The sequence below is a fragment of the Thalassorhabdus alkalitolerans genome, from assembly GCF_042656525.1.
GTDB classification, from domain to species: domain Bacteria; phylum Bacillota; class Bacilli; order Bacillales; family Marinococcaceae; genus Thalassorhabdus; species Thalassorhabdus alkalitolerans.
Map to the genome: position 1 here is coordinate 341774 of NZ_JBHSOZ010000005.1, position 57671 is coordinate 399444.

A 57671-nucleotide genomic window follows, 5' to 3' on the forward strand; every position below is an offset into this window, starting at 1 on the left:
CTTTCGTAAAAACTCAATAACGTCGCTCACTCGATTATCGGCTTTTACCGCAAGAAACTCTTTGGTCATTATAGCTCCAGCGGTTTCTTCAGGGTAAGAAAGGAGCTCTTTGGCGTCAGCTGCTTCTTCCTTATCCATTGCAGTTAAGATTGATGAGCGCTTTTCTTCAGGCAGTTCTCCAAGAAAGTCGGCAACATCATCTGAATACATGTCGTTTAGCATATCAGCGATATAATTGTCATTTAATTCGCGGCTCACCCATTCCTGTTCAAGAAACTCCATCCCTTGAAATATTTCCGCAAATTCTTGAGGTTGTAGATAAGCATATAGCCGTTTTCTTTCTGTCTGATTTAATGTGTGAAAGATACTTAACTGGTCTGTTGGATGAAGCTCCAAAAATTGATCCCGAAATTGAGCTTCATCTTCTTTTTGTAACAAGTCAATCACATGTTCTGCGTATTCTTGACGAGAACGTGAATCCAGCTTTTTCATGCCATGCCCCCTAACGCTTTTTTCACTCCCCTGACCACTCAACGAAATGAAAAAAGTACTTTGTATTTTTATTGTTCCTTCCCGACTCGGCCTCTAAACTATCACTTTCTTTCATTTCTAACCTCCTTTTTTTAGAATAAAAAAACGTCCTCCACAAAAAGAGGACGCTAAGTGCGCACGATACAACATAATCAGACCCTCCATTCGTAGAGCTTTAGCACTGTGCGGCATAGGATTATCATCCAGCTGCATTAGAAAGGGCCTTATGTCGACCGTTCCAGTTGACCCATTGGCGTCTTTGGACGTTTTTGGGCAGCAGCATATCTCCAGCACAGGAGCCTCACCTAACGAGGTTTATTTTGTTTTTGGAAATACCTTATGTGTCATATGCAGTGTAATAAAAAAGACAAAATGATGTCAACCTGTATTTTGAATAACTGATTCTTTTAATTATTTTTTCCTATTCGTTTCGAATAAATAAACGTTTCAGGTAACCAGATTCAATTTCCTACTTCCTCTTACACTTAATAAAACAGCTAAAAGCAGAGCCGGCAACAGTAATTCATAATAGCTGATCATTCCCTCCTGATACGGCGCTAACAGAATGGAGATTATAAGCAAAAGAGCTACAACGATCGCTGACGATTTTACTAAAAGACCTACTATTAAAGTCGCCCCTACAATAATTTCAATAATTCCGGTCAAGTTTCCTAAAAACACAGGAATGCCTGCTTCTTCAAAGGTTTGATTGGCCTGGGAAATATCGGTCACTTTAATTATTCCATGAAGAGCTATAAATCCCCCAAGCAATATACGCAGCAAAAAAAGGATCCATTCCGTCCCTTGTTCAATCAGTTTTTTCATTTTTGGTCCCCCATTTCTCTACGTCCTATTCTAATAAACAAGACAGCTATAAAGGGAGGTGTTTCATTGAAAAATTTGTGACATATTCCTTAATACTTTTTATTGCTTTAAACATATGCACCTTTACTTCCTGTATTTCCCTCACACTCTCTAACATTCTTCTTTTTCTGTTGAGAATGTTGTGTAATCACTCGAAGCATTTTTACAAAGTCATAATAGATAACTACAAAGCAATAGGGAAGAAAATAAGTAAGCAGGGTTTTATAAATATTCCAGCCGTTTTTATACAGGAGTTTCCCTGCCATAAGAGCAGCTATTTCTGCCGTCGCAGACAAAAGTGTAAACAATGTGATCCATATCATCCTAGGCCATGCCCTTTTTTGCGCGCAATATATCATGAAACTGGCCACTACTGGAAAATAACCAAGGTTCAACGGATAAATCGTACGATACTGTTTTTCTTTAATTCGTGGCTTTAAGAGCCAGTACCGAGTTCCTTTTGTGTTGATCACAAAAGCAATCAATACACATAAGGGGATGGTTGTTACCATCAGGTATTTGTCTTTGTTATAAAGGTAACTACCAAACACCCAAGGAAGTAGAAAACCAATTATTATGTTAACTGCCATGTTATCATCACCTCTCTTCTCAGGATTTACCAATGAAAAAGAGACGATGTATTCTTATGAGAATATCAATTTGGAATTTTTGTATTTTCCTTTTTATTTCTCGCTTCCCCGGCTTCCAGGAGAGTTACTTTCCCACCATAAATAAGTTTTCTCTCAATCACATAAATAAAACAAGCTCTGTTCTTCAATAGAATGTGAAAAATTCTTTTCCGGGAGTTAAGGGAAGTTTGTGTCCATACTTAATAAAGTTTAGTGGTCCCTTCGAATTAAACTTTTTCAGTTCTGCTACAAACTAAAACATGCCGTTAGTAGAATAAGGAAAACGTAGTGTACAGTTAAACTATGATAAAATTACGTCATTCAAAAATTATTCTTTAGCAGGCTGTGATACCCAATGAACTTATTAGAAAAACTATATACTTTTATTATTTTCTTAGCAGTATTGATTGGAATAGGTATAGGACAAACAGAGTTAATAAGAGCTAATGCGGAAAGCTTTATTGTTCCTTTACTAGTAGCCATGCTTTATATTACTTTTTTACAAATTCCTATGGAAGAATTAAAAAAAGCTTTTAAAGACATTAGGTTTACATATACTTCAGTGATTATAAACTTTGTCTGGACCCCCATCCTGGCATGGCTTCTGGCAATGGTATTTTTAGGTGATAACCCAGCATTATTTCTTGGATTTATTATGCTTATGGTTACACCATGCACTGACTGGTACTTGATCTTTACAGGGGTGGCAAAAGGAAATGTTGCGTTATCAACGGCCATCTTGCCTCTAAACTTAATTCTCCAAGTCATTTTGCTTCCTGTTTATCTTCTTATATTTGGAGGAACAACAGGGGTTATAGAACTTTCTTATCTCATTGAAAGCATCTTGGTTGTTTTATTCATGCCACTAATTTTGTCTCTTCTAACAAAGATGTTCTTGAGAAACAGGCAACAGGTAAGGGATAACCTTATATCCACTCTCAGCGTGTTACCTATCATTTTTCTAAGCCTTGCAATCGTTGCTATGTTTGCTTCACAAGGACAATTACTTCTTGATAATTTAGATGTAATGTGGAAAATTATTATTCCTATTCTATTATTTTTCATAGTAAATTTCTTTGTCGGTCAAAGAATTGGAAAGGTAATGAGGTTTTCAAACTCCGACAGAGCAAGTTTATGCTTAACTACTCTAGCAAGAAATTCGCCAATTGCTTTAGCAATTGCTATGACCGCCTTTCCAGATCAACCCTTAATCGCTTTAACATTAGTAATAGGACCGTTATTGGAACTGCCTATTTTGGCTCTCATTACCCAGCTGTTACTATTCACTTCTCGAAAGAGAAATACTTAAAAAACCTCGAAAGGAATAATGTCTGTAAATAGGTTATTTTAGTAAAATCAAACCTTCATCTAGTTATCTATAAGGAAAGCCCTTCCTCTCACGTGGGTTTTTTGTGCATAAATATTCCGGAGCACTCTTTTCCAACCATCCGTAAAGACGGTATCCTTACCACTTTCTCCTGTATCTATATGCACTGACGATTATATTGACAATTCACTATAAAGGAATTATAATCCCATTTGTAGGAAAAAATAGATACATAATGTAGAAGAGGAGTTATTATTATTATCAAATTAAAAAGAATTGGAAGCGTAGTGGGAGCAGTATCTTTCGCTGCAATGTTAGCTGCATGTTCAACAGATTCTTCTACTGAACCAGTAGAGGGTGAATCAGCGGAGGAAGAAGTAGTACAGGAGATCACTGAGGAGGAAGTTTTGGAATTTCAGGAAAGCTGGGGAGAAGGAATTGTTCATATCGGAGAAGTATACAGCGAGGGTGAAGACTATGAAGCCGCTGCTTCTGAGCATATCGAACGTTTCTATGGTTATGATACCGGCGATGTCCTTTTCAAACCAACTTTAGCTAGTGAGGAACGTTTCCGCGACACCTTTGAAGGAGCGTTGTCTTATTTCATAGGAGGAAATGAAGCGTATCCAGAGGATGATGGTTTTGCTATTGCACCTTGGACAGATGTACAGTGGGAAAATGAAGGAGTTATAATTGAAGGAAATACAGCTCTAAGTATGGGTGTGTATTATTTTACACCAGCTGATGGAGGAGAACCTGTTGAAGTAGAATATAATTTCGCTCATACAAGAAATAATGATGGCGACCTGAAAATTGTCCTTCACGGCTCTCATTACCCGTATACTCCTTAATTAATTGGCTCTGGCACATGAGATAACAGAAAAAACAATACCTGCCTCAAAAAAAGCTGGTCTTATCTACAAAGTAGATAGACCAGCTTTTTATATTTACTATTATCTCTCTTTATGCCAGCACAAAACCTTTTTTTTTAGGTACTTGGACAATCCTTATTATGAAATGTAACTTAAACTGAATTAGCAAATATAACCCCGTTTATCCATGGGCAACATATATTTTATTGAATTGCTAAACTACCTATAAAAGGATGTAAAACTTCCCCTGTCTCTTTATTTTATATGCCCAAACTCCCGCCGCTCCAGTTCTTCAATTCCCTAGGTTAACTCTCTGAACTTTCTAGGTGAATGGCTGGTAATCTTTTTGAAGTTACGATTGAATGACCTGAGGTTATTATAACCGCAGTTTATAGCTATCTCGCTAATTGGCTGCTGACTATTTTTCAACAGATAACAGGCTTGTGAAATACGATAATGATTCAAGTATTCAGTAAAGTTCATATTCGTCATTTGTACAAAAAGTTTGGATAGGTAGGCATAATCGTATTGTAATTGTTTTGCGATTACTTTTAGCGTGCAATCCTCACTATAATTTCTATCCACATAAAGGAGAATTTTATATAGTACTTCCGTCTTTGTTGAGTGTTCAACGGGAAGAAATTCAGTATTATCTACCAATCTCCCGCAAACATCATACAGGAAACTTTTCTGTCTATAAATGGAATCTAGTGCATCAAAATCAGGGGGTTTACTTAAGTGAATAACATTATCTTCTGGGACGTATCCCTTATAATTCATGAAAAAACGACCGATTAACTCTGGTGAAAAGATGACGATGGAAATGTCAGAATGATTCTTAGCTTTAAGTTCATGGATTTGGTTATTAAAAATGAAGGCTATATCATTTTTATACAATGTATAGTTTTTTTGGCCAATACTTACTAGTAACTCTCCTTCATTGACAATGATAAGTTCGTAGGCTCGGTGAAAATGGAGAGGAAAGGTTTGGTTATCTAGTTTAAAAAAGTGGAAGGATTCTTTTTCTTCAACTCCATGGTGTTCAAAAAATACCAAAGGCTATCCCCCCTGAAAAAAAACTAATATTGTCTTAAATTATACTATATTTTGAATAGAAATAGACTTATTTTGGCTCCTATAATGAATCTATGATATATAGAAGGAGGAAGTAAAAATGGCTTTTGAATACCATGTAGCAAAAAATGGTTCAGATTTTGCAGATGGAACGAAACAGAATCCATTCTTGACAATCAGTAAAGCCGCTTCAGTAGCCCAAGCAGGAGATACTGTTATTGTCCACAAAGGAGAATATCGGGAATGGGTGAAACCAAAGTTTGCAGGATTAAGTGAATATAGAAGAATAACATATCAGGCAGCTGAAGGTGAGAAGGTTGTAATTAAAGGTTCCGAGCAAATTCAAGGTTGGGAACAGGTAGAAGGAACTGTCTGGAAAGTTGTATTAGCAAATGAATTTTTCGGAGATTATAACCCATACAAAGAAGAGATTTTTGGAGACTGGATTGTTTATAATCCAGGAAGACACCTTGGAGATGTTTATTTAAATGGGATGTCCTTTTATGAAGCAGAAAATTTTGAGATGTTAATAAATCCAGAAGAGAAAACAGAAGTATTAGACCATTGGTCAAAGACAGTTGTCCCTGTCCACAATCAAGAGCAAACAAAATATGTTTGGTATGCAGAAGTAAATGAAAATAATACAACCATCTATGCTAATTTCCACGGAACAAATCCTAATGAGGAATTAGTAGAGATTAATGTGCGTAAAGCTTGCTTTTATCCAGCACAAATTGGTGTAAGTTACATTACGGTTAGAGGTTTTGAAATGGCTCAGGCAGCAACTCCTTGGACTCCGCCAACAGCGGATCAGCCAGGATTAATCGGACCTCATTGGAGTAAAGGCTGGGTTATTGAGGATAATATTATCCACGACGCAAAATGTAGTGCAATCAGTATTGGTAAAGAAGCATCAACTGGCCATAACTATAGCACGATCCGAAAAGATAAGCCAGGCTATCAATATCAATTAGAATCAGTTTTTTCTGCTAGACAAATTGGTTGGAATAAAGAAAAAATTGGTTCCCATATTATTAGAAACAATACTATTTATGATTGTGGTCAAAATGGTGTAGTAGGTCATCTAGGCTGTGTATTTAGCGAAATTTACAATAACCACATTTATAATATTGCATTAAAGCGCGAGTTTTATGGACATGAAATTGCGGGGATTAAGCTACACGCAGCAATTGACGTACAAATTCACGACAACCGTATACATGACTGCTCTTTAGGAACATGGCTAGATTGGCAGACACAAGGTACAAGAGTAAGCAGAAATCTGTATTACAGAAATAACCGCGACTTGTTTGTTGAAGTTAGTAGCGGTCCTTATATTGTTGATAATAACATTCTTACTGCAGACTATGCATTAGATAACCATGCTCAAGGCGGAGCGTATATTAACAATTTAATTCGCGGGAAAATGGTTCAGAAGAAAATGCTTGATCGTGCAACACCGTATCATGTACCTCATAGCACGGAGATAGCTGGTTTTGCTCCTGTGTATGGTGGAGATGATAGATTCTACAATAACATTTTTATTGGCGATGATTCTGTGAAAACAGCTGGTTTGCAAACATTAAACCCTTCAGAGATAACAAATGAATATGTTGGTACTGCTCACTATAAAGGTTATACAACTTCACTTGAGGAATATATCGAGATTGTGAATCAAGGATACGGTGACCACCGTAGATTCCATAAAGTTGAACAACCGGTTTATATTAACCGTAATGCATACTATCATGGGGCAGAATCGTTTGAAAGAGAAACTGAAAGAGTTATAGCTGATAACTTTAATCCAGAAATAAAAATTAGCGAAGAAGGAAACTCAGTATATCTTTATATTGATCTGCCAGAAGATTTTGAGAAAATACTTGGAGAAATTCAATGCACCAAAACTCTTGGAAGAGCACGTATTGTGGATGCAGAATTTAAAAATCCAGATGGCAGCGAAGTAATCGTGGATAAGGATTTATTAGGAGAAAAACGTGCAGAAAAAAGTGTATTGGGACCAATTGGTAATTTAAAAGCAGGGAAAAATTATATTAAAGTATGGGGATAAAAGTTTAGGGACAAGGTGTGACCTTGTCCCTCCATGCGATGGACCACTACTTCTGTTGAAATCGAAGTAGCGGTCGGTCAGCATTTGGGTTCCAGGATGTTTGATTTTCATCAATATAGTACGTCTCAATGGACGTGTGATTTTTCTTACCCTGAGAGCGGAAGCACTATAGGGTCATCCCGAACGGTGAAGATTGTTTTAAGCGTAGAAGAGTACTGCCATCATCTTAAAATAAAATCAAAAAATAAAGAGGCATCCTAGACCGATGCTTGATCCAGGCTGCTTCTTTATTAACTAGATAATTCAGAAGGATGATCTAAGTTGCACCTTTATTATGAGACCATAAGCACCTTTATAAACATGAACACATTTAACAATAGGGGACTAAAAAGTCCTTCTTGAATTGAATTCTAGAAGGATTTTGTCTTAGAGGGTCTAGACAAAGATGAAAAAACATGCTGATTCTTGAAACCACCATTTGTCATGAGCTTCACCCTTCACTTTCCTTGAAGACTGGGGGATCGCCTATTTTATGTAAACTGGTACCTTTTTCACCAAAATCACGTTCTTTTCTATCATTATGAATAATATATGATAATTTACACTTACTTTGCCCTAAAATTCTCTAATTATCCAAAGAATTTTTTTATTTTTTCAGGGGTTCATCACTACTCCAACCCATGAAGTAACTCAAGTTCTAATAAAAGGTGATACTGTTTTTTCGCAATACTCACTATTATTCCTTGGAACAGCCTACCATATTACAAAAACCTTTCTTACCGCAATTTTTAAATAGAAGAATAAGAATGGGGTATATATTAAAGGAGAGGTGATGATATGCTAACGAAATGGCGGATGCTACAAATGCTTGCTGTTATTCTGATTGGCATTTTGGCTTACCTTGATATCACGGGTATCATTCACATTCCTGAGGTTTTTGTCTTTTCATTTGTTGTGATCGGTCTAACCAGCTTGATTGTGATCAAAATCATCCGCGCCATCAGGTCACCCCTTTAAAAGTGCAACAAGGACGCTGATGCCTATTGTGAAAAGTCTGTTACCAGGGAAAAATTGCTCTACCTAGTGTCTAGTAACGCCCACACCCAGCAGATGTGCTTTTAACATTAAAGTTGTTCTTTTATTATCAATCAAAATAAACTCTAATTTTTACAGACTACCCCCTTCCCTTTCACATTGCCCCTCCAAAACATTCATAGCAATGTTAGAAGAACAAACCCTACCTCGCGTTCTTTTCGTTCTCACGGCCTACGTTTGCCTTCCCAACCCTCCTAAAGTTTTTTCCAATAAACTGGATTATATATAAAATAACCGTGACCTTTGTCATGAATTTTGTTACAATCACTCTATTGTTGGTAAATTTTAAAGAAATACAGGGGATGATGAAGGGTGAAAAAAGGCTTATTACTTGTCAGTTCTCTACTTATTGCTGGTTCTTTAGCCGCGTGTGGAGAAGAAGCAAGTGTTGACGAAACCGAAGACGTTGGAGCAGCCGAAGAAGAAGTAAATGAAGAAGTCAATTCTACCGAAAGCAAGGATGAAGAAGAAAGTACAGAAGAACACGAGGAAGACGCAAACTCAGAGAATGAGCTAATCACTTCCTTTGTGAATGGGTTTTATAATGCCAACACCCAAGACGAGCGGATGCAAGCGGTGGAAGAGTTCATGCATGAAGGCGTCCAGGATTTATTTTTTATGATGGTTGGGTTCTCCGAAGAGAACGAGATTGACCCAGTGACCTCCCATCACCTCTTAGCTACCACAAACCATGAAGAAGATGGCGAATCCATGGAGCTTGTTCTTGTTGAACTTACGACAGAGGAGAAAACAAGAGAAGACATTTTTGCGGTTAGTGATGGCAAGATTTTATGGATGTACAGCGAAGACGTAGAAGATGAAGACATGAGAGATGCATACCAAGAACTCATTGAATTATTTTAATTTCATAGATTAGGAGATGGCATAATGAAAAAATTCGGATTATCTGTTGGGGCAGTTGTTGTAGCAAGTTCTCTTGTAGCCTGTGGGGAAGAAACAAGCGTAGAGGAAGTAGAAGGTACAGAAGAAGCTGAAGCTGAAAACCTTGACGCGGAAGAAACTGAAGAAGATGAAGATGAAGATGAAGAAGAGAATGAAGACGAGGACGAGGACGAGGACGAGGAAGATGAGTTCGGCACTCGGGTAAACCCTGTTCCTCACGGACAGACCGTAGAAGTTGAAGGTAGCGACTGGTTGTTTGGCGATGTTCATTATGACATTGAACTGATTGAATCTGTTAGCGGCGACGAAGCAGAATCCATGGTAAAAGAGGCCAACCAGTTCAATGAGCCATCTGAAGATGGAAAAGAGTACATTTTGGCAAAAGTTCGCATCCAGCTTCACTCCGCCGAAGAAGAACCGTTTGATGTCAATGCTCAGCAATTTGACGTGATCAGTGAAGGCGGATCGTCTTATGAAGATTTTGTCAGTGTCGCAGAGCTTGATCCAGAGTTTCGCTCCGACTTATATGAAGGCGGCGAAGTGGAAGGATGGGCACCGTTTCTAGTCGACAGTGACGACGAAAAGCCTCTTATCAAATATAACGACGTGTGGTTTGACCTGCGCGGAGAAGAGTAACATCATTTTGAGTGATCGGGCTCTCTCTTTAATTTTTGTATCCTTAATAGATGCAAAAGATGACCGCGACGTTGTTGAAGAAAATATATTTTCACTAATAAAAAAGCAGCCATGAGAGCTGCTTTTTTATGTCAATTCACTTCCATTCCTAAAAATTAAATATCCTATAATAAAACTATTGGTTCTACTGATTCTAATATTAGTAGTTTTTCAAAAAAGTAGCTTTAAGAGACTTGCATAATCTGGGAAGATCACTGTAAACAAAGCTGATCTATGTGTTCATAAACCAGCTTTTTACCGTTATTATTTTCTCTCGTCAAGACGGGCAATTCTTTCATCAAGATCAGGGTGAGTCGAGAAAAGCCTTGCCATACCGCCTTTTCCGTTGATTTTCATCGTCTGAACAGCCGAATCATCGGTGCGGTCATTGACCTGAGCTCGGTTAACATGAGTTATAAATACCTTCTGTGCACTCTTCTTCCATCATACGTAAAAACGGTATCTTTCTCATTAACCACTGTCTCAATATGCACTGGACGTCCCCAAAGTTGATACAGGTAAGGAAGTACTTTTTCCAAATATTTCACATCAAGCTCTGTGTCTTCAAAGTGATGGGTGATAAATAACTCCCCAGCTTTGAGGTAATCTCCATCAGTTACTGTCAGATAAGGGAAGCCGCCGTTTACTCTAGATGAGATGAGCTGGTCACGCACTTCCTTCCATTCTTTATCGATGATCTTATACTCTTTTCCTTTTTTCTGGAACAAGTACATATCCTCTCTCGTTACCAGCTCTTTTGTTAAGTAGTTGCGGATAAAGGAAATATCAGACTCTACTTCCCTCACTTCAAACATTTTTTCTCGCCCACTTCCCTTTTCCACACCTCGCTGCATCATTTCTTCGGTTGGGTTATTATAACGCTCCTCGATGTCTTCAAAAATCTTTAACCCCAAGTAATATGGATTGATTGAGGTCTTAGACGGCTGAACCACTCCAGCATTAAGCTTTGCAAATTCCACACTTTCATCGGATGTTAAGTCCATCTCTCTGAGTATCCTGGCATGCCAGTACGAAGCCCAGCCTTCGTTCACATAGGATGTTCAAACTATCCTTTATATTAATAAGTCTTTCTCAATCCATAACAATAGCTTATGGGTAAATCGATAACAAAACGGTGAAAGCAAAGGGAGTTGATGAAACTTTAAACTCACGAATGGCTAGAGAAAAACTAAAAACCCAAACCACTGTAATTATGGTTCGGGTTTCTTTGAATAAGGTTCTTTGTCCCAACCTCCTTATCAATTCGTTTAATAAAGGTTGAGTAGGAAAACATCTCATCTTATTCAAAGTGTAGAATGATAATGTTGGGAAAACATTTTTTAGTTTTATCCTGTAAAGATGTCCCCCTTTGGATAACGCACATTACTTTTAAAATCTTTGGCTAAGGCAAAAGCTAAAGTAACAGGACCAATTCTTCCAACAAACATCAACACCATAATGACCTGTTTACCCACAGCTGAAAGCTCATCGGTGAGTCCCATCGATAAGCCAACCGTTCCAAAGGCAGAAAAGGCTTCAAATACAATCATCATAAAGGGAGATTGTTCCGTAATCGATAAAAGGAAGATCCCTCCAAATACTGCCATTAAGCTGATTACCACAATCGCAAGTGACCGTGTCACAATATGGGGAGGAATCGTCCGAGAAAAGACGACAGACTCGTTTTTCCCTCTTAAATATGTGACTACTGCCAGCACAATAACAAGGAAGGTGGTAAGCTTTATTCCGCTGCCTGTAGAGGCACTCCCTGCCCCAATAAACATCAATAGTAAAAGAAAGACAATGGTGCTTGGCTCTAAGCTGCCAATATCCAAAGAGTTAAATCCAGCGGTTCTTGGAGTGACTGCTTGAAAATACGCGGCCCACAGCTTCTCACCCATTGTTAACATTCCAAGCGTTTCAGGATTCATGTATTCCAGCACAAAAATAAGGATCATAGCAAAAATGTTGACGACGAGCGTTCCCACCAACATTATTTTAGAGTGCAGGGATAAGTGACGAAAGTTCCTTGTGTAAAATAAGTCGTATAATACAGTAAATCCTATGCCTCCCGTAATAAATAGAAATGTGATCACGAGGTTAACCGTGGGATCTCCTACATAGGAGGATAAACTGTCTGACCATAGAGAAAACCCTGCATTATTAAACGCGGAAACCGCATGGAAGAGACTTGTAAATAATCCAAAGCCCCAGCCGTATTCAGGAACCCAGCGTATGGATAGTATAAGCGTGGCAATAAGTTCCATGGCTAAGGCAAAAAGAAATAATACTTTGACCAAACGAACCATGCCGCCAACAGAGGTTTGGTTAAATGACTGCTGAATGAGAATCCTTTCCTTCAACCCAATTTTCTTCCCTAACACAAGAATGATCATGATCGTGAAAGTCATTAACCCTAATCCTCCAATTTTGATGAGGATCATAATCACGATTTGCCCAAACACCGTGAAATCGGTACCTGTGTCAAGAACCACCAGTCCTGTTACCGTCGTAGCTGAGGTGGCTGTGAACATGGCGTCAAGCGGGCTAATAGGTTGTGTGGTGGCAATCGGAAGAAGCAGGAGTAGGGTACCCACAAAAATTGCAGCCAGAAATGAAACGGCCAATGTCTGAGGAGGGGACATATTGATGACTTTGAACCGAAGACTGTTCATTATTATAGTCCCTCATTCTCAAACCGTCTAACATCGTTTTTGTGGCCGATAACGACAATCATATCCTCTTTTTTTATAAGGTCATCAGGCATAGGTGAGACATTGACATCCTCCCCTCGCTTGATTGCAAGAATCGTTACCCCGTATTTAGCTCGAACATCTAGATCTATTAAGCTTTTATTATGAACCTTTGACGTGGCCAGCAATTCCACAATACTGTATTCATCAGAAAGATCAATATGATCAATGACTTTTTCCGAAGCCATGTTTTGCGCAATCCGAATGCCCATGTCATATTCAGGATGAACAATTTGATCTGCTCCGATTTTTTCCAACACTTTTTGATGGTAATGGTTTTGAGCCTTCACCCAAACTTTCGGAATATCCATATCTTTTAAAACCAGTGTAGTTAGAATACTGGATTGTATGTTGTCACCAATGGCCACAACAACATGTTCAAAGTTTCCAATCCCTAAGGACTTTAACGCTTTTTCATCTGTTCCATCCGCCTGAACTGCATGAGTAGCAAGAGTAACATACTCGTTAACCTTCTCCTCATCAGTATCGACAGCCAACACATCATGCCCCATGCTGTATAGTTCTCTGCAGATGCTTCCACCAAAGCGACCTAACCCAATGACTGCGAATTGTTTTTTCATTCTTTTCAACTTTTTCCACTCCTTTGCATAAAAAAAAAACCATTACAAAGAAATGGTCTCTAGAAGACCCTTTCTCTCTTCACATGACGCTTACGAGGTTAGCTGTCGGATTAGGGATCGAGAGTATCCCCTCTTACATAAGTAAGATTCACCCCAAGATGAATTTACATTCATCAAAAAAATGGTTCCCCCGCACTGTTTGGCCAAACAGTCTCAGCGATCTAAAAGGCGTCGTATGAAGTTGTTACAGCATAAAATTTACTCCTGTTTGTATCCGTTGTCAATAAGATTTTTCAAAGGTTTTAAGATTAAAAGTGAAAGCAAAAAATCTTCATTATACTGACTAATGATAGAGATATTGTACGCCTATCTAAGCACCTATCGGCATAGAAAATAGTACACAAAGTCTCGTAAGTTTACCCAATATGTTGATAAACCAACAACAAAGAGGTAACCAATTAAATCGTTTTGGTTACCTCTTTTTCATGTTTTTGCTGTTTTCTCCCTCTCAACCCAAAAGTGTTAATCTCCCTGGGCTTTCTGTTTATAAATACCTTCTATGAACCCTCCTCCCATCATAAGTGAAGACGGTATCTTTCTCATTAACCACTGTTTCAATGTGCACTGGCCGTCCCCAAAGTTGGTATAGGTAAGGAAGTACTTTTTCTAAATACTTTACATCAAGCTCTGTGTCTTCATAGTGATGGGTGATAAATAACTCTCCAGCTTTAAGGTAATCTCCGTCAGTTACTGTCAGGTACGGGAAACCGCCATTTACTCTAGATGAGATGAGCTGGTCACGCACTTCCTTCCATTCTTTATCAATGATCTTATATTCTTTTCCTTTTTTCTGGAACAAATACATATCTTCACGCAGAACCAAATCTCTTGTTAGGTAATTTCTGATAAACGAGATATCAGACTCGACCTCTCTCACTTCAAAAATCTTTTCAATCCCACTACCTTTTTTCACACCTCGCTGTACCATCTCTTCGGTAGGGTTATTGTAACGTTCTTCGATGTCTTCAAATATTTTTAGCCCTAGATAATAAGGGTTTATTGAGGTTTTGGAAGGTTGTACAACCCCTGCGTTTAGTTTTGCAAACTCTATACTTTCATCAGACGTTAAATCCATTTCCCTTAGAATTCTGGCATGCCAAAGAGAGGCCCACCCCTCATTCATAATCTTGGTTTCAAGCTGAGGCCAAAAATAAAGCATTTCTTCCCGCATCATCGTAAGAATATCCCGCTGCCATGGTTCTAGCTCTCGGCTGTATTCTTCAATAAAAAGAAGAATATCCTTTTCTGGCTGTGGAGGGAAAGCTTTTTTACGCTTGCGTTTCGGTTCTTCTGTCTTTTTCACATCCATTTTCCATAAATCATCGTATGGAGTATTTCTTTCCTTCGGCTCATCTTCATCTATCTCATAAACATCTTCCATCGACCAGGACAGCTTTGATCGAACCAAGCTTGGGTCAATATGCTCTTGGATCGCCAAGACTGCATCCAAGAATGTTTCAACTTCTTCCTTTCCATGAATCATTTCATAGTTAGATATTCGTTCTGCAGTGGCACTCATGCTTTCCACCATGTCACGGCGGGTGTTTGCAAATCTGGCATTATTTTTAAAGAAATCACAATGGGCAAGCACGTGAGCGACAATCAGCTTGTTTTGGATCAGGCTGTTGCTTCCAAGCAAGAAAGCGTAGCAGGGATTTGAATTTATGACTAACTCATAAATCTTGCTTAATCCCAAATCGTACTGAAGCTTCATTTTATGAAACTGCTTCCCAAAGCTCCAGTGGTTGTACCTCGTCGGCATACCGTATGCTCCAAATGTATAAATGATATCCGCTGGACAAATTTCGTATCTCATTGGGTAGAAATCAAGCCCGAATCCTTCTGCGATCTCCGTAATTTCCTCAATCGCCCGATTTAAATCTTTAAATTCATCGGTCATTTCTTAGGCGCCCCCTTATCATGCGTCTTCTTATTATCTTTATGACTTGTCAAAGACAGGCATGACAAAAAACCTTCTAGACTGTCCTGTCTAGAAGGGCAAAAAACCATTTATTTTAGAGAGTATGATTTTATTTTTCCATTAAATCGAACAAAGAATCGATCTTTGTTATGGACAAAAGGAACAGCGGAAATAATCTCTTCAAACTCTTCGCTGTATTTTATTTCTCCTGTTTCCATAATTTTAGCAATTACTAATTTGCTGCTGTTTCCAACGCCCCACAAATAACTTTTATCCCCTTCAAGCCATTTCACTTCATTGATATATGCTTTTGGAGAGGGACTAAATCGGTATTTTAAATTGAACTCATAGCTGTATCCTATAAACTCATTCTTAGTGTTAATAATGAACGTATCATCACCTAACACAATGTTTACAATGTTAGTCTCTGTCTTTAGTTCATTTACTTTATTTAGGCTCCCGTCAAAAAACATAACTGACTTATTTCCTGTTCTCACCATTAAAAGGTTTGACGGAGTTTCACCATATTCATAAATAGCTCCATTAACTTTTATTTCAGATTCATTTTCTTCACTTTTAACATGATACTTTTTCTTTTCACTTCTTTTAAAAGAAAAGTTTTTGGTTTCTCCATTATACATTCCAGCTCCATACTCACCCTTTTTGTCTTCTAAAAGTTCAACTTTTTTATCCAGTGTCCATTTACCTGCTTGATTTTTGGTGATCTTTTGTTTAATTGGTGTTTCACCTTTATCGGTTGCAAATGTCACCACACCTTCATTTTCTGAAGAAAAATCTATGTGAAAACCTTGGGCTGGTATTTTAAATTTACCAACTAATTTTCCTTCATCAGAATATGCTAAAAGGTTTCCAGGCAAATATGAAATAGCCTCTTTAATCGGCTCACTAATAAAGAAGGTCTTACCATCTGGAGCTAAAACAAGTTCCCAGATATGAGGAATATAAACCCTCGTCTCCCATATCTCATTTAAATGAAAGTCTAAGCACTTGATAAGGTGTTCGTGCTTTTCCCGTTCTCTATCCTTTTCGTTATCTGGATAGCGATTAAGAAGGTCATAAAAGTCCTTTTCTACTTTCTCCACAATATAAATTCTTTCCCTTTCAAAATCATAAGCCACTTCTACCAGGTGCCTTCCTTCTCTGTCACCGTATGTCCAAATCTGTGGGAATTTTGTTGTTTCACTCATTTCTGGAGCAACTTCACTGCTCAAAGTATCCGTTCCCTCAGAGCTAGCGACCTTAGAAGGAATATACAATTCCCAGCTGTGCCCCAAAGGAGCCAGCCACAAGTAACCTTGCTTACCCTTATGACCATCGAAAAAAGTGTTGTGAGATAGGAACTTAAACAACTCCATTCCTGGGTAGCCTTCGGATCCTGTTACCAGTTTATTTTCCTCTGGATTAAATTCGTACAGCCTATTATCCATCGCTACAATTAAGTATTTATTTTGTTCCTCAATTAGGCTAACAGTTTCAGCTTGTTTAGGAAGCCCTATTCCATTAGTAATCCTACCTGTCTTATCGAGCCAAAAAGTTTCCCCTGTTTCCAATGATACAACCAAACGGTTATTGATCCACTTAATAAACCGTCCACTTTTATTAAATGCTTTTAGCCACTGGAGTCTCCCGTCTTTATCCCAAGCTGAAACCCTTCCTTGCTCTTCTAAAATAAACATCATTTCAGTTGTAGGCTCGTGTGTAAAACCTGATAAGGGAGAATTCAAAGTCATTCTCTCAAAATTAGCTGTAAGTTGTTGGACTAATTGCTGAACGTAGATCTCTTTAAACTCCTCTTCCGTTCTAGCTGAATTAATATCACGTATGGCTTCCTCATGTTTTTCCTTTAATTCAGCTTCCTTCACTTCTGAAATTGCGATTCGACTTATAAGTCGACCTTCTTTATCAATTTTATAGAGTTTATCCATACTTGAGACAAGAATGTAATCTCCAAGTGTGGAAAATTCTATATGGTATGGAGTAAACTTTATTTCTCCAAAAAGACTTTGCATCTTTTCTACAAAAGTGAGTCCCCATGTTTCGTTTCCATTAAAATCAAAACAATACAACTCCCCTGGCCCCTCATATGTTTCTCTTGTACCTACCAACCAGTGGGAGTCACTTAGCTCAAAAGTAAATGGCTGCCACTTGAACTCATAAATGTACGCTTTGGCTTTGGCAAAAGAAACAAAAGCTACATTTTCCTTTTGAACTAAAATAGCACCATTTTTGTTAGCTTTGAATATTGTCATTTTTTCTAGCGGGGAATCTTTTAGATCAATATTGTAGGTGCCTTTTTCTTGAATCAAGGTTATTTCTTTTGCAGCTGATACTACAATGCAATCCTTTCCCTTATGTAATAAATTAAACTTTCTTCTCGATCGATTTTCAAATCCTGGTAACAGTGGGTTGTTTTTGGTGATTGAAAAGAAATTTTTCCACTCTACAGTTTCACTAAGAGTCACACTAATTGGTTGTTTAATTTTATAGTTGGGTTTGTAAACCCTTCTAAGCAAACCATTATTACGGCCTTTAGGTTTGACACTTGATTTTTTTCTGTTTTCTCCCTCTTTAGCGGCGTTCCCCAATATCCTTTTAACTGTGTTAAATAACCCCATTAGTCTCCTCCTTTATCTTTCCACCTTATGATTGTTTTCGACATTTGGAAGGATATTCCTTCTAACATCTATAAGAACCTTATCTTATAAAGAGGATAGGAACAGTACTTTAGAAGCCATTAAGTTACTTTAGTAACTTAAAACAGATAATATTAAAATTAGAGGAAAAAGAAAATTTGTGTCGAATAGGGGTTATAAGACACTCGTCAACCGCTGACTTCTAATCTCGTGGGAGATTGGAGGTGATATCCATGGCTAAATGTACATGTTCTCCTCGTCGTAAAGGGCCACGTACTGTGAGTGTTCGTAGACATACGAGATCAAATGGTACACCCGTTAGATCACATCGACGCCATAAACCAAAGAAATAATATTGGGAGAGGATTTAGTTATGTAGAAGCGAATGTTGGCGCTGTGTCTTTCATTTTACTTGCCTTCAAACATTTTTGATCTATAAAACCCAATTAAACCTATAGCATTACTTGATCGGACAAGCATTTATATAAAGTAAAATAGTAAAGATACAAGGGTAATATTACTGTAGTTACCGACCTACCGTATCTATGTAACTTTACTTTTGTATTGTTACTTTAGTAAATTGATTTTGTATACCCTATAGCCGAAGGATTCTTACACCATCTGTACCTTCTAACCAAAAAAAATGAAATTGTAAAAAGACAAGCAAAAAAATTAGAGACTCAAAGCCAGGCCAGTCCTTACATCAACGTATTTTTTCGGGTCACTGGGTACAATAGGGACCCTTTCTATACCCAGTAGCCCGAAAGGAGGGCTGTCCCTGTATCCCTTAGCCGAACAATAGGAGCCTGTCCAAATAAATGCTTGTCTATTTTTTGACGAAAAAAAAAGAAATAGATATTAATTTAAATGGGTACCATGTAAACACGTTTATTTTTAAGTGAACAATTTTTCAGATTGTCCGTAAGAACACTTTCAAAAAAGGGCTCCTAAAATAATTTTACCGCTCTTAAACAGAGAGGTGGAAAAAAAAACAACAAAAAAAAGAGCTCTTCTAGAGCTCCATTTCTTTGGGTAGATAATTAAACTTGAAGGTCATTTCACCAGCATCTTTAAAGGTAATCCAGCATTCTTGAATGATTGTTAGAGCAAAGGTCCTTTTGTCTATGTGATGTAACTCGTTGAAGCTTTTTCCAAAGTGTTGAAGATACTCCTTTACTTTTGGCTCTGGCTGTTGAGCATTTAATCTTTTCAGATTTTCTTCTTTCTTTTTAATCGATTGCTCTAATGCGTTTCGTTCATTTTGCAATCCCTCACATAGTAAATCCAATGCTGAAAGCAATGCCTTCTCCTGACTCTCCAATTTATTGCCAACATCATTTTCCTCATATCTATTTCTGATTTCTTCTCTTACGCTTTGAATTTTCTTTGTTAAATCCTCTAATTTCCCTTCCTCAATCTTAATGGCTTCTTCCGTTTTCTTTATTTGTTCTTTGATGTTTCTTTTTATGGCATTTTCTAGCTTGCTGCGGAGATCCTCGCTTGTCATGAATCGCTCCCAAAGATTTTCCAACCGCTTATGAACATGATCTGCAATCACCTTTTGCCCGCAGCCCTGGCAAACGTAATACCGATAAATGTAGGTTTTGTCCTTTGTTCTTTTACTTGAATCTTTGTTCCTCAAGATATAATGAGAAGAATCTTTTTTTGAGCAAGTTGTACATTTAAGTAGTCCACTAAAGTAAAACGAAGTAGAGTAATGTTTTGGAGAGGGGATGGAATCAAGATCACCAAGTGCCGAGGACTTTTGAGTATACTTTGCCCAACATTTATTCCAAAGCTCTTCAGAGATCACAGGCTCTATTTTCAGATCATTGTCTACTAGCAACCAATGTTCTTTAGATAAAAAAGTATGTCCTTTCCCGCTTTTTCTTCGATAAAACCCCAGCTTCCCCGTATATACTGGGTTAGCTATTATGGATTTTACTTTATAACATTTTTCCATATCCCCAAACTTCATTTGAGCAATTGCTTTAAAGCCATAATTCGCATTGTATAACTCAAAAATCTCTTTTACTACCTCACACTCATCGGCATTCTTCTTAAAATAAGCATTTACATAGTCTCCTGTTTTTACATGGACGTACCTGAAACCATAGGGGGCGGTTCCACCTACCCACTTTCCTTTCTTTAATAAAGAAGCTATCGTATCTTTTGTTCTTTGAGCGATTTGGTCTGCTTCAAATTTCGAAACACCATCAGAGACCAGCTGTGCCATAAAATCTGGTCCATCATAAAAAGTTTCTGTAGATGCAATGACAACGGGGATTCCTAATTTGCCAAGCTCCTCTCGTAGCTTAAGATGATCTATAGGATCTCTGGCAATGCGATCGTAACTTGAAATAACCGCAAAATCGAACTCTTTTTTCTTTGCATCTTTTAATAAATTCGTTAATTCCGCGCGTTTTTCGATAGACTTTTTCGTTGCAGATGTACCCTCATCAATGTAATCCCGAATCTTCTCATACCCATAATCGTCAAAGAATTGATTCACTTGCTCTAGCTGAGTCTCAATATTTTGCTTATCGGTTGAAAAACGACCATAAAACACACCCTTACTATGGTTCCCTAGCTTTCTTATAATCTCATTCATAGATCGATGACCTTTTGTTTAGTTGATTTAATAGGGTGTTTTAGTTTTACAGTTGCTTGGTTCTTATTAATCTCTACATATACAACCCAATCGGAAAAATGCTCTTTTAAATACTGCATTGTTACTTTACTTTCATAGTACTCAATAAATGAAGGGTTTCTCATTATATCAAGGTATTTATCCCTTTCACTCTCCAACTCGTGAATTTTCCCTCTGTGTTTGTTGATCATTTCATAAACTTGTTCAATTTCTTTATATTTCGACTCTCCCTTTGATATCAACCATTCATTCGTTACTTCTTCAAGTCTTCTCTTCTGCGTATCCATTTTATGAATCTCTTTTTTAATTTCCTTACTTAATATTGTTTTGTCGATCCATTTGGCTTTATTTCCAATTTTGGAAACTTCATTTATAATGCATTCTTTAAGATAAGATTTAAATGCTTGGAATACCGCGTTTTCCAATTGTTCACAGTTTTTATTGTGTCCCAGCTTTTCTTGTTTACATTTATAAATGTCTGCCTTTGCCTCCATAAAACGATTACATACGGAACAAAACACTTTCCCTGTTAGATAACGAGGCACGTTTTCCTTTCTGCTCTTCCTATTTTTCTCCTCTACATGACTTAAACATTTATTGGCTTCTTCCCATAGGCTATCCTCTACAAAAAAAAGCTTTTCTTTTGTATCCTCTCCGAGGTCACGATATTTCTCATCCTGTAAAGTTTGAACTAATTCTCCTTTGTAAATTTCATTTCTGATCATGTTTTTAAGCCTGCCTGCATCAAAGTTATTAAAAGTGGTTCTTTCTTTTATTATCGCTGCCAATCCAGTCATAGTAGGGCTTTCATTTTCACATACAATGTTAAATACTGTCTCAATATCTTTTTTATATTCATCTTTCCTTTGAATTTCTTTTGTTTTTTCCGCTAACTTGTACCCAAACGGTATAGATCCCGACACCCACCTTCGATTTCCGCTCCTTAGAAGAGCAACCTTTGAATCAATTAATTTTTGATTAATGTTTCGGCCTTCAGCTTCGGTCATGCCACCAAGAATTAATTCAACAAACTCTCCAACTGCCCCCTCTAATAGTTGAGGCTCATTTTCTGCGGCAAAAAACACCCCTACGTTACTTTTCTTGAACTCCCGTAAAATCTCCATGTATTGTTTAACATTTCTAGATAAGCGATCCCGTTTGTAAACAATGACTTTTCCAATTAGTCCATGCTTCGCCTCATTTAGAACCAAAGAAAGTTTTTTTCGTTCATTAATTTCAGTTTTCAATCCTGAAATCTTATGATCACTGTAATACTCATGAATGACCCATCCTTTTTTCTTAGCAAAGTCTCTGCATACATACTCTTGCATTTCTATGGAGTGCTTTTGTTTGTCTCTACCAAGGGATGACCTCGAATAACATACAGTCTTTTTCATTGATACCTCCTTCCTTTGCATTAACATATGGTCCCTTTGTCCTCATTAGAATTGTCCCGATCAAGCATTCTGGACTTAGCTAAATAAATACAGAAGTCGGTTAACTCTTTGTATGCTTTTTCATCATATGTACACTCGATCTTCACCACTTTTATTTCATCACGCTTGTCTTTCATTTTGTTCATTCCCTTCAGAGGATTTTAGGTTCTACATGGAGAAATTTTATTTATCATCCTGTTTTGGAGGCTACCTATGAGCGATTTTGGACCAACCATTAGACATTTACGTACAAAAAAAGGATATCAATTATCAAAGTTGGCGAAAGAAATTGGGGTTTCTACTGGGTATCTAAGTAATTTGGAAACAGGGAAAACCACGACCATTACCTTAGAGACGATGGAGAAACTAAATGAGAAGCTGGACTTGTTCCCTTCAAACCCACCTGTGGTATCAAGAAATTCTCTATTTACCCATCGGACTGAAAGTGCGTTATCTAAACTCACCACTCTAGAAGAAACAGATAAAGCAGCTGCAAATTACCTTTTAAGGTGCCTGGAAGAAGGAATAGACATTTTTGAGGATAAACAATCTTAAGTAACTGTTATTATCTCATCACAAATCCAAATTATTCATTAAAATGAAATGAGTTCATATATGTGAATAAATTAGATAAAAGAGAAGAACCTAACAACTACAGTTAGGTTCTTTTCTTATGCCTTCTTTCTTACTTTAATGTTATATCGGTCAACAGGAAGGTTTGTTCTTTTCATTAGATAATATTTAGCAGCTGTTACCTTTAACTGGCTTTCAAGAATTGAATACTTTTTGCTTACGTTAGAGAAGTATTCTGTCCCTTCCAATTCTTTTAGAGTGTTAAACGTGATCATTTCCTTATCACTGTGAAAAGAAAAACGTATGTTAAGATCCCCCATTTGTCCCCCTCCTTACAACAACCTATGTTCTGCACGTTGTGGGACAACCCTGGTTATTTACATTTCATCAAGTGGACCAGCATATAAATGACATCAAGAAAGGGGGAATATCTTTGAACGTACACACATCAAGTGCTTCAAGTGAATACAGATTTATTGCGATTTATTGCCGCGTGTCCACTGACGATCAAGTAAAAGAAGGGACATCTTTAGAAGACCAGGAATCAAGATTACTTTCGTATTGTACAGCAATGGGTTGGAAAGACACTCCCGTATTATTCATCGACGATGGATATTCAGCTAAAGACACAGACAGACCACAACTCAAGAAGTTAGTTGAAGCAGTTAAAAATGGAGAAGTTTCTAAAGTTCTTGTTACCAAACTCGATCGCATCAGCCGTAAATTATTAGACCTTTTAAATCTTATTGACTTGTTCAGTGAATACGACGTTTCATTTATTTCAATCAATGAATCATTTGATACCAACACACCTCCTGGTAGACTAACGCTATCTGTACTTGGGGCGGTAGCTGAATTTGAACGAACAAGAATCCGAGACCGAGCTTATGAAAACATGCTTCATTCCGCAAAGAAAGGGAAGTGGCTGACACAAAGCCCGTATGGATACCGTTTAGAAGAGAAGACACTGGTTATTCATGAAAATGAGGCAAACATTGTTCGTGACATTTACAATATGTATTTACATAAAGGTTTGGGATTTTATGCTATTGCCAGGCAACTAAATGAAAAAGGCATTCCATCTCGCTATAATAAAGAATGGTCACTACGTGCAGTGAAATTATTATTAACCAATCCTATTTACAAAGGAACACTTGCTTGGAACCGTGTAACAGTAGATGAAAAACACGGCAAAAGAGTTGAAAGGGACAAAGAGGATTGGGTTATCGTTGACGATGCATTTCCATCTATCATTAATAAGGAGACATGGGAAGACGTACAAAAGAAAATGAAACAGGTAAAAATTGCGCCAAGGGCCCAAACCAGCCCTCATTTACTTGGTGGGATCTTGAAGTGTGGCAGGTGCGGTTCGGGTATGAGTATTAGTTGGTCAGGTTCCAAGACAAAAAGATACCGTCTCTACCGCTGTTCCGCTTACAAAAACAAAGGCACCTGTACAAGCAAACCTTATCGGGCCAATAAAGTAGAAGAGTGGTTTAAGGAAGGATTTAAGCAATTGAGTACTTCCATTGATACAGAGATGATTCCGCAATTAATTGAAACTCAGCAAAACGAAACAATAAACAATAGGGAAAAGAAACTTAAGAATGCAGAGGAAAGGTATAAACGTAAAGTAGAAGCATATACTTCAGGCTTGATTGAACTCTCAGACCTTGAGAAGGAAAAGAAGCAGCTGGACAAAGTAAAAGAAGAAGCTTCCGTAAAACCAGATAAAATAGAGCAGGAAAACCTAGAAAAGCTCCAAAGAGAACTTGAGAGCAAAATAAAAAGCATCATAGATGCCATAGAAATACTTCCAGTCGAAGAAACTAAGCCCTTATTACACACCTTTGTAAAAAAGGTTATTGTTTATAATGAGGAGGAGATTGAAATCGTGTTACATTATTAATTTGTGATCTGTTTCTACTTCTTGCGTCTTATTCCTTTTCTTTGAAACTTTCCTCTTCCCAAATAACCTTATCTTCATCTTTTGGAGATTTTCCTTGTAATAGTGACGGAGAATAGTGTCCACTAACGATTTCTTTTATAGCCCTTACTAAGGCTGGCTTTAATGATTTACGTGGGCCATCCTTAGGCACTATTGGACAAGTAAAGTATTTCTTCTTAATGTCTGCTAGGAGCTTTTCAGTACAATAAACTTTTACCATCACTGTATAAAGGTCATTCCCTTCTTTGTCTCGAGGATTAGATTTACTATCTTTAATAACTTCCTCTATAAGCTTTTTTATGTCATCTACTGTATAATCTTCCTGTTTTTTTCTGGGTAGTCCCTCTTCTTTGCTATTCTGTTCTCTACTTGTCAGCTGATTGTGCTTCTCCAATGTTTCAATTCTACGTTTTAGTGAATTCATTTCTTTCTTTAATTGATCCAAATCTGCAAGCATCTCCCTTAATCCAGGCCTCCTTTCATCAATAAATTCATTCACAGATTCAAGAGGTACTCGCCAGCCATCCTGCCTTTTATCCTTTTCCGCCCCTTTAAACTTCCCCTCTCTAATCCAACGTACTAAGACTTGTCTGGAGTCGGAAATGTAGTATTTTCTTAATAATTTTAGAAGTTCATTAACTTTTATTTCTTCTTTGTTTATAAAAAGCCCTCCTATCAAGTATATCTATATAAATAGATATTTTAGCTTTTTGTTATACATAGAGGGTTTTTCATAAATTATGACATCCTTGTAGGAAAATTGATTACTTTTTGTTTAAAACTGTTTTATCATTATTGCTTTAAGGGAGAATCAAATAAAAGTTGGATACTGCTATTTTAATTAGTTTATTAAGTTTATTCATTTCAATTGTTGCCGTTTCTTTGTCTTTTTGGAGGGCTCTGTTAAAGGTTGTTGTTGATAATTTGATTTAAACATTATTTCTTATTCAACTAACGGGGAGTCCCACTTAATAAGGACATACCATTTATTATTGAACTAACAAAACAGTTATGCTCAACAAAAAAGTCTTGACTAAGGACTAATAGAGTAAAATCCACTAATAACCTCCTGCAATTGCTGATACCTCTAAATATTAAACCAATAGACTATATCGAGTAGATTAAAGGAGGTGTTCTTTAGATGGGCGTTAGACCAATTCATTGTCCACGCTGTAAGTCAAAACGGTGTAGTTGTAACAATACCATTAGGTTTAATCCAACCATTGAAGTCAATCCAGTCATTAACATTTCACCAGCACCAGTGAACGGAAATGGAGGACAAGGATTATTAACAGAATTTCAAGTGGATCAGCCACTTACTACTACGGTTCACCCAGGTATTCAAATTCCTGGTGTTTCCACACCGAGCGATTTACCTACTGATGGTCTTGAAATTGCAACCATCAGTGTGAATGTTGACAATATTTCCAGCAGAGTATGGATGACTGGCACAGTTGGATGGAGTGCAAGTTCGGGTGTACCTGATGTAGTATTCGCTATTACTCGTACACGACCAGCGGGAACGGAAGAGTTAATTTTCACCACCGAACAAGAGGGTGAATCGCCGAATCCAGATACCTTCACCAGTAGCTTCACTTTTGTAGATGAAACTCCCATTCTTACACAAGGTCCACAACTTGTTCAGTACAGACTAAGGGTAGGTACTTTAGATGATAATGCATATATCAGAGGTCCCATTATTTTAACTGGTGCAGAAATTAGAGCCAATACTCCTTAAAATATTGGATAAATATTATTGGTATGTTTTCACGACAACAGGGGGAACATCACACTTGAAATAGGGTCGGTATAATGGTGGGGTTATTGTGCTAACGGCGAGCGTTAGGTAAATAAAACAATAAACCCGAACAGAACTTCCAGTTTTATGGGAGTTCTGTTTTTCTATAAATACCAACATTAAACTTTAACATAGCCTTTTGGAGAGTTATATTAATGCATGACAAAGAAAAAGACCGAAAAAAATGAAAAGAGAAAAGCAAAGTTAAGAGTGGAGAGAACACGTTCTAAGAATAAAAAACGTAGGAAAAACAGAGGCGCTTCATCAGGGTATTTATACATGGAGAAGAAAATAGCAACATACGATTGGAAACTTCCCTCTAAAGCTTATAGGGCCAGAACCCCATTATGATATAAGAATAGTATTACCCGAAGGGAATCCGTTACCTTGGGGCGTTACGTTAATTTGGGAAGATGATTTCAATGAAGAGAATAAGTACAGTACTTCAGTTAGTTAATTAGAATGGTCATTGTTTTATAAATATGTAGTTAATCAAATAAGGAAGAGGCGAAGAGGAGCTTTAGAGTTTTAACAGGAATTTAGACAGCTAGTTGCGCTAACTCAGGAACACCCTATGTGAACGAAGCCCAGCCTTCGTTCATGATTTTTGTTTCAAGCTGCGGCCAGAAATAAAGCATCTCTTCCCGCATCATGGTTAAGATGTCACGCTGCCATGATTCTAGTTCTCGGCTGTATTCTTCAATAAAAAGAAGAATATCCTTTTCCGGCTGTGGAGGGAAAGCTTTTTTACGCTTGCGTTGCGGTTCTTCTTTCTTTTTCACATCCATTTTCCATAAATCATCGTATGGAGTATTTCTTTCCTTTGGCTCATCTTCATCTATCTCATACACATCGTCAAGGGACCAGGACAACTTTGGTCGAACCAAGCTTGGGTCAATATGCTCTTGGATCGCCAAGACTGCATCCAAGAATGTTTCCACTTCTTCCTTACCGTGAATCATTTCATAGTTAGAGATTCGTTCTGCAGTGGCACTCATACTCTCCACCATGTCACGGCGGGTGTTTGCAAACCTGGCATTATTTTTAAAGAAATCACAATGGGCCAGCACGTGAGCGACAATCAGCTTGTTTTGGATCAGGCTGTTGCTTCCTAGCAAGAAAGCGTAGCATGGATTTGAGTTAATGACTAACTCATAAATCTTGCTTAGTCCCAAATCATACTGAAGCTTCATTTTATGAAATTGCTTCCCAAAGCTCCAGTGGTTGTACCTCGTCGGCATACCGTATGCTCCAAATGTATAAATGATATCCGCTGGACAAATTTCATATCTCATTGGGTAGAAATCAAGCCCGAATCCTTCTGCGATCTCCGTAATTTCCTCAATCGCCCGATTTAAATCCTTAAATTCATCGGTCATTCTTAGGCGCCCCCTTAATCATGCGTCTTCTTTTATCTTTATGATTTGTCAAAGACAGGCATGACAAAAAACATTCTAGCAGAGCCCTTTAAGAGCTGAATAATACAAGGTAGAGAGGCCCCCTCGTTCGACTTTTCCGTGGTGCCTCAGGAAGCACAAAAAAATGATCCTGATCATTCGATTCAGGACCTTACCACCATGGTCTCTTCTTCAGTTTCTTTTCTAGTTTCCTCATTTTTTTTTGCCATTTCAGGTATATCGGGTCATTATCTATTTCTTTACTCCTTTGCTCAAAGAGTGGATACATTAGACTACGCTTTCTCTCTCTCTTTTTCATAATATCCCCTCCTGTTAACTGGCTTCTTTTGAAGGGTTGGACGATCCCCAAACAAGATTTGGTAAGCGGGTTTTGATCACTCGGCAAAGGGATTCGGGCACTTTTTCCATCGTGCTTGCCCGCATGACATGGGTAACCTTTTTTTCTCGTTCGCAAAGAACCACGCGGATCATGTGGCGCTCTTTAATAAAGACATCCACGTAGGTCTGCCTGTACCCTTCTGACAGACGACAACTGACCACTCCGCATCGCAAGGAGTCTTGAAAAAACGGTGGGTGGGAAAGAGCTTCTTCAATGGCTTGACAAGCAGCTTTTGTCCACTTTTCTCTCATCGTCTTCTCTCCTTTTTACGTAGGGTGGGAAAAAGAGGATTTCCTTTGTTTCTTATTTCTTTTCCTGTCCATTATACTTGATGTCAGACCTATTTATTTGTTTTTTCTGAATACGATATATAAAATAATCTCTATTTCTTTCTAAGGATTACGGCCCTCTTATACAGGTATTCACCGTTTGTCCGCAAAGTCACGGCAAGTGAGCAAGGTATTTCCTTTCAATACGATTGACGACTATATTAGAAAGAATCACAGTCGGCGAAATCACCTTTCTCTTACCACTCCTCTCCTCATATCTTCCAACTTTTCAGTTGTAACCTTATTCCCTTTTCAAATCCCACTGAACCAAGCAAAAATCAAAACTCTTGATGCACTTCACCAAAACATGTAATCAGGACTTTTCAGAACAAAAACCGAAACTTCCCACAGATGGTATTGTCTGAAGCAGCCATCATCAAAAGTGAAGCAAGGATAAAAATCTATTCTCCATCGTTCCTTATTTCGTTATTATAATAAACTTATCCTCTTACTTCTTTTCCATGAATCATTTTATAATTAGAGATTCCCTCTGCATCATGACAAAAACCTCCTAGTTACCGTTCTACTAGGAGGAAAATTACTTGTTAACTTTTATTCTGGTCAGCCTCATACCATTTAATGTCACAAGAAGAGTGGCACCTACGTCTGCTAAAATCGCCAGCCACAGAGGCAGCCAGCCAGCAATAATGAATGCCATGGCAATAAGCTTTATACCTATAGAAAATGCAATATTCTGCTTTATAATTTGTATAGTTTTTCTGCTGAGTTGAATAGTGAACGGCAATTTGCTGATATCATCAGCCATTAATACAATATCTGCTGTTTCAAGAGCAGTATCAGTGCCTGCCCCTCCCATGGCGATTCCCACTGTGGAAGCAGCTAAAGCAGGGGCATCATTTACTCCATCTCCTATCATGGCCACCTTCTGCTGTTCTTCCTTCAGCTGTTTTACAACTTCTAGCTTTCCTTGTGGAAGTAATTCTGCTTGAACTTTTGTGATACCTAGTTGCCCTCCAATTGAATTCGCAGTTAAAGAATTATCACCTGTCAGCATGATTGTGTTCTTTACTCCCAGGCGATGCAGTGACCTTATAATCTCACGGCTCCCTTCACGAACTTCATCGCGCACAGCTATCAGTCCAAGGACAGTGGATTTATCAGCAGTAACGATAACTGTTTTTCCTGCTTCCTGCAGCTGTTTAATCTTTTTCATTGCAGTCTCAGGTAACGGTGAAACCTGCTCCATTATAAACTCCGGGCTTCCTACGTAAAATATTTGACTGTTTACTGATGCTTGAATGCCTCTACCTGTCACAGATGTAAAGTCAGCCAATTCATACGGAGAATGTTCTCTCTCATTTTCCTCTGCCTTTCTAACAATGGCAGCAGCTAACGGGTGTTTAGACCCTTTTTCAATGGCTGCGGTAATTGTAAACCAATCTGTCGTATTTTCTTTTTGTAAAGGAATAATGTCTGTTACCTCTGGTATTCCCTTTGTTAATGTGCCTGTTTTATCAAAAGCTATAGCAGATAACGCACCTGCTTCCTCCAAGTAGACTCCGCCTTTAATCAACACACCGTTTCTGGCTGCATTTCCAATAGCCGTCACAATAGAAACAGGGGTAGAGATAACTAAAGCACATGGACATGCGACAACAAGCAGTGCCAGCCCTCGGTAGACCCACTCGTTCCAGTTCCCGCCAAACAGCAGCGGAGGAACCGTAACCATTACTAGAGCCACTGCCATCACAGCTGGTGTGTAATATTTGGCAAATCGATCAACAAAAGCCTGTGAAGGCGCACGTTCTGATTGAGCTTCTTCTACCATGTGAATAATTCTTGCGATCGTTGTATCTTCGCTTCTCTTGGTGACTTTGATTTCCAGAAGCCCTTCTTCATTTAATGTTCCGGCAAAGACTTCACTATCAATCTCTTTTGTAACGGGTATCGATTCACCTGTAATAGCCGCCTGGTTGACAGAGGAATATCCATTTACCACAATACCGTCCATAGCAATTTTCTGCCCTGGCTTCACGGTCATTATATCCCCAATCACTATTTCTCCCACAGGAATTTCAATCTCCTGTCCGTTTCGTAGAATGGTGGCAGTATTGGGGGCAATACCCATTAGTGACCGAATAGACTGACGGGCTTTATCCATTGAATACATCTCCAGCCATTCACTGATCGCAAAGAAAAATACTACGGCTGCTCCTTCTGCCCATTCCCCAATTGCTGCAGCACCAAGGATAGCTACTGTCATTAACGTTTTCATGTCAAAGCGAAGTCGGACAAGGTTTTTAAAACCCTGGATGAACAAGCTGTATCCCCCAATAAGAATGGAAGAAGCAAAAGCTATGACTGGCAGAAGAGTTTCATCATCCATCACGAGGTACAATATCAATCCTAGAATGAGTAATATCCCTGAGATAATCGTTTTTACTGCCCCCTGGTTTTTCCATAAGGGAATACGGGTCAGTTGTTCATTTTCATGCACTACCCTCAAGTTTTCAAAAGCTCCTGCTTTTTCTACTTCTTCTATAGAAGGGTTACCGTACACTGTAATTTTTGAAGCTCCAAAATTTATTTTGGCGTCCTTTACGCTTGGCAGCTTCTTTACATTCTGCTCAAACTGAGCAGCACAGTCAGTTCAGGTAAATCCTTGAACATTGTAAGTCTTTTTTTCTGCCATATCACTCACCTTTTTCTTCTTGCTTATGTTCATAGGCGATGAGGATCAATTGTTTAATATGATCGTCATCCAAGGAGTAAAATACTAATTTGCCTTCTTTTCGGTATTTTGCCAGCCCCATGTTACGTAAGAGCCTGAGGTGATGAGAAGCCGTGGCGGTGGTAGCTCCAATGATATGGGCCACATCACAAACACATAATTCGTCTTCCTGACTCAGGGAATAAGCAATCTTCATTCTTGTGTCATCAGCAAGCGCCTTAAACATTCGAGCCATATGTTGCATATCTTCAGATATAATTGTTTCTTTTAATCTGTTGACTTTTTCCTCGTCATAACAAAATATTTCACATTGATCCTTTGGTGTCATATGTCTCCCACCTATCATTCAAATATTAATTTGATTGTTACAATAATATTATATTACATGATTATATTCAAATGAATGTTTGAATGTTAATTAAAAAATCTCCCCTCTTCGGACAAATAGTTAATGGATAATAGGGTACAGTTTCTGTCCTTTTTTGGCACATATACTGTACCCTATTAAAGTGTTCTTAACTAAACAGGATTAAATTAATGGCTGCCAGCAAAACCATTATCATGGCAAGGTTTTTGATAAAAGCAGCAGGAAGGTTTTCAAACCACTTTAATCCTAGTGCTGTTCCTAAAAACACTCCCAGAATTCCTGCCAAAATATACCCAAACAGCGAAACATCAAAATCACCATTCAGGCCGTGGAGGAGCAGGGTAAATAAACTTGTTATGACTACAGTGACTTGCAGATTGGCATTGTATTTATACTTGTCCTGGTAAAGCATCAAAAAGTAAAATACAAAAAATGGGCCTCCTACTGCAAAAATCCCGCCAATAAACCCACCTAAAAATCCAAGTACCAACGGTGTCACTAGCTTCATTTCTGCAGAAGGAGAGGCTTTCTTTTTAAGAAGTAAGTAAATAACCATTCCAATCAAAAAGAAACCAAGCACCTGTTTCAACACATCCATATCTCCGTAAGCTGTCAAAATAAAAAAAGAGAACACCCTTCCTGCCATCGCAGGAAGGATAATAAGTAGAAGACCCTTCAGTTCTATGTACTGATACATTTTTCGAACAATGCTCAACGAAGCCACAAATAGTAACGCAATAACAATCAGCGTGCTTTCTTTTAACGTAAGAAAAAGCGGCAAGAATCCCATAGCAACTAATCCAAAGCCAAAACCGCTGGCCCCCTGAATAAATCCCCCAATCACAACGATAACAAAGACAAATAATAATTCTAAGCCCACTTTGTTCAACACCAATCAATAAGTATTATTCTTACTTTGACGTCCCTTCCTTTTTATCATATAGAACTGATCATCACTTGTGTTGTCTTCTGCTCATAACAAGTTGTTAAAAAATTGATGCCCTCTTGCTGTATTGGAAGCTACTTAAAAACATATTGCTCCTTACCTGTTCATAAATCTGATAAAAGGCCAAACTCATTTTGTTTAAATACAATAAGTGCTGTGAGTTTAATGGAAAAAGCAGAAAAGGAGGTGTTGGAATGGCAGGTAGAGTATTAAAGTGGGTAGCAGGAGGATTAGAAGCATTGCTTGGCTTTCCCATTCTCGGGGCAACGATCGTTTTAGGATTCTATTGGGTACCATTATTAATTATGCTTGCATTACATATCGTAGCGTTAGTGATCACAACGAATGAAGGCAGAAAGAAAACAGGACATATTTTGGGGATTGTCACCTCCTGCATAGCATGGATTCCGTTTGTGGGAATGATTATGCACATCATAACCGCTACCTTTTTACTGATCGAAGCAGGACGAAACGAATAGGGGGGTGCCTGGCACCCCATCTAGGTTTGTAACATTTGTAATGATACTTCCCCTATATAACAAGGGTTTCCATTGATTTAGGCTCCCCTCCTCTTTTCAGTGCCTGGCACCCCAGCTATATTTTCCTCATCCTCCTTTTGTGAGCATAATTTATTAATTTCTAGACACTCTAAAAGTATAAATATGCCAAAGGAGCGATGACATTGAAGAAATTCACCCGTGGTGCCGTTTTCTTTCTAGCTGTAATGTTAACTTTTATGAGTACAGGATGTAATGGAGGCGATGCAGCAGGTCAAGGAGGAAACCAAGCCGGAAACCAGGCTGGAAATCAGACCGGCATGAATGCACAAGACAACTTCGGTGGTCAAGCTTTTCAAACGAACGTTGATAACATTCGGGAATTTGACCTTGAGGTTAGAACGATATACGACGATGAAGTAGAATGGGAATATAAACGAACCACCAATGATGTAGATGCAAAAGTGGAGCACGAACATGGAGAAGAAGCTGATCAAGGCGGTGACTGGGCTGTACAGCATATGGAGGAAATGCTGGCGCAATTGAATGTTTCCAGTCAAATGAGCGAGGCTCAAATTGCTGATGAGGTGTTAGCTGTTTTTGGACTTGTTCCAGAAGAGATTAATGATTTCGGCCTTGAAATCACTTTTGCAGACGGTACTGAAATTGAAATTGAACGTTTATCGTAAATTAGTGAAAAAGCATTCTTCGGAATGCTTTTTTTTATTGGAGAACATTGTTGACCCTATCGCATTCACAGACTTTCCCTTCCACTTTTTCCTTCTTTCCTGCCATACTAATAATACTCATGTTTTCTTATCCCGACTTGCTGGCCTAAAAGACTGGTAAACTGTGAAAGGAGTCAACTTATGTCCTTGTCCTATATCAATGAATCTTCCAAACAATTCATTTCCACTTTTATATTGTTCTGGTGCGGCCTGGTTATCTTATCGAGCATGTATCTAACGATCCCTTTAGAACATGACCTGTCTCATACCTTTGGTGTAAGCTTGACTCAGGCTGCCTGGATCGGCAGTTCTTTTTCTCTTTGCTATGCCATTGGATGCCTTCTTTACGGCCCTTTGTCCGATCGCTACGGCAGAAAGGTTTTTTTGGTCTCAAGCATTAGTATATTAACAGCAGTCACTATTACCTTAGGCTTTATAGAGAGCTTTTATGTGTTGGTCTTGTTAAGGGGCATTCAAGGACTAGCAGCTGCAGCTTTTGCTCCAATTTCTTTAGTTTACGCTGATGAAATGTTCCCGCCGCAAAAGAGGCTGACTACTGTAGGATATATAAGCTCCGGGCTTCTAATGGCCGGAATCATCGGTCAGGTAGTAAGCGGAGTGATAAATGAATATTACGGCTGGCACTCAATTTTTTTCATTCTTGGTGGAATTTATTTCATAAGCACTATACTCGTTATCACACTCCTGCCTAAAGACATTACTGAAAGAAAAGAAGAAAGTATACTAGCAACATATAAGTATATGTTTACATTTATAAAACATAAACAGTTCATAAGCGCTTTCTCTATTACTTTCATGCTCCTCCTTTCTCTTATCGGTATGTACTCTGTGCTGGGAACCTACTTAAGGTCAGAATTCAGTTTATCTGATCAGCAGATTTTATCCATACGGGCAGCTGGAATCCTGGGCATGCTTCTTGCTCCATTTGCCGGGCGAATCGCCCAGAATATTGGGGTTCTTACTGTTCTTAGAGCTGGTTTAGGACTTGCTTCCGCTGGACTGCTGGCTTTGAGTGTCAGTCCGTCTCTTCCGCTGATTATTATAACGAGCGTGGCGTTTACAGCCGGCATTGCCATTGTCACCCCTGTGGTGATTTCTCTGATTAGCCAACTTGCTGGCCCGGCAAAAGGCAGCGCGATATCTTTTAATGCCTTCGTCCTTTTCCTTGGGGCAAGCCTGGGGCCCATCCTTTCAGCATATCTCTTGAAGACCGCTGGATACCTGCCATCCATCCTTGTATTAGGCACACTGCTTTTTGGGGGATTTCTCCTGACCTTTGCAACCGGCTCTTTTGCTCCTGAAAAAACAGGTAAAGCAGAGCATCAGAGCTCCTAACGTAACTAAATATGCTTTCAAAAAAAGCCTCCCTTTTACCAAAAGGGAGGACCATATTGTTACGAGACCCAAATTCACGATATAAAGAAAGGCTTCTTACAAGTTTATTATGAGTGGCGTTCCCCGTTACTTATTCCTTTTCTATAAAAGTGAAAAAAACGACTTTGAGCCGTTATTATTTTAAACAAACTCCTGTCCGTCTTCCCAAGATGCAAATCCTTTATAAGCTCTCATAAAATCTGCTTCTCTAGCCACAATACGGACAGAAGAAAACGGTTCACCTGTATATTTACAGGTAGCCTTTTCATCTTATATCTCTTTTGTATATCCCTGCTGGTGCTTCTTGCTGCCGCAAGAAACCACCATCACTATATTGATAAGCTAATGAGTCTTCCAAAATCGTTTTTTCCTGTATATGCTTTGTTATAATTTCTTTTCCTGTTTGTCTACTAATACCTTGATACCATATACCTTCTGGGTAAACAATGACCACACAAGCGTCCTCACATCTTCCATTACACCGTGTTCTTGTCGTATGAACCATGTCGTCTATTCCAAGGTCCTTAATTGCTTCCCTGATTGCTAAAGTAACTTCTTCTCCACCCTGCTTCATACAGCTTCCCCCGTTACAAATCAGAATGTGGTGGGAAGTTTCTGATAAATTCCAAGTCGCCATAAATAAATTGCCCCCTTTGTTAAGAATGCATCCCTTCAGATAAATAAGTAATAGCAAGTTTCTTGGTTATGGGGTGCTCCATTACTACAGTTTCAACGCCGAAAATTTTTCTCATTAGCTCAGTGGTTAATACATCCTGTGGGGTTCCTGATGCATAGATCTCCCCATGGTTAAGCACGTAGATCTTATCGCAGTATGCTGCAGCCAGGTTTAAGTCATGTAAAGCTCCTATTACCGTCTGCTTTAAACGCTTAACCAGATCTAATATTTGGAGCTGGTGCTGGATATCGAGATGATTCGTCGGCTCATCCAAAACAAGGACATCAGCCTCTTGTGTTAACGCTCTGGCTATTATAACCCTTTGTTTTTCCCCACCTGATAACGAGGCGAAGCTTCTTCTGGAAAACGAAAGCATCCCCACTTCTGATAATGCTTTTTCTGCAATTTTTTCATCCTCTATGTTATCTCTGTCCAGAAAACGTTTGTGAGGGGATCTGCCCATAAGTACCATTTCTTTTACCGAAAAATCAAACGGAACACTTGACTCCTGGCTGACAACGGCCATATGTTTCGCCGTTTTTTTAGCCGTCCAATTATATATATTTTCACCGTTTACTTCCACAATGCCAAAGTCAGGCTTAAGGTGGCGATAAATGCTTTTTAACATCGTAGATTTCCCGCTGCCGTTAGGTCCCACAATCCCGACAAATTCATTTGTATCTACATGTAAATTAATATTTTGCAGTATTTTTTCACCTGATAAATCTTTTGAAAGATCTTCTACTTTTACATGCATTATGATTCACTCCCAAACGAGTATGTACTTCTTCGCAAGAGCCAAATAAAAAACGGTCCTCCGCATAAGGCGGTTAGAATACCTATAGGCATTTCCTCAGGTGCAGCAATCAGCCTTGCTCCAATATCAGCCCATATTAGAAATACAGCTCCAAGCAAAGCACTGACCGGCAGCACCCTTTTATGGTCTGAGCCGATAAGCAGCCTCACAATATGGGGAATCATTAACCCTACAAAGCCAATGGCTCCACTGACGGCTACCAAAACCCCAGTAAGAAGAGCAGTAATAACTAAAAGGATCTTTCGGAATTGATCAATATTCATCCCTAACGTAGCTGCCGTCTCCTCTCCCATAAGGAGAAGATTTAATGAACGTGATTGAAACCAAAGAAAAAGAAACACAATAACAAGAGAAGCTAAGGGAATCGACAGGTTCCCCCAGGTTCCTCCGGCTAAACTGCCCATCAACCAGTAAAGAGCGTTTCGAATTCCTTCTTCTCTAGGCGCAGAAATAACAATGAAGCTCGTCACTGCACTCAATATCATAGAAATGGCTATGCCGGCTAGAAGGAGCCTCGCAGTAGAAATTCGTTTATTTACTTGCGCTAACATAAAAACCAGAACAATGGAAACTAATGCTCCTAAAAACGCAGCAAGTGAAAGAGCATATTGGCCAAATACACTGAAAGCTCCAAACAGAATCACCAAGGTAGCTCCAACAGAAGCACCTGAAGACACACCGAGAATAAAAGGATCGGCCAGGGAGTTTCGAACCAGGGCCTGGATAGCCACACCTACAATTGAGAGTCCTGCTCCTACCACAGCGCCCAAAAGCACTCTGGGCAAGCGGATATCCCAAACGATGTGTTCATGAGCAGGAGTCCACTCAGCTGTGATCCACGCATTCACAAACGGAACCTTCGAAACAATGATTCCCCATACTGCTTCAGGGGAAATAGCAACTGGTCCCAGCATTACCCCTGCAGTTATCGATATCAACAGTAATCCTAGAAGACCGCTGAGCCAAAGCATGTAGGTAACTTTATTCCTTTTTAGCTGTTTCTCCTCCATTTTATCTTTCCCTGATAAAGGGGTGGTCTCATAAGTTTTTGCTATACCGCTCATAAGAAGTCCCCTAATTTTCGTTAGCTATATCCGGGTAAAATCCTTCTGCCATCAACTCAAACGCTTCAGGAGCTCTGACTCCTTCAGCAGCAGCGGATAAGGGAACAACTACAAAATTCTCTTCTTGTATTGCTGTCACACTTTCCAAGGCATCATATGATAACAAAAATTCTTTTTTCTGCTCTGCTGTTGTTTCCCCGTAATCAACAATAACGATCCATTCAGGGTCCTCCTCAATCACCGCTTCCCAGCTTACGTTCCCCCAGTTTTGGTCCAAAGCATCAGAGAATATGTTAGTACCGCCTGCCATTTCAATTAAGTTTGTCATAAAAAATTGACTGCCAGTCATTGGCTCTTGTTCCCCGCTATCATATACAAATACCTTAAAGGGATCATCTGTATCCGGGTCTATTTGCGATTGAACGTCAGCAATCCGCTGATCCATAGCAGAGATTAATTCCTCAGCTCTTTCTTCCACTCTAAATATCTGGCCTATATTAGTAATATCCTGATATACATCATCAAGCGTCGGGCCAATCATTGAAGAAGACTCATGAAGATAAGGGGTGATCCCGTACTCAAGGAGCTGAGTAAAGGTTCCTATATTGTCCTCTGTAAAAGCACTTTCCCATCCTGCGTAAGCAAAATCAGGTTCAACATTTAAAAAAGGCTCCTGGGAAGGGTATTGATCTGCCAAAACAGGTACACTCTCATAGGCATCCTGGTATTCAGGATGTATGCCGTCATCTAAATATGCAGTCCCTGCCATATGGTCTTCAAGCCCTAGAGCGAGCATAACTTCTGTTACGTGCTGGTTTAATGTCACTGCACGCTGGGGTGCTTCTTCAAATGTAAGTTCTTCCCCATTGTTCTCAATGACCACTGCTTCATCCTGGGACAAAGAATCAGCCTCCGCTTCAGCAGCTCCGGTTTCAGTATCCCCCTCTGCTCCACATGCTGCCATAATAAGAGTTCCGATCAGTAAAAAAGACAACGGATATGTTTTGCTCCAATTCATTTTATTTCTCCTCCTCAGTAATCGCAAATAGTAATTATTACGATTTATATTTTGAATTATAAGGACACTTCCTCTTTTTGTAAAGATTTCTTTCCTCTTCATACCAAAGCGTGTTACTTGTGTACTTTTTACATTAACTGCAACCACTCCTTTACCAAAAAAATAAGCGTTTCTACCCCGGGGATCGGGTTAGAAACGCTTACTTCTCATCAAATATATCTGGAAGTCTTGTCACGCCTATTAAGGTTATATTCAAGTGAAGGCACACTTTAGTGCAGCATCTAACCACCTCCCTAATTCCCGTAGGTCAACAGTGATGTTGAAATAGGCAGGTCTCCTGACTTGGGGGTTATCCTCTCGTCCCTTCCCGGGTGTTACCCAGTGAGATTACTCGAGAAAGCCAATCATTACATTGGCCCCCTTACAGTGGCGGGTCCGTGCCGGAGTTTCACCGGACTTCCCTATTAAGCAGGCAGTATTTGCCTTGCACCTATTTCCATTGCATGTATAATTTTAGTAAATCGTATCATTGATTCCTTGCCTTGTCCATCTTCTCTTTTCCCAATCTAAAGTTTTATGTTCGTCTGTTTCGGATAATGAGTTTAAAAAGGTGAAATAATAATAAAAAGGAGGTAATAGGAATGGCGCACGATCACTCTGTTCATGAAAAACATTCCCACGAGCACAGCTTGTCTTGCGGGCACACTAAAATTAAACATGGTGACCATATTGATTATGTTCATGACGGTCACCTTCACCGCGAGCACAACGGCCACTGGGACGAATGTAAAATTTCAGTAACAGAAAGTAACCCTGACGAATGTGCCCCCATGAACTGCGGATGTACTCACAATGATGACTGCGGTCACGAGGTTGTTCCTCATGGCGATCACTATGACTTTATTGTCAATGGACGTCTGCACCATGTACATGGCTACCACTGTGATGACCACGGACCTGTAGAATTAGTAAAAATAGATTAGTGTCTTCTGCGGCTGTCCCATTAACGGGGCAGCCTTTTTGGTGTCATGAAGATTGTAAATGTCGTCCAGTATATACCACGCGTAGACATTTATCATCGTTGTATTTCACTGCCGGACAAAGCCTGTTATCAGGTTATCAAATAGTATTTCTTCTTTTGTTCAAAACATTATTTCATGTTCCTGCCAGAGGATCAATCCATATTCAGCTAAGTGATCGAAATGCATGAAGGAGTGCCGGAAAAAATAAAGAAAAGATATAACGGGGATGTGAAAATTAAATGTAAGCACAGGTAAATAGTAACAAGAGAAAGGAGGTACCATGTTGACTCGCTTCATCAGTTACTTCTTTGGTGTTTTTTATGTAGACTTGCTGTTTCATCAATATCAGGCTCAAGCTTTTGGGTTTCCTGCCCAAACGACGGGAGAAAGGCTGGGGGTTTTGGCTTTTGCCGGAGCAGTCACATTGCTTTTTTATTTTATCTCCTGGCGTTTCTTTCCGCCTTCTTTTTTCCATGGTGTCCTCATTGCCTCAGGCTTTTTTGCGACGTTTGATATTATCGTCATACATTGGATATTTCATCTTCATCGTCTTACATATGGCCCGGAAGCTTTTATTATTGAACTTCTGCTCGTTATCACAGGCTTTGGTATGCTTGCTTACGGTCTTATCAGAGAAAGGAAGACGATAATTGAGGAAAAGTACTATTAATAAATACCATCTTCCTTTACAAAAAAGGTCCCTTATACTCTTTTGTATAGAGAATAAGGGACCTTGATTAATTCTAATTAAGCATGAAAGTTCGTGCCATCGGTCACTGCTTCAATAACGCCTGCTCTAATCACAAAATCACCAAAATGCTCGCCTTCACTGCGTTCTTTAGCATACCTTGAAAGAAGTACTCTCAACTCACTTAGAATTTCTTCTTCCCCGATATTTTCCCGGTACATTTTGTTTAAGCGGCTGCCGTCAAAGGCTGCACCTAGGTACATATTGTACTTTCCTGGTGCCTTACCGATAAATCCTATTTCTGCAAGGGTAGGACGGCCGCAGCTGTTTGGACAGCCGGTCATCCGGATGGTGATCTCTTCATCACGAAGACCATTTTCATCCACGATTTCATCAATTTTATCGATCATAGAAGGTAAGTAACGCTCTGCCTCAGCCATAGCCAATCCACAGGTCGGCATGGCTACACACGCCATTGAACTTCGACGGAGTGCAGTATAATGCTTTCCTTCTGTTAAACCATATTGCTCAATCAACTCATTAATTTCTTTCTTTTTCTGGCTGGAGACGTCCGCAATGACAAGATTCTGGTTAGCCGTAAGGCGGAAATCGCCTCTGTGGACTTTCGCAATTTCACGCAGACCGGTCATCAGTTTGTAATCTTCATAATCAGCGATACGCCCGCCTTCTACATACAACGTGAAGTGCCATCTTCCTCTGATACCCTTCACCCAGCCGTAACGATCTCCGTTATGGTCAAAGGAATAAGGCTTTGCCTCTTCCAGGCTCCATCCAAGACGATTTTCAAGCTCTTCCACTACAGTATCAAGACCAAGACGGTCAACCGTGTATTTAAAACGTGCATTCTTACGGACGGAACGATTACCATAATCACGCTGAATGGTAATAATCTTTTCTGCTACATCGTAAATCTGCTCAGGTGTACAAAAGCCAATCACTTTAGCAACCTGGGGATAAGTTTCTGTATCGCCATGAGTCATCCCAAGGCCTCCGCCAATTGCTACATTAAATCCAATCAGCTTTCCATCTTCTACGATTGCAATGTAGCCTAAATCTTGAGAAAAGATATCAACATCGTTAGAAGGAGGTACAGCTACACCAATTTTGAATTTCCTTGGCAAATACAAAGGACCATACATTGGCTCTGTTTCTTCCTCTACGTCTGGTGTGCCGGCTACCATTTCTTCGTCCAGCCACAACTCATGATACGCTCGCGTTCGCGGCAATAAATCATCACTCAGCTTTTTGGACCATTCAAAGACCTCTGAATGAATTTCAGATTGATAGGGGTTAGGGTTACACATCACATTACGATTTACATCACCACAGGCTGCAATGGTATCCAGTAATGAATTATGGATGCCCTGAATCGTATTTTTCATGTTCCACTTTAAAATACCGTGCATTTGAAACGCCTGGCGAGTCGTAAGCTTCAATGTACCGTTCCCGTATTTCTGAGCCAGCTCATCCATAACCAGCCACTGGTTTGGTGTAGAGACTCCCCCAGGAGTTCTTACCCGAAGCATAAATTGATATGCTGGTTCAAGCTTTTGTTTCTGCCGCTCATTTCTTAAGTCTCTGTCGTCTTGCAGGTAGCTCCCGTGAAACTTCATTAAACGATTATCATCATCTGAAATCCCTGCACTTATGCGATCCAGCATTGTCTCTTTTAATGTTCCGCGTAAATAGTTGCTTTCTTCCTTAATACGTTCCACATCACTTGGCGGTCCGTCTGGTGCTTTTAATCTATCGTTCACCATGTTGATATTACTCCCTTCAATCCCAAATCAATATACATCTCGTTGATAACGTTTTTGCTGCTGCATATCGGCCAGGTACTCTTCCGCTTTTTCACGGCTCATACCGCCTTCTTTTTCAATGATTTCAATGAGTGTACTATGGACGTCGTGAGCCATCTTTTTCTCATCTCCGCACACATAGAACACTGCCCCTTCTTGAAGCCATTGGAACAATTCTTTGCTGTTTTCAAGCATCCGGTGTTGAACGTATACTTTTTCATCGGTATCCCGTGAAAATGCTACATCCATCTTTGTTAATACTCCCTCACTCAGCCAATTTTGCCATTCAGTCTGATAAAGGAAATCCGTAACAAAGTGCTGTTCTCCAAAGAATACCCAGGACTTTCCTTCCGCACCGATTTCTTCTCTTTCCTGCATAAAGGAGCGGAAAGGAGCAATGCCTGTCCCTGGTCCCACCATAATGATAGGCGTTTCCGGGTTCTCTGGCAGCTTGAAGTTTTGGTTATTCTGAACGTAAACCGGAACAGTGTCTCCCGGCTGGAGACGCTCGGAGCATAAAATAGAGCATACGCCGTTTCTCTCACGCCCGTGGGCTTCATAACGAACAGCGCCAATTGTCAGATGCACTTCATCTGGGTATGCGTTCAAGCTGCTTGAAATAGAGTACAAACGGGCTGGAATTTTCCGTAAGATCGATACAAACTCTTGAGGAGATGCATTCCATGGTCCAAAGTCACGGACTAAGTCTATTAAGTCGCGTCCGTTAATATATTCTTTTGCTTTGTCTTCATTTCCAGGAGCTAAAAGCTCATTCAAGTTCTCATTATCAGAAAAGCCAGTTGCTTTTTCAAGAAGCGGCTTTGACAACACTGTAATTTCAAAGTTCTTAGTAAGGGCTTCTTTGAGCGTTAGATTTTCCCCTTTTACTTCCACTGTCTCGTCAGGATTCCATTTCAGTTCTTCCAAAAGCTCACTAACAAGAGCAGGATCATTTACAGGATATACCCCTAGGCTGTCTCCTGGTTCGTAAACAAGCCCAGAGCCTTCAAGAGACAATTCCAGATGTCTTGTTTCTTTATTAGAACCGCGGCCATTTAAATTAATGTTTTCCAGCACTTCTGCCTGAAACGGATTTGACCTGGAGTAATTCGTTTCAACAGCCTGCGGTGCTGCAACTGTTGCGGAAGGAGTAGCTTCAATGCTGCCGCCCTGTCCTTGATTTAAACCTGCAATGACTCCTTCGAGCCACTCAGCAGCCGGTTCATCAAAGTCAAGGTCGCAATCCACTCGGTCATATAGACGTGTGCCGCCAAGGTCCTGAAGACGCTGATCAAACTCTTTTCCTGTCTGACAGAAAAATTCGTATGACGTATCTCCAAGGGCCAGTACTGAAAATCTCAAGTCGTCAAGCTTCGGAGCACGGCGTCCATGAAGAAACTCATGAAATGAAATTGCATTATCCGGCGGCTCGCCTTCTCCGTGTGTACTTACTATGATAAGAAGGTTTTCAACCTTCTTTAGATTCTTCGGTTTAAAGTCGCTCATGGAAGAGACAGTTACTTCAAAACCTTTACCTTCAAGTGTTTTTCCGGCATTTTCCGCCAAGCTTTGAGCATTCCCGGTTTGAGAGCCGTAAAGAATAGTCACTTCTTTAGAAATTGGCGGTGCTTCACTGACAGCCTGGGACGCCTCTGGAGCCAGTGGTGCCGGCGCCTCTGGTGCTTCAGCTGTCGCTGCTGACTGACTAGTGGCTGTTAAATACCCGCTCAGCCACACCTTTTGAGCTTCTGTTAATGATGGCAGTAAACGATTGAGGAGCTCTGCCTGCTCCTGAGTAAACGGACTGTTCATTACCTGAAATTGCAACAAAACCCACCTCACAAAGGAATTAACTTATTATGTGTCATTGTATGTAAAATGACTGAGTTCGACATAATCCTCTTTTTCTAAACAAAGAAGAAATGATTATTTCTTATTATATCTCTATTATTCCTATAAATTCAATTGGTTTTATAAATATATGTTTAATTTTCAGTAAACAATAATTAATCAAACCCTGTTTTAACTGATTTATTCGACAACATCCAAGGAACACGTTTAAAAATTCCAACAATTTACTAAGAAAAAATAGATCTAGATTAAACTAAATTTCAAACATTTTCATTAATCTATTATTCTTTATACGCTACACTTCTCTTTTGTGCAAGTTGAAAATTTGTCATTTATGTTAACTCAGTGGCTTGTATTCATTTTTGAACCTGGAAATAAGCCGTCCTCACCTTTTTACGGCGCTGATCGTAGTCAGACTTCAATCTGTTGGGTCATTTCGACAAGAAATTAAGTTTTGCCAGCGCACAACCCGGGATTATTTTATACTCATCTCTACGCTAAAAATCATTTACCAGCTCAAAGGTTTATAGCACTCTAATAAAGGGGTTGGAGCAAAAAAAACCAAAGAAGGATTTTCTTTGGTTTAGCTGCTCCTCGCGACATGTTATTGTTTAGAATCAATAATGAATGTAGTTATGCTTTTATCCAGTTCTGTTTCCCAGTCCACAAATATATCACTAATTTTTTTATTTAATATTTTTTCAAAGCGGCGTCCTTCGTGAAGGTTTCTTTTTTCCAATCTTCGTTTTGCTACCTTTAAATCCTCTCCAAACCCTAAGAAGATCATTTCTTTTTCAATAGGGAGTAAAATACCTTCCCTTATCACCAGAAATGAAAGGTCGTTGACTTGCGCTGAATATATTCTCTCAGGGGCTTTCTGTACTTCATTACTCACAGCTATCACTTCTTGTTCCAGTAACTCTTTTTTATGAAAGTCTTGACTGATGCTTTCCGCTTCTTCGTTTTTTGCCAACGTTCCCATGAACATTCCTGTTCTATTATCCAGATTCCAATCATAATAAAAGTCATAAACTTCAAGATCAGTAATCCCATAGACAAATGTCTTAATTTCGGGTAAGAGTGCGGCCATCAACTTTTCCCGAATGTGTAAAACGGTCATTTGATCGTTTTTCCTGAGTAAAACATTTTCCATTTGGCCAAGGAAGTCTTCTAAATATATAGTGATGTAGGGATAAGAAATTGTAACATAGACTGATTTAGGTCCCTTTCCAAAATGGTTTCTAATCATCCTGCCTACGTAACCCGCAATCTTATTTTCCATACTCAATTAATTTCACTCCAACTTATTAGACGTGGCTTTTAACCTTTCTATGTAACTTTTCACTAAAGCTAATATTATAAACAACATTGAGAGAAAATAAAAAATATTTTCCTATATCTCCAGCGTGATGATTTTCTATCGCTTCGAAGTCATACTATATCTGCTTAGGTATCTCCTCCAAGCAGCACCACAATTGAGGAGTATTTCCCTCCCCTCTAACCTTTGATTTGTTGAAATAAACAAGTTGCATATGTATACCATGCTTTTCTTACAGGAAATGACAATGCAAAAAAAGCGTTTTTGAGTGAACAAAAACACTTTTCTCAGTAAATATTTATGTAGTTACCGCAAACTCATCTCTTCTTCCATGTCAATGACTGCCTCTGCTTCTCTTTCTCTAATATGGCTTTTTAAAATATCCAAAAAATCCTCATCTAATTCGTAATGCTGAGCAGAACGATAGGCAGCAAGCAGTACTTCCGTTGGCACTTCCTTTAAATGCAATGATAAATCCTCCTAATCTTGGTGGTTCACTTTAAAGAACAGTTGGAATATGAAAATACAAATTTTGAGATTTTTTCTCAAAAAACGTCCACTTTAATAAAATGGACGACAATCAGACTATTTTCACTATTATAATAATAAAGGAACTCTGAACAAAAGTATAGCTTTGCAGGAGTACCCATCTAAATGGAAGGTTCTTTCTGAAGGAGCAGCTCTTTTTTCTTGTAATCCTTAATAAGCAGGAAAATAAGTAAAGCTAATAGAATGGCAAATGTCAAAGGAACATACCATAAAACTCCTTCATTTATATTCCATCCAATAACTATTGGCGTAATTGACATGATTGGTGATAGAACATAGAAAGGTTTGGAATCATATAACCAGCCATAGGGGAAAAAGTGTGCGCCTGTAATAACTGCAAAAAAGGTAACCATCATAGAAGGGTTATGTGCAAAAGCCCAGAAAATGATAGGAAAATAAAGAAATTGTCCTACATTGAAATAAACTCCCAGATCACCTAACGGGTTATTTAGAAACTTCCAATCTGCTTTTAATCCTTTTGAGATAGCTATAGATAGGGGAAACATCAATCCAGTAGACAACAGCATTAAAATATTTTTGTGATATAAATCCAGGGGCAGTACAAATATGAGGGTTATGGCAGCCCATACCCCTAAGCCAGAAAACAAAAAAGAAATCCCGTTCTTTCCCTCTACAGACATTTTGATTTTCATTTCATCTACGTTCACTTGTTCTTCCCCTCTTTCTCTTTCCCTTTTCATTTAATTAATTCAGAGAAAATTTTCTTAGAGTTTTGGTACTTGATGGTGATCCACTTACTATGTATTTTCCTCTTACTGTTACTTCCCTTACATTAACAGACTTTATTTTTGTTTCGGACCCCAACGGTCAGATACCTTCATTTTACTTTTCACCTTTTCCTTTGCATCTTTTTTACTTTATCAATGGTTCTCTTTCTTGAACCTGTCACCTGTATTAACGTAAAAAAGGGTAAAGAAAACGAGACTGATAAAGAGAACAACACCAATAATAAATAACCATCTTACCTTTAATGCTTCACTGAAAACCCAAAGAGACATGCTAAATGAAAGCGCAAGCATCATTTTCCCCATAAATTTGCACAAAGCCGTCGTATCATATTTTTCCTTTTCTTCCTTGGGCAACGTATTAAAACCAGCAATCAGGAAGGAACCTTTGCCATTCAACAGAATAATCCCAAGCACAATAAACACTCCAATAATAATAAGCGAAGCAATCATACTCTATGTAACCCCCTGTTCATATGTTATACGACTAACGAGTGAGATGGTTTCTATATGATGTAAAATAAAAAGAAAGACTCTCTTGTCATGACTGCATTCACCCTTCATCTGTCATGAAACCATTCAATTTATCTAAAAATACAAGTGATCATATATAAAAAATACCAGCAGTTTACTACTCACTGCTGGTATTATTATTTGCTTCTTTTTCTTGTTGTTTCTGCCATTCTTTTCTTCTTCTCTGTCGGTATCCATAAGTGGTTTTGAGCACTGTTTCTTCACTTTCAAGGCCCGCTCCAACTGCCCCTACTACTGTAGCAATCGATGTTGTCAGCCAGGCCAAGGAAACATAGTCAGCAAAAGATACCTCATGACCTAGCTCAGATTCAAGCAATCCTGCCGGCACAAATATCGATACGGCTATTAAAAAGAGAAGAAAAAGGACGGAGTAATAAAATAGAACCCCTACAATAAGAGTAAGTGCCGTTGCAACGTTATATAACCTTACCAGATATCGAGAACTTCCCTCTTTAACCGTTTCCCAGAGATGATGAGCGACAATGATCCAAATAACCATAGCACTCATTGCAGTAATCATAAGAATCATAAATCTGGGAGTCCCGTATGCACCGCTAAGAAGCCACAAGGTAGGAAAGATCAGCCCGTAGGCTCCTGTGGCAAAAGCTCCTGCCACAACTCTTTTAAAGGATGGAAAGATGGTCCAGGGCCTGTTTGCAAGAACCATTCCTGAAGTCATTCTGATGCTCCCGCTGATCTTTGAGTCTACGAGAAAGCGTACATCAAATTCTGAGTCTTCGTCATATGTTTTTCTCTTAATCGGTGACAACCGCTCGGCCAGACGCTGTCCCATCAGTTGTTTAGCACCCTGTCCCCGTATATTCTGACTGTCATCCTCACTGTCTCTCTTTTTTGTCTGCTTTTCTTGGCTACTGCGAGCCTGTTCAGAGCTGCCATGGTACATTTCATTGGCAAGCTGGATAATCGCTTCACGGACTCTTCTTTTCATTGGCGTTGCTCCAAGAGAAGGAAGAGAAATCATTGCTACATTACGCTTTACACTCGCATCTGCTACGACGAGACGCCTATTATGAAAAATAGGGAGATCTGTAATACAAACAGCATACTCCCATCCTTCCTCTTGTTTGCAGCGTTCTGTTTCATCCAGGATTTTCAGCGAATCACCTGCCACTCCTGTTAAAGGATCCGCTACCACTTTAACCTCCCAGGAAACTCGATCATCCACATATCGCGAGAGAAGGTCCGGCAAATCCTCAGACACTGAATTCGCAATTTCCTCTGGAAGCTCGGGAGACGACACAAGCCCTAAACGTTTGGTCTCTTCTTCAGTTTCTTCTCTTTGTTGCCGGTCCGTCTCTATAGAAGAGTTGTCTTTCATAAGTACCTCCCTCCCGGAAGAAGTTGCTCCCACTTAATACCTGCTTTTTTATACATACCCAGAATTCATTTTGGCAAAGCACCAATAGATCTATGTAACCCTATTTATTGGTTGTCTCATTTAATGTTCTATGTATTTTGATTAAGGTCGAATTTATATTTTGTAAAGCCAGTAGAATAAACCCAAGCATTAAAAATGTTACAATTTCTCCTGTAAAAACAGCAATAATTCCTATGAGTAGAAAATAAAACACGTAATATTTATTACTCAATCTATCCCCCCTTAGAGCTCTTGCGGGACGACTTTCCCTCCTTCATTTACCTGTCAGTCGTAAAATGCTGTGAGGGGTATATCAACACATGATCAGCAAAAATCCGGCACTTGATTTTCATAATACCTCCAAGCACAACTTTAATCTCCTCACCATTCCCACCTTCAGAAGGTATTTTTCCTCTCAATGTCGCCCTTAACGCCAAACCAACATTTTCGTCTTGAAGCTGACCATTAATATATAGCTTTTCTCCAGCAAACCACCTATTTTCCACTTTCACTTCGTGCCCTTTGTAGGGTACTTTAAATACTTTCGGCATACTATCACTCCTTTTCTCCGGTCTTTATGAGGTGTTAGAACTAACCGCCAAAAAACAAGGACTCCCTGTTCAAAAGCTTGCGGGTGTAAACTATTCTCTATGAACGCTGCCCATGATTTTTTCTGCAGGTTATAGTCGCAAATTGGGAGATTTCCCACAGAACTTAAAGAAGACCGCAGCCCATGAGAGGGCTCGCGACCTTCATCGTCCAGAAAAACACGCAAAAGGGGTCCAGGAAATCGGAGGCACCCTTACATGACGGCATGTAACCTGGCAGTACAAACTCCTCCTGTTGCACCGGTGAAGGAGATCGTAGTCAATCCACCTTTACTTTCTCTAAGCTGGCACCCTTTTCAAAAAACCTCTGGATCCTTTGCTCCACTGAGGGATCAGGAATAAGAGGTGGAGCGTGATGAGGCTTGCGGCGAGCATCGATGATCATGCTGTCGCATCCCCAATGCTTATGTTTATAAGTGCTGTTTGTCCCATAAATATCATGAGAAGGATTGCTCCTTGTAAACGTTACCCATAAGAAATTACTAATCGTATGGCTGACAAATTCACTGTCATCACACACGATGATCATAGGTGAAGTAAGAACCGAATCATGCTTTTCAATCGCTGCAGTAAACTGTTGCATTTCCTTTTCTGCAGTTTCATAACTTGAAAAAGCAGGACCCTGAATGGCTACGACTCCAGGCATAACCAATAAAGGATTTACAAATCCCTTAGTCTCCTTCAGCGGTTGAGGGACTTGTGTACACAAGTCTCTTTTCTTGTCGCCATAGGCAGCAATCACCACCTTGCTTCCTGTATTCAGACCAGTACCTGAATAGTCGAGGGTGTCAATTGTTGTGTTGGTTTGAAAATGAAGGTCTCTTTGCAAGTCAATTCTTTCTAACATATAGGCAAGAAACTCTGATTCTCTGCGAGTTTCTAATTCTCTTTTTTCATCGCCACTGATAAATAAATACTTGGCCAGACTGAGCTGTCCTGTGCCTAGAATGCGGTTAGCAATCGTAAGAAGTTCTGCTGGCTGTTTCACTTTTTGGTAAGGAGTGTACCGTTCACTGCCGACAGCAAATAATAAAGGATGAACGCCTGCAGCATCTACCGCATGAACCTCCTTTACACCAGGAATCTCCTGTGTCACAGCTTCGCCAGTCAATTCATGAATTAAATCGCCAAATGCAGTATCTTCCTGGGGCGGTCGGCCTACGACTGTAAATGGCCATACCGCTTTTTTCTTTGCGTATACCTTGTGTACCTTCATGACTGGAAAAGGATGCACGAGGCTATAGTAACCTAAATGGTCTCCAAATGGCCCCTCAGGCTTTGTGTCTTCCGGGTGAATTTCCCCGGTGATAACAAAGTCAGCATCATGGCTGATGCAATACCCATCAACATAGCTGTATCGAAATCTCCGACCAGAAAGAAGGCCTGCAAACGTCATTTCACTCAGCCCTTCAGGAAGAGGCATGACGGATGATAAGGTGTGGGCAGGCGGGCCGCCAATAAAGATGCTGACTTTTAACGGAACACCCAGTCTGTTCGCTTTCTCCTGATGGACACCAATTCCACGGTGAATTTGGTAATGAAGACCAATTTCCTTATTCATTTCATAATCATTCCCGCTCAGCTGTACTCGGTACATCCCAAGGTTAGCGTTCATGATGCCTGGTTTTTCAGGGTCTTCACTATAGACTTGTGGGAGAGTGACAAATGCCCCTCCGTCGTCTGGCCAGTGATGAATCATCGGAAGATCTGAAATTTGGATTTCGTCAAATTCCTCCATTCCCTTTTTGCTTGATCTTTTCTGCGGAAGTGCTTTTGAGCCTGCCAGCCCTGTGCCAATGTGCTTGAATGGATTTTTCAACACATTCATAGGGTCATTCCGCATTGCGATTACGTTTTGTGTAGCCTCCAGCGTATCGCGAAAGATAAACTTGCTTCTTTCCACCGTTCCAAATAAGTTAGAGGCTGCCTGATAATTCGTTCCTTTTACGTTTTCAAACAACAAAGCAGGTCCCCCTGCTTCATGCACCTTTAGATGGATAGCCGCCATTTCAAGGTAGGGGTCCACTTCTTCTTTAATTCTTACAAGTTGTCCGCTTTTTTCCAGGTCTTTTACACATTCTTCTATATTTTGAAACATATTTTAGCTCCTATTAAAAACGTAGTGTTGTCCATGTATATTATACTATTTTACCAGGTTGCGGAATTCAACAAAATCAGTCATTGTTTCATTTTTTGTCAGTTTCAATTGGAATATCCAAGAATCTTTTCTTCAGTCCAGTCCGCTCTAATATTGAATAGTTCTTTCTTTAGTGAGGAAAATAATCAAAAAAAAAGAGAGCGTAGAGCTCTCACTAAAGTAACCTATCTATAATATTTTATGTTATGTGAAGCACCTTAGGTGATTCTTTTTAAAAACCCTCTGTCTGATTTGCGGGAAAAAAACCCACAGCGTCATTGAACGAGTGACTGTAAATAAAAGAAACGAAAGCCATAAACCATGATTCCCCCACAAAGGAACGGTTACCCAAACACACGACAGAAACACGATAAGAGAAATAATAAGTGAATTTCGGACGGGGGCTGCCTGCGTCGTCCCTATATAAAATCCGTACAATTGCAGGCTGGCAAATGAGGCAATAGGAAACCAAACGATCCAACCGCCATATAACACTGCTATTTCTTGTACCTCTGATATGTTTGTAAACAATGAAATAATTGAAGAGCCCCCTACAGCCATTCCAATGGTTAATAAAACAGCAAGCAGGGTTGACCATAAACAACCCATGTATAATGTTTTGTTAAACAATTGTTCGTCCCTGGCTCCCACTGCCTTTCCCGACAGAATACTGCTTGCGTTCGCCAGCCCATCAAAAAAATAAGCCATTATTAAATGAATTTGAAAGAGAATGGCATTCGCTGCCAGGACATTCTCGCCCATGGAAGCTCCTGTTGATGTAAATATAGCAAACACAGTCAAGAGACAGGCAGTGCGAATAAATAAATCTTTATTTACTTTTAACATTTTCATCATTGGTTTCACACTTAATGCTTCTACATCTTTTAAAAGACGAATATGAAGACCGGTGTACTTTAGGATAAAAAGCAAACCAATCACAACAGCAAGTACCTCTGACAGCAAGGTTGCTAATCCCACCCCGGCAGCACCCATTTGAAAGGAATAAACAAAAAGGACATCCAGGATCATATTCAACAGGTTACAGCCAAATTGCAAACCAAGGGTGAATTTCACTTTGGATTGGCCAATCAGCCATCCTAGTATGACAAAGTTCAGTAAGGCAAAAGGTGCGCCCCATATTCGAATGTCAAAGTAGCTTATTCCCTGGGCAGCAACACTTTCAGGCGGCTGAATGAAAAACATTGCTCCTTCACGAATCGGCCACTGAAACAGAATGAACAGGAAACCTATGGCTCCTGCCAAAAGGGCGGGTCTTATGAAATGTAAGGAGATATCCCTGTTGTTACCGGCTCCAGCAGCCTGGGCAGTAAAGCCAGAGGTACTTACACGTAAAAAACCGAAAAGCCAGTATAAGGTGTTAAAGATAAGCGTTCCAACAGCTACTCCCCCCAGGTAGGAGGGATCAGCCAAATAGCCAACCACTGCCGTATCAACTGCGCCAAGAAGAGGTGTGGAAATGGTAGCTAACGTTAAAGGCAGCGCCAGCATGATGTATTGCTTATGAGATATCTTGCCAGAAGCAATTTCACTCATAGTATTTACCCCTTCTCTCGCGTCAAAGGCTATTAATTTTTAACGATTCACGAAGACCGTCTCCTATTAAATTAAAGCTTAAAACTGTTAAAAAAATCATTGTGCCAGGAATGATCATCAACAAAGGTTCTGTTTGAAAATAAGGGCGTGCATCGTTAAGCATGGCTCCCCATTCAGGAATAGGAGGCTGGGCACCGAGACCTAAATAAGAGAGCGATGCAATAATCAAAATAATCTTTCCCATATCTAAAGAAGCTAATGTGATCGTTTGCGGGACAACAGCAGGAAGAAGATGTTTCCATAGTACTCTTACATGTCTGCACCCTATGGATCTTGCCGCAAGAATATATTCCTTTTGTTTTTCCGAAAGAATTGTTCCTCTTGTCAGCCTTGCGTATTGAACCCACTTTACTGCGACAATGGCAATAAGTACATTTTGTAAACTGGGTCCTAACAATCCTGCAATCACAATCGCTAATATAAAATCGGGCAGGATAGCAAAACCGTCAACAATCCTCATAATAACTGTATCTATCTTCCCTCCGGCATAAGCACTGATCAACCCTAACGGTACTCCAATGAAGACAGTTCCTGCCAAACTTAAGGTGCTTACTTGAAGAGTAAGCAAACCGCCTTCAGCTATACGAGAAAAAATACACCTTCCTAAATGATCGGTTCCAAAAGGATATTCTCTGCTTGGCGCAAGAAATCGTTGACTCATATCAGGGTGAAGGGATTCATTAGTAAAAACAAATACACCGATGATCATTAACACCCCTAATCCTGCTAAAAAAAACACTCCGAGCCGGAAGAGGACTCCTTTGGTGATTTTATCCTTCATTTTCTAAAGCTCTCCTCCCCCATCCTGATTCTCGGATCCAACATAGACATAATGATATCGGCAATAAAGTTAGCCGTTATGACAAATACACCTGTAAGTAGTATGTATCCTTGAATCAGCGGGTAATCTCTTCTTAAAATCGCTTCTATTACCATGCTGCCAATCCCCGGCCATGAAAATACTGTCTCTACTACGACTGTGCCGCCAAGCAGGCTTCCTATACTTAACCCAAACATTGATAAAACAGGGACTACAGCAGCTTTCATAGAATGCCTGGTTAAGAGTGTCCATTTCGTCATGCCTTTAGCTCGTGCAGCCTGGATATGAGGCTGTGAGTATTCCTCCACTAAGCTTGACCTCAAAAGCCGTGCATACACAGCTGACATTCCAATTCCTAACGTAAGAGAGGGCAGGATAAGGTGCAAAAGGCTGCTGCTCCCTGATGAAGGCAGCCAGCCAAGATGTAACGAAAACCATTGTATTAAAAGGAGTCCAAGCCAGAAAGAAGGAAGAGAAGCACCTAATAAAGCGAAAATCCGGCTTATATGGTCAAAAGGGCGGTTATAGAAATAAGCAGAGCCTACTCCTAAAACGCATGCAATAACCATCATGACCAATAATCCGCCTGCAGTTAATAAAAGGGTATTGGGAAGTCTTCCCAACAATACCTCTACCACCGGAACATTCAAAGAATGGGAAGTCCCAAGATCAAACTGGAAAATCCCTTTCAGCCAGGCGAAATACTGTAAAAAGGGCTGGTCAAGAAGTAATTCATTTCTTAACGCCTCCTCCTGTTCTCGCGTGATTGCGACTTCCTCAACTCTGAGGATGGAACGTACTGGGTCTCCCGGGGCCAGTTTCATTAAGATAAAAGTTATAACAGTCAAAATGAAGAGAACCAAACCTGTTTGTAAAAGGCGAGAGACAATAAATCTCGTCATTTATTCCACTTCCAGCTCATTGTTTAACATATAATATTCTTCAGAGCCGGGTTCCCAATTCTTCACCCTATCATTTACACCGACAACAATATTTGGATGGATAATGTAAGATTGAAGAGTATTTGCTTCAATAACAGAAACAGCTTGTTTGACCAGCTTTTTCCTCGCCTCTTCATCAGTAGTCTTATTTAACTCTTCTATCAAATCAATTAGCTCCTGTTCCTCTACATTTCCTGAATTTAAGGCTCCGTCAGGCATCATGGCTGCATTTAAAAAGTACCCGCCATCGCCTCTCGGGGCTGTAAGGTTACTATAAGTCGCCAAGTCCCAATCATCATTTTCTTCTAAGTAGGCATCCACATTTTCCACCATTTGAATCTCAATATTAATCCCTATTTTTGAAGCTTCTCCTTGCAGGATCTGAGCAATTAGAGGAAGCTCCGGACGCCCTCCATAGGTAATTAAAGTAAAGTCAAGAACCTGTCCTTCTTTTTCCAGAATTCCTTCCTCATTTTGTTGCCATCCGTCATCTTGTAATAAGCTCTCTGCATCGTTTAAAGAGTGAACTGTTTCATTATACACACCGAAAGAATAGGAAGGATGAAATGGACTGCTTGCAGTATCCGCATGGCCGGTCATAATGTCATTAGCTGCACTCTCTCTATCAATTAGCAAGTCCAATGCTTCTCTCACTGTCTGGTCTTGAAGCAAAGGATTGTTAAATTGATACATTAAAAAATGAGTCCTCATACTGGGAACAGAATGGACCGATAAATTTTCGTCCTGTTCAATAGGATCCAGGCTTTCAGGTGATAGATGATACGCGATATCTGCTTCATTTGTTTGAAGAGACATGCCTCTAACATTATTATCTTCATTAAAAGTAAAATAAGCTTCCTCCACTTTGGCTTTTCCATCCCAGTACTCATGAAAACGAATTAGATGAACTGAATTATTAGGCTCAAAATCATTCACTTTAAATGGTCCCGTGCCAACCGGCCTGGTTTTTATATCTTCCTCAGTCTGCACTTGTGTAATTGCAGTATTCGGGTTCACTAATTCAGATACAAGCATTGGGTTGGGCTGCTTAGTATGAATGACCAATGTTTGGTCTGTGGCTTCCACTTCTTCAATATGTAGCGCAGCTTCTATAGATGGATTAACTTCAAAAGCTCTTTCTAAGGAATCAGCCGCGGCTTGAGCATCCAGTTGGGCTCCATCATGAAAGGTAATATCCTCTTTAATCTTAAACTCCCAGGTATTGTCGTCGACTTGCTCCCATGACTCCGCAAGCCATGGTTCTATTTCAAGGTCTTCGTTAATTTTAACCAGAGTTTCTGTGATTCCTGCTCTTACAGGAACCCAGTCCAAATGAGGGTCCAGAGTTTCTGAACCAAAGCTGAACATCAAAGTAATCGATTTATCGTCTGGTTCCTTTCCATGACCTTGCGGCAGATCTTCAATTTCGTTTGCTGCACATCCGCTCATAAAAATTAAAAAAGCCAACGGCAATAAACAATATTTTCTCATTTTGCTCCTCCTTATGTATCCCTGCTTCTCGCTGTGCCATTCCCTTTTTCTCCTATGTTGTAGTTTTAATTCGTATAATTGGCATCCTACAATCGTAATGATTACGATTTTTAGTATAATACAATAATTTAAAATTGTTAATACGCCAAAACCTTAACGGCTTATTTTACAGTCAAGTCAACAATATACTATCACTATTCAAGGATATAAGATATTACTTGTGTAGTTTTCACTTATACATCAGCTCCTCATTCCACATAAAGTCATTGTTGATTTTGTTAAAGGTTGCTCGCTTGCACCTAAGGTACAGTACAACATCCATTCATGCTTCATTCTCATTCACGGTCTCTATGCCACGCCCAGGTGTTGTCTCGGTTTACTCGGCCCCCCCTCCCGAAGACGCTTCGCGACTTTATTATTCAAAAATAAACAATTGCTTTTCTATAAAAAAAGATGCCCCTAAAGGGACATCTTTTTTCCTTCTTATAATGCTCCTTGAAGTTGCCCTTCACCGGAAAGGTAATAACTGGTAACATCAGACCCTTCTGAAGCCTCAGTCACATAACAGTCTCCTCGTAACACTCTTCCATTTTCTTCGGTCATTTCTACTGTAATTTTTTCATCGTTGTTCTTTAATTTCTCTAATCTCTCAGAGGACTCAGAGTTAACAACTACTTCCCAGGACTTATGCTCACCTGATTCTCTAACGACTGCATGGGCTGAACTAAACTTTAACTCTGGTTCGTCCTGCACCTTGATGTTCTCTAGATTATATCTCTGCACGAAACATGGCTCCTTTCTTTTTAAGGGAGTTGTACAAATCATATAACCATAATCTGCAGTCATTAAACACCATGAATAACGGGCAAGTTTTAGATTAATGCACTCTCTATTCGCTAGTTTCCTTCGTGCATTCATTCTCGGAAAAATATTCAATAAGCTCTTCAATGGACAGCCTTTGTATCTGTGATGGTGTTGCACTTTCTTGCATAAGCTCATTTTCAATTGCTTGTACATTGTCTGTAAGAATTTGTATCGGGGAAGAGTGTGTAATCTTGAGGGTATTCGGGTGTTTTAGAATGCTCTCTGGCACGTTATCGACCCAAAGCCATGCCCAATTTTCATAAAAGCTGTCTTTGTTGTCGTGATAAAGAAGACTGCCATTATGAAGAACTGCTATAAAGTCACAAAGGGATTCGATTTCAGCCACATTATGTGTAGCTATTACAAGACACTTTCCTTCACCTTCCATAAAAGCGACAAGGTCTTCTTTCATCTTTTTTTGTGAACTGATATCCACTCCTGCCGATGGCTCATCAAGTAATAGCAAATCTGGGTTATGGCAAAGACTGAAAATAAATTCCACCTTTTTCTTTGTTCCTTTTGAGCATTTCCCAAACTTTTCTTTTTCATCAA

52 protein-coding genes, 3 pseudogenes and 3 riboswitches (2 of these 58 running past the window's edge) are annotated in these 57671 nt (G+C 39.5%); of the genes and pseudogenes, 15 read left to right on the forward strand and 40 right to left on the reverse strand.

Features of this window, described 5'->3' with window-relative positions; all coding sequences use genetic code 11:
- From mgtE to ACFPU1_RS12600, 3 genes are all read right to left on the reverse strand, one after another.
- On the reverse strand, positions 1–492 hold the beginning of the coding sequence (gene mgtE / locus ACFPU1_RS12590) for a magnesium transporter (protein ID WP_385941685.1). The gene continues 870 nt to the left of window position 1, outside the view; 492 of the gene's 1362 nt are visible here — the first part of the coding sequence; its start codon is at positions 490–492; its stop codon lies beyond the left edge, outside the window.
- 191 nt (positions 493–683) lie between these two features.
- Positions 684–851: riboswitch (M-box (ykoK) riboswitch) on the reverse strand.
- 127 nt (positions 852–978) lie between these two features.
- The gene (locus ACFPU1_RS12595; protein WP_385941688.1) at positions 979–1356 is read right to left on the reverse strand and encodes a DoxX family protein; all 378 of its coding nucleotides are present in this window, start codon (positions 1354–1356) and stop codon (positions 979–981) included.
- A gap of 107 nt (positions 1357–1463) precedes the next feature.
- The gene (locus ACFPU1_RS12600; RefSeq protein ID WP_385941691.1) at positions 1464–1985 is read right to left on the reverse strand and encodes a hypothetical protein; all 522 of its coding nucleotides are present in this window, start codon (positions 1983–1985) and stop codon (positions 1464–1466) included.
- Positions 1986–2379: 394 nt separating this feature from the next.
- Here ACFPU1_RS12600 and ACFPU1_RS12605 point away from each other — a divergent pair, with 394 nt between their 5' ends.
- Positions 2380–3333: an arsenic resistance protein gene (locus tag ACFPU1_RS12605; RefSeq protein ID WP_385941694.1), complete on the forward strand. Its 954-nt coding sequence runs from the start codon at positions 2380–2382 to the stop codon at positions 3331–3333.
- A gap of 305 nt (positions 3334–3638) precedes the next feature.
- Positions 3639–4202: a hypothetical protein gene (locus ACFPU1_RS12610; protein ID WP_385941697.1), complete on the forward strand. Its 564-nt coding sequence runs from the start codon at positions 3639–3641 to the stop codon at positions 4200–4202.
- Positions 4203–4523: 321 nt separating this feature from the next.
- On the opposite strand, the gene ACFPU1_RS12615 is transcribed toward ACFPU1_RS12610, so the two are convergent.
- Positions 4524–5279, reverse strand: coding sequence for a helix-turn-helix transcriptional regulator (locus ACFPU1_RS12615; protein ID WP_385941700.1), 756 nt, complete (start codon positions 5277–5279; stop codon positions 4524–4526).
- A gap of 118 nt (positions 5280–5397) precedes the next feature.
- On the opposite strand from ACFPU1_RS12615, the gene ACFPU1_RS12620 reads away from it, so the two are divergent.
- From ACFPU1_RS12620 to ACFPU1_RS12635, 4 genes are all read left to right on the forward strand, one after another.
- On the forward strand, positions 5398–7365 hold the full coding sequence (locus ACFPU1_RS12620; protein ID WP_385941703.1) for a right-handed parallel beta-helix repeat-containing protein: 1968 nt from the start codon (positions 5398–5400) through the stop codon (positions 7363–7365).
- 837 nt (positions 7366–8202) lie between these two features.
- Positions 8203–8382 (forward strand): hypothetical protein, encoded by a 180-nt coding sequence (locus ACFPU1_RS12625; protein WP_385941706.1) that lies wholly within the window; start codon positions 8203–8205, stop codon positions 8380–8382.
- Positions 8383–8772: 390 nt separating this feature from the next.
- A complete protein-coding gene (locus ACFPU1_RS12630) occupies positions 8773–9324 on the forward strand; it encodes a hypothetical protein (RefSeq protein ID WP_385941709.1) in 552 nt (183 codons plus the stop codon).
- Between the two features lie 24 nt (positions 9325–9348).
- On the forward strand, positions 9349–9999 hold the full coding sequence (locus ACFPU1_RS12635; protein WP_385941712.1) for a DUF4352 domain-containing protein: 651 nt from the start codon (positions 9349–9351) through the stop codon (positions 9997–9999).
- 303 nt (positions 10000–10302) lie between these two features.
- Here the strand turns inward: ACFPU1_RS12635 and ACFPU1_RS12640 are convergent.
- The 9 genes and pseudogenes from ACFPU1_RS12640 to ACFPU1_RS12680 all read right to left on the reverse strand — a co-directional run.
- Positions 10303–10449: pseudogene (locus ACFPU1_RS12640) on the reverse strand (M48 family metalloprotease); the annotation flags it as partial.
- A 2-nt stretch (positions 10450–10451) separates the two neighbouring features.
- Positions 10452–11099, reverse strand: a pseudogene (locus tag ACFPU1_RS12645) (SpoVR family protein); the annotation flags it as partial.
- A 285-nt stretch (positions 11100–11384) separates the two neighbouring features.
- Positions 11385–12713 carry a TrkH family potassium uptake protein gene (locus ACFPU1_RS12650; RefSeq protein ID WP_385941714.1) on the reverse strand — a complete coding sequence of 443 codons (1329 nt, stop codon included), beginning with the start codon at positions 12711–12713 and terminating at the stop codon, positions 11385–11387.
- A gap of 2 nt (positions 12714–12715) precedes the next feature.
- A complete protein-coding gene (locus ACFPU1_RS12655) occupies positions 12716–13381 on the reverse strand; it encodes a potassium channel family protein (RefSeq protein WP_385941716.1) in 666 nt (221 codons plus the stop codon).
- Between the two features lie 62 nt (positions 13382–13443).
- A riboswitch (cyclic di-AMP (ydaO/yuaA leader) is annotated at positions 13444–13601 on the reverse strand.
- 315 nt (positions 13602–13916) lie between these two features.
- Positions 13917–15332, reverse strand: a complete 1416-nt coding sequence (locus tag ACFPU1_RS12660) for a SpoVR family protein (RefSeq protein WP_385941719.1) — start codon at positions 15330–15332, stop codon at positions 13917–13919.
- Between the two features lie 110 nt (positions 15333–15442).
- Complete coding sequence (locus ACFPU1_RS12665) at positions 15443–17989, reverse strand: ornithine cyclodeaminase (RefSeq protein ID WP_385941722.1); 2547 nt, start codon at positions 17987–17989, stop codon at positions 15443–15445.
- 1030 nt (positions 17990–19019) lie between these two features.
- Positions 19020–20618 carry a recombinase family protein gene (locus ACFPU1_RS12670; protein ID WP_385941725.1) on the reverse strand — a complete coding sequence of 533 codons (1599 nt, stop codon included), beginning with the start codon at positions 20616–20618 and terminating at the stop codon, positions 19020–19022.
- On the reverse strand, positions 20615–22054 hold the full coding sequence (locus ACFPU1_RS12675; RefSeq protein ID WP_385941728.1) for a recombinase family protein: 1440 nt from the start codon (positions 22052–22054) through the stop codon (positions 20615–20617). Before ACFPU1_RS12675 ends, ACFPU1_RS12670 begins: the two co-directional genes overlap by 4 nt.
- A 20-nt stretch (positions 22055–22074) precedes the next feature.
- Entirely contained in the window at positions 22075–22230 is a 156-nt protein-coding gene (locus tag ACFPU1_RS12680) for a hypothetical protein (RefSeq protein WP_385941731.1), read from the reverse strand.
- A gap of 76 nt (positions 22231–22306) precedes the next feature.
- On the opposite strand from ACFPU1_RS12680, the gene ACFPU1_RS12685 reads away from it, so the two are divergent.
- On the forward strand, positions 22307–22648 hold the full coding sequence (locus ACFPU1_RS12685) for a helix-turn-helix domain-containing protein (protein ID WP_385941733.1): 342 nt from the start codon (positions 22307–22309) through the stop codon (positions 22646–22648).
- A 116-nt stretch (positions 22649–22764) separates the two neighbouring features.
- Here the strand turns inward: ACFPU1_RS12685 and ACFPU1_RS12690 are convergent, their stop codons facing one another.
- Entirely contained in the window at positions 22765–22986 is a 222-nt protein-coding gene (locus tag ACFPU1_RS12690) for a hypothetical protein (protein ID WP_385941735.1), read from the reverse strand.
- A 113-nt stretch (positions 22987–23099) separates the two neighbouring features.
- On the opposite strand from ACFPU1_RS12690, the gene ACFPU1_RS12695 reads away from it, so the two are divergent.
- Positions 23100–24575, forward strand: a complete 1476-nt coding sequence (locus ACFPU1_RS12695) for a recombinase family protein (protein ID WP_385941738.1) — start codon at positions 23100–23102, stop codon at positions 24573–24575.
- Between the two features lie 28 nt (positions 24576–24603).
- Here ACFPU1_RS12695 and ACFPU1_RS12700 read toward each other — a convergent pair whose 3' ends face one another.
- Entirely contained in the window at positions 24604–25293 is a 690-nt protein-coding gene (locus ACFPU1_RS12700; protein ID WP_385941740.1) for a helix-turn-helix domain-containing protein, read from the reverse strand.
- Between the two features lie 462 nt (positions 25294–25755).
- On the opposite strand from ACFPU1_RS12700, the gene ACFPU1_RS12705 reads away from it, so the two are divergent.
- Together ACFPU1_RS12705 and ACFPU1_RS12710 are read left to right on the forward strand one after the other, a co-directional pair.
- On the forward strand, positions 25756–26352 hold the full coding sequence (locus ACFPU1_RS12705; RefSeq protein WP_385941743.1) for a hypothetical protein: 597 nt from the start codon (positions 25756–25758) through the stop codon (positions 26350–26352).
- Between the two features lie 219 nt (positions 26353–26571).
- Entirely contained in the window at positions 26572–26763 is a 192-nt protein-coding gene (locus ACFPU1_RS12710; RefSeq protein ID WP_385941745.1) for a hypothetical protein, read from the forward strand.
- A 227-nt stretch (positions 26764–26990) separates the two neighbouring features.
- Here the strand turns inward: ACFPU1_RS12710 and ACFPU1_RS12715 are convergent.
- The 6 genes and pseudogenes from ACFPU1_RS12715 to ACFPU1_RS12740 all read right to left on the reverse strand — a co-directional run.
- Positions 26991–27791, reverse strand: a pseudogene (locus tag ACFPU1_RS12715) (SpoVR family protein); the annotation flags it as partial.
- 190 nt (positions 27792–27981) lie between these two features.
- Positions 27982–28128, reverse strand: coding sequence for a hypothetical protein (locus ACFPU1_RS12720; protein ID WP_385941747.1), 147 nt, complete (start codon positions 28126–28128; stop codon positions 27982–27984).
- 14 nt (positions 28129–28142) lie between these two features.
- On the reverse strand, positions 28143–28460 hold the full coding sequence (locus tag ACFPU1_RS12725) for a hypothetical protein (RefSeq protein WP_054636718.1): 318 nt from the start codon (positions 28458–28460) through the stop codon (positions 28143–28145).
- Positions 28461–29076: 616 nt separating this feature from the next.
- Positions 29077–31191, reverse strand: coding sequence for a heavy metal translocating P-type ATPase (locus ACFPU1_RS12730; RefSeq protein ID WP_385941750.1), 2115 nt, complete (start codon positions 31189–31191; stop codon positions 29077–29079).
- Position 31192: 1 nt separating this feature from the next.
- A complete protein-coding gene (locus ACFPU1_RS12735; RefSeq protein ID WP_385941753.1) occupies positions 31193–31558 on the reverse strand; it encodes an ArsR/SmtB family transcription factor in 366 nt (121 codons plus the stop codon).
- A gap of 187 nt (positions 31559–31745) precedes the next feature.
- Positions 31746–32477: a sulfite exporter TauE/SafE family protein gene (locus ACFPU1_RS12740; RefSeq protein WP_385941756.1), complete on the reverse strand. Its 732-nt coding sequence runs from the start codon at positions 32475–32477 to the stop codon at positions 31746–31748.
- Between the two features lie 260 nt (positions 32478–32737).
- Between ACFPU1_RS12740 and ACFPU1_RS12745 the strand changes: the two genes are divergently transcribed.
- The 3 genes from ACFPU1_RS12745 to ACFPU1_RS12755 all read left to right on the forward strand — a co-directional run bounded on the left by ACFPU1_RS12745 (position 32738) and on the right by ACFPU1_RS12755 (position 35124).
- Positions 32738–33022, forward strand: coding sequence for a hypothetical protein (locus ACFPU1_RS12745; protein WP_054636716.1), 285 nt, complete (start codon positions 32738–32740; stop codon positions 33020–33022).
- Positions 33023–33225: 203 nt separating this feature from the next.
- Positions 33226–33729, forward strand: coding sequence for a YusW family protein (locus tag ACFPU1_RS12750; RefSeq protein ID WP_385941759.1), 504 nt, complete (start codon positions 33226–33228; stop codon positions 33727–33729).
- A 180-nt stretch (positions 33730–33909) separates the two neighbouring features.
- The gene (locus tag ACFPU1_RS12755) at positions 33910–35124 is read left to right on the forward strand and encodes an MFS transporter (RefSeq protein ID WP_385941761.1); all 1215 of its coding nucleotides are present in this window, start codon (positions 33910–33912) and stop codon (positions 35122–35124) included.
- Positions 35125–35428: 304 nt separating this feature from the next.
- Here ACFPU1_RS12755 and ACFPU1_RS12760 read toward each other — a convergent pair whose 3' ends face one another.
- From ACFPU1_RS12760 to ACFPU1_RS12775, 4 genes are all read right to left on the reverse strand, one after another.
- Positions 35429–35800, reverse strand: a complete 372-nt coding sequence (locus ACFPU1_RS12760; RefSeq protein WP_385941763.1) for a (2Fe-2S) ferredoxin domain-containing protein — start codon at positions 35798–35800, stop codon at positions 35429–35431.
- 19 nt (positions 35801–35819) lie between these two features.
- Positions 35820–36596: a heme ABC transporter ATP-binding protein gene (locus ACFPU1_RS12765; RefSeq protein WP_385941766.1), complete on the reverse strand. Its 777-nt coding sequence runs from the start codon at positions 36594–36596 to the stop codon at positions 35820–35822.
- Entirely contained in the window at positions 36596–37627 is a 1032-nt protein-coding gene (locus ACFPU1_RS12770) for a FecCD family ABC transporter permease (RefSeq protein WP_385941963.1), read from the reverse strand. Before ACFPU1_RS12770 ends, ACFPU1_RS12765 begins: the two co-directional genes overlap by 1 nt.
- Positions 37628–37730: 103 nt before the next feature.
- Positions 37731–38738, reverse strand: coding sequence for an ABC transporter substrate-binding protein (locus ACFPU1_RS12775; RefSeq protein ID WP_385941769.1), 1008 nt, complete (start codon positions 38736–38738; stop codon positions 37731–37733).
- A 310-nt stretch (positions 38739–39048) separates the two neighbouring features.
- Positions 39049–39247, reverse strand: a riboswitch (cobalamin riboswitch).
- A 132-nt stretch (positions 39248–39379) separates the two neighbouring features.
- Between ACFPU1_RS12775 and ACFPU1_RS12780 the strand changes: the two genes are divergently transcribed.
- Together ACFPU1_RS12780 and ACFPU1_RS12785 are read left to right on the forward strand one after the other, a co-directional pair.
- Positions 39380–39721, forward strand: a complete 342-nt coding sequence (locus ACFPU1_RS12780) for a hypothetical protein (protein WP_385941772.1) — start codon at positions 39380–39382, stop codon at positions 39719–39721.
- Between the two features lie 319 nt (positions 39722–40040).
- Positions 40041–40430 (forward strand): DUF2243 domain-containing protein, encoded by a 390-nt coding sequence (locus tag ACFPU1_RS12785; protein ID WP_385941775.1) that lies wholly within the window; start codon positions 40041–40043, stop codon positions 40428–40430.
- Positions 40431–40507: 77 nt separating this feature from the next.
- Here the strand turns inward: ACFPU1_RS12785 and cysI are convergent, their stop codons facing one another.
- From cysI to ACFPU1_RS12860, 15 genes are all read right to left on the reverse strand, one after another.
- Positions 40508–42229: an assimilatory sulfite reductase (NADPH) hemoprotein subunit gene (cysI, locus tag ACFPU1_RS12790; RefSeq protein ID WP_385941777.1), complete on the reverse strand. Its 1722-nt coding sequence runs from the start codon at positions 42227–42229 to the stop codon at positions 40508–40510.
- Positions 42230–42256: 27 nt separating this feature from the next.
- The gene (locus tag ACFPU1_RS12795; RefSeq protein WP_385941781.1) at positions 42257–44095 is read right to left on the reverse strand and encodes an assimilatory sulfite reductase (NADPH) flavoprotein subunit; all 1839 of its coding nucleotides are present in this window, start codon (positions 44093–44095) and stop codon (positions 42257–42259) included.
- Between the two features lie 628 nt (positions 44096–44723).
- On the reverse strand, positions 44724–45401 hold the full coding sequence (locus ACFPU1_RS12800; RefSeq protein ID WP_385941966.1) for a Na-translocating system protein MpsC family protein: 678 nt from the start codon (positions 45399–45401) through the stop codon (positions 44724–44726).
- A gap of 342 nt (positions 45402–45743) precedes the next feature.
- A complete protein-coding gene (gene sda, locus ACFPU1_RS12805) occupies positions 45744–45905 on the reverse strand; it encodes a sporulation histidine kinase inhibitor Sda (protein WP_385941784.1) in 162 nt (53 codons plus the stop codon).
- Positions 45906–46087: 182 nt separating this feature from the next.
- On the reverse strand, positions 46088–46654 hold the full coding sequence (locus ACFPU1_RS12810; RefSeq protein ID WP_385941786.1) for a DUF7010 family protein: 567 nt from the start codon (positions 46652–46654) through the stop codon (positions 46088–46090).
- A 213-nt stretch (positions 46655–46867) separates the two neighbouring features.
- Entirely contained in the window at positions 46868–47185 is a 318-nt protein-coding gene (locus ACFPU1_RS12815) for a DUF3784 domain-containing protein (RefSeq protein ID WP_385941789.1), read from the reverse strand.
- Positions 47186–47363: 178 nt separating this feature from the next.
- Positions 47364–48605, reverse strand: coding sequence for an MFS transporter (locus ACFPU1_RS12820; protein WP_385941791.1), 1242 nt, complete (start codon positions 48603–48605; stop codon positions 47364–47366).
- A gap of 317 nt (positions 48606–48922) precedes the next feature.
- A complete protein-coding gene (locus ACFPU1_RS12825) occupies positions 48923–49195 on the reverse strand; it encodes a hypothetical protein (protein WP_385941794.1) in 273 nt (90 codons plus the stop codon).
- 316 nt (positions 49196–49511) lie between these two features.
- Positions 49512–51350 (reverse strand): UbiD family decarboxylase, encoded by a 1839-nt coding sequence (locus tag ACFPU1_RS12830; protein ID WP_385941797.1) that lies wholly within the window; start codon positions 51348–51350, stop codon positions 49512–49514.
- A 243-nt stretch (positions 51351–51593) separates the two neighbouring features.
- A complete protein-coding gene (locus tag ACFPU1_RS12835; RefSeq protein ID WP_385941800.1) occupies positions 51594–52943 on the reverse strand; it encodes an MATE family efflux transporter in 1350 nt (449 codons plus the stop codon).
- Positions 52944–52965: 22 nt separating this feature from the next.
- The gene (gene nikC, locus ACFPU1_RS12840) at positions 52966–53784 is read right to left on the reverse strand and encodes a nickel transporter permease (RefSeq protein ID WP_385941803.1); all 819 of its coding nucleotides are present in this window, start codon (positions 53782–53784) and stop codon (positions 52966–52968) included.
- A complete protein-coding gene (gene nikB / locus ACFPU1_RS12845; protein WP_385941806.1) occupies positions 53781–54725 on the reverse strand; it encodes a nickel ABC transporter permease in 945 nt (314 codons plus the stop codon). Before nikB ends, nikC begins: the two co-directional genes overlap by 4 nt.
- Positions 54726–56255 carry a nickel ABC transporter substrate-binding protein gene (nikA, locus tag ACFPU1_RS12850; RefSeq protein ID WP_385941809.1) on the reverse strand — a complete coding sequence of 510 codons (1530 nt, stop codon included), beginning with the start codon at positions 56253–56255 and terminating at the stop codon, positions 54726–54728.
- A gap of 483 nt (positions 56256–56738) precedes the next feature.
- The gene (locus ACFPU1_RS12855; protein WP_385941812.1) at positions 56739–57038 is read right to left on the reverse strand and encodes a hypothetical protein; all 300 of its coding nucleotides are present in this window, start codon (positions 57036–57038) and stop codon (positions 56739–56741) included.
- A gap of 106 nt (positions 57039–57144) precedes the next feature.
- Positions 57145–57671, reverse strand: partial view of an ABC transporter ATP-binding protein gene (locus tag ACFPU1_RS12860; protein ID WP_385941815.1) — the 3' portion only. It continues 367 nt past the right edge of the window; 527 of the gene's 894 nt are visible here — the last part of the coding sequence; the start codon falls outside the window, past its right edge; its stop codon occupies positions 57145–57147.

What these genes read in the sequence shown, in the direction of transcription:
- ACFPU1_RS12595 (WP_385941688.1), bottom strand. Translation starts at nt 1,356, where the DNA reads ATGAAAAAACTGATTGAACAAGGGACGGAATGGATCCTTTTTTTGCTG.
- ACFPU1_RS12600 (WP_385941691.1), bottom strand. Translation starts at nt 1,985, where the DNA reads ATGGCAGTTAACATAATAATTGGTTTTCTACTTCCTTGGGTGTTTGGT.
- ACFPU1_RS12605 (WP_385941694.1), top strand. Translation starts at nt 2,380, where the DNA reads ATGAACTTATTAGAAAAACTATATACTTTTATTATTTTCTTAGCAGTA.
- ACFPU1_RS12620 (WP_385941703.1), top strand. Translation starts at nt 5,398, where the DNA reads ATGGCTTTTGAATACCATGTAGCAAAAAATGGTTCAGATTTTGCAGAT.
- ACFPU1_RS12625 (WP_385941706.1), top strand. Translation starts at nt 8,203, where the DNA reads ATGCTAACGAAATGGCGGATGCTACAAATGCTTGCTGTTATTCTGATT.
- ACFPU1_RS12635 (WP_385941712.1), top strand. Translation starts at nt 9,349, where the DNA reads ATGAAAAAATTCGGATTATCTGTTGGGGCAGTTGTTGTAGCAAGTTCT.
- ACFPU1_RS12650 (WP_385941714.1), bottom strand. Translation starts at nt 12,713, where the DNA reads ATGAACAGTCTTCGGTTCAAAGTCATCAATATGTCCCCTCCTCAGACA.
- ACFPU1_RS12660 (WP_385941719.1), bottom strand. Translation starts at nt 15,332, where the DNA reads ATGACCGATGAATTTAAAGATTTAAATCGGGCGATTGAGGAAATTACG.
- ACFPU1_RS12665 (WP_385941722.1), bottom strand. Translation starts at nt 17,989, where the DNA reads ATGGGGTTATTTAACACAGTTAAAAGGATATTGGGGAACGCCGCTAAA.
- ACFPU1_RS12670 (WP_385941725.1), bottom strand. Translation starts at nt 20,618, where the DNA reads ATGAATGAGATTATAAGAAAGCTAGGGAACCATAGTAAGGGTGTGTTT.
- ACFPU1_RS12675 (WP_385941728.1), bottom strand. Translation starts at nt 22,054, where the DNA reads ATGAAAAAGACTGTATGTTATTCGAGGTCATCCCTTGGTAGAGACAAA.
- ACFPU1_RS12680 (WP_385941731.1), bottom strand. Translation starts at nt 22,230, where the DNA reads ATGAAAGACAAGCGTGATGAAATAAAAGTGGTGAAGATCGAGTGTACA.
- ACFPU1_RS12685 (WP_385941733.1), top strand. Translation starts at nt 22,307, where the DNA reads ATGAGCGATTTTGGACCAACCATTAGACATTTACGTACAAAAAAAGGA.
- ACFPU1_RS12690 (WP_385941735.1), bottom strand. Translation starts at nt 22,986, where the DNA reads ATGGGGGATCTTAACATACGTTTTTCTTTTCACAGTGATAAGGAAATG.
- ACFPU1_RS12705 (WP_385941743.1), top strand. Translation starts at nt 25,756, where the DNA reads ATGGGCGTTAGACCAATTCATTGTCCACGCTGTAAGTCAAAACGGTGT.
- ACFPU1_RS12710 (WP_385941745.1), top strand. Translation starts at nt 26,572, where the DNA reads ATGACAAAGAAAAAGACCGAAAAAAATGAAAAGAGAAAAGCAAAGTTA.
- ACFPU1_RS12720 (WP_385941747.1), bottom strand. Translation starts at nt 28,128, where the DNA reads ATGAAAAAGAGAGAGAGAAAGCGTAGTCTAATGTATCCACTCTTTGAG.
- ACFPU1_RS12725 (WP_054636718.1), bottom strand. Translation starts at nt 28,460, where the DNA reads ATGAGAGAAAAGTGGACAAAAGCTGCTTGTCAAGCCATTGAAGAAGCT.
- ACFPU1_RS12735 (WP_385941753.1), bottom strand. Translation starts at nt 31,558, where the DNA reads ATGACACCAAAGGATCAATGTGAAATATTTTGTTATGACGAGGAAAAA.
- ACFPU1_RS12745 (WP_054636716.1), top strand. Translation starts at nt 32,738, where the DNA reads ATGGCAGGTAGAGTATTAAAGTGGGTAGCAGGAGGATTAGAAGCATTG.
- ACFPU1_RS12755 (WP_385941761.1), top strand. Translation starts at nt 33,910, where the DNA reads ATGTCCTTGTCCTATATCAATGAATCTTCCAAACAATTCATTTCCACT.
- ACFPU1_RS12760 (WP_385941763.1), bottom strand. Translation starts at nt 35,800, where the DNA reads ATGGCGACTTGGAATTTATCAGAAACTTCCCACCACATTCTGATTTGT.
- ACFPU1_RS12765 (WP_385941766.1), bottom strand. Translation starts at nt 36,596, where the DNA reads ATGCATGTAAAAGTAGAAGATCTTTCAAAAGATTTATCAGGTGAAAAA.
- ACFPU1_RS12770 (WP_385941963.1), bottom strand. Translation starts at nt 37,627, where the DNA reads ATGCTTTGGCTCAGCGGTCTTCTAGGATTACTGTTGATATCGATAACT.
- ACFPU1_RS12775 (WP_385941769.1), bottom strand. Translation starts at nt 38,738, where the DNA reads ATGAATTGGAGCAAAACATATCCGTTGTCTTTTTTACTGATCGGAACT.
- ACFPU1_RS12780 (WP_385941772.1), top strand. Translation starts at nt 39,380, where the DNA reads ATGGCGCACGATCACTCTGTTCATGAAAAACATTCCCACGAGCACAGC.
- ACFPU1_RS12785 (WP_385941775.1), top strand. Translation starts at nt 40,041, where the DNA reads ATGTTGACTCGCTTCATCAGTTACTTCTTTGGTGTTTTTTATGTAGAC.
- cysI (WP_385941777.1), bottom strand. Translation starts at nt 42,229, where the DNA reads ATGGTGAACGATAGATTAAAAGCACCAGACGGACCGCCAAGTGATGTG.
- ACFPU1_RS12800 (WP_385941966.1), bottom strand. Translation starts at nt 45,401, where the DNA reads ATGGAAAATAAGATTGCGGGTTACGTAGGCAGGATGATTAGAAACCAT.
- ACFPU1_RS12815 (WP_385941789.1), bottom strand. Translation starts at nt 47,185, where the DNA reads ATGATTGCTTCGCTTATTATTATTGGAGTGTTTATTGTGCTTGGGATT.
- ACFPU1_RS12820 (WP_385941791.1), bottom strand. Translation starts at nt 48,605, where the DNA reads ATGAAAGACAACTCTTCTATAGAGACGGACCGGCAACAAAGAGAAGAA.
- ACFPU1_RS12825 (WP_385941794.1), bottom strand. Translation starts at nt 49,195, where the DNA reads ATGCCGAAAGTATTTAAAGTACCCTACAAAGGGCACGAAGTGAAAGTG.
- ACFPU1_RS12830 (WP_385941797.1), bottom strand. Translation starts at nt 51,350, where the DNA reads ATGTTTCAAAATATAGAAGAATGTGTAAAAGACCTGGAAAAAAGCGGA.
- ACFPU1_RS12835 (WP_385941800.1), bottom strand. Translation starts at nt 52,943, where the DNA reads ATGAGTGAAATTGCTTCTGGCAAGATATCTCATAAGCAATACATCATG.
- nikC (WP_385941803.1), bottom strand. Translation starts at nt 53,784, where the DNA reads ATGAAGGATAAAATCACCAAAGGAGTCCTCTTCCGGCTCGGAGTGTTT.
- nikB (WP_385941806.1), bottom strand. Translation starts at nt 54,725, where the DNA reads ATGACGAGATTTATTGTCTCTCGCCTTTTACAAACAGGTTTGGTTCTC.
- nikA (WP_385941809.1), bottom strand. Translation starts at nt 56,255, where the DNA reads ATGAGAAAATATTGTTTATTGCCGTTGGCTTTTTTAATTTTTATGAGC.